The 55,719-nt window shown below is 61.7% G+C and carries 57 protein-coding genes and 1 pseudogene (2 of these 58 cut by a window edge); 29 read left to right on the forward strand and 29 right to left on the reverse strand.

Annotated elements, in window-relative coordinates:
• A protein-coding gene (gene argH, locus ASG19_RS20255; protein WP_062461652.1) for an argininosuccinate lyase crosses the window boundary here: on the reverse strand, positions 1-770 show its 5' portion. It extends 691 nt beyond the left edge of the window; only the first 770 of its 1,461 coding nucleotides appear in the window; the start codon lies at positions 768-770; its stop codon lies beyond the left edge, outside the window.
• Between the two features lie 159 nt (positions 771-929).
• Between argH (ASG19_RS20255) and ASG19_RS20260 the strand changes: the two genes are divergently transcribed.
• Both ASG19_RS20260 and ASG19_RS20265 read left to right on the forward strand, forming a co-directional pair.
• Entirely contained in the window at positions 930-1,835 is a 906-nt protein-coding gene (locus ASG19_RS20260) for a LysR substrate-binding domain-containing protein (protein ID WP_062461655.1), read from the forward strand.
• Positions 1,836-2,063: 228 nt separating this feature from the next.
• A complete protein-coding gene (locus tag ASG19_RS20265) occupies positions 2,064-3,497 on the forward strand; it encodes a family 16 glycosylhydrolase (RefSeq protein WP_062461658.1) in 1,434 nt (477 codons plus the stop codon).
• On the opposite strand, the gene ASG19_RS20270 is transcribed toward ASG19_RS20265, so the two are convergent.
• The gene (locus tag ASG19_RS20270; RefSeq protein ID WP_082476450.1) at positions 3,428-4,420 is read right to left on the reverse strand and encodes a hydrogen peroxide-inducible genes activator; all 993 of its coding nucleotides are present in this window, start codon (positions 4,418-4,420) and stop codon (positions 3,428-3,430) included. The genes ASG19_RS20265 and ASG19_RS20270 overlap by 70 nt on opposite strands.
• A gap of 138 nt (positions 4,421-4,558) precedes the next feature.
• Here ASG19_RS20270 and katG point away from each other — a divergent pair, with 138 nt between their 5' ends.
• Positions 4,559-6,763 carry a catalase/peroxidase HPI gene (katG, locus tag ASG19_RS20275; RefSeq protein WP_062461662.1) on the forward strand — a complete coding sequence of 735 codons (2,205 nt, stop codon included), beginning with the start codon at positions 4,559-4,561 and terminating at the stop codon, positions 6,761-6,763.
• 54 nt (positions 6,764-6,817) lie between these two features.
• On the opposite strand, the gene ASG19_RS20280 is transcribed toward katG, so the two are convergent.
• The 5 genes from ASG19_RS20280 to coxB are packed head-to-tail and all read right to left on the reverse strand — an operon-like array spanning position 6,818 to position 12,465.
• A complete protein-coding gene (locus ASG19_RS20280; protein WP_244476239.1) occupies positions 6,818-7,870 on the reverse strand; it encodes a c-type cytochrome in 1,053 nt (350 codons plus the stop codon).
• Complete coding sequence (locus ASG19_RS20285) at positions 7,867-8,508, reverse strand: cytochrome c oxidase assembly protein (RefSeq protein WP_062461665.1); 642 nt, start codon at positions 8,506-8,508, stop codon at positions 7,867-7,869. Before ASG19_RS20285 ends, ASG19_RS20280 begins: the two co-directional genes overlap by 4 nt.
• The gene (locus ASG19_RS20290; protein WP_062461668.1) at positions 8,505-8,888 is read right to left on the reverse strand and encodes a hypothetical protein; all 384 of its coding nucleotides are present in this window, start codon (positions 8,886-8,888) and stop codon (positions 8,505-8,507) included. The genes ASG19_RS20285 and ASG19_RS20290 overlap by 4 nt, the downstream gene beginning before the upstream one ends.
• Positions 8,885-11,401 (reverse strand): cytochrome c oxidase subunit I, encoded by a 2,517-nt coding sequence (gene ctaD, locus ASG19_RS20295; protein ID WP_062461671.1) that lies wholly within the window; start codon positions 11,399-11,401, stop codon positions 8,885-8,887. The genes ASG19_RS20290 and ctaD overlap by 4 nt, the downstream gene beginning before the upstream one ends.
• Entirely contained in the window at positions 11,398-12,465 is a 1,068-nt protein-coding gene (coxB, locus tag ASG19_RS20300) for a cytochrome c oxidase subunit II (protein ID WP_082476451.1), read from the reverse strand. The genes ctaD and coxB overlap by 4 nt, the downstream gene beginning before the upstream one ends.
• 207 nt (positions 12,466-12,672) lie before the next feature.
• Here coxB and ASG19_RS20305 point away from each other — a divergent pair, with 207 nt between their 5' ends.
• Positions 12,673-13,590, forward strand: a complete 918-nt coding sequence (locus ASG19_RS20305; RefSeq protein ID WP_062461674.1) for a Ku protein — start codon at positions 12,673-12,675, stop codon at positions 13,588-13,590.
• A 14-nt stretch (positions 13,591-13,604) separates the two neighbouring features.
• Complete coding sequence (locus ASG19_RS20310) at positions 13,605-14,411, forward strand: Ku protein (protein ID WP_062461677.1); 807 nt, start codon at positions 13,605-13,607, stop codon at positions 14,409-14,411.
• 305 nt (positions 14,412-14,716) lie between these two features.
• Here the strand turns inward: ASG19_RS20310 and ligD are convergent, their stop codons facing one another.
• Positions 14,717-17,389 (reverse strand): DNA ligase D, encoded by a 2,673-nt coding sequence (gene ligD / locus ASG19_RS20315; protein WP_062461680.1) that lies wholly within the window; start codon positions 17,387-17,389, stop codon positions 14,717-14,719.
• A 153-nt stretch (positions 17,390-17,542) separates the two neighbouring features.
• On the opposite strand from ligD, the gene ASG19_RS20320 reads away from it, so the two are divergent.
• Positions 17,543-17,977: a helix-turn-helix domain-containing protein gene (locus ASG19_RS20320; RefSeq protein ID WP_062461683.1), complete on the forward strand. Its 435-nt coding sequence runs from the start codon at positions 17,543-17,545 to the stop codon at positions 17,975-17,977.
• A 39-nt stretch (positions 17,978-18,016) separates the two neighbouring features.
• On the opposite strand, the gene ASG19_RS20325 is transcribed toward ASG19_RS20320, so the two are convergent.
• Positions 18,017-18,766, reverse strand: coding sequence for an SDR family oxidoreductase (locus ASG19_RS20325; protein ID WP_062461686.1), 750 nt, complete (start codon positions 18,764-18,766; stop codon positions 18,017-18,019).
• 219 nt (positions 18,767-18,985) lie between these two features.
• Here ASG19_RS20325 and ASG19_RS20330 point away from each other — a divergent pair, with 219 nt between their 5' ends.
• A complete protein-coding gene (locus ASG19_RS20330; protein WP_062461996.1) occupies positions 18,986-19,495 on the forward strand; it encodes a disulfide bond formation protein B in 510 nt (169 codons plus the stop codon).
• Positions 19,496-19,505: 10 nt separating this feature from the next.
• Here the strand turns inward: ASG19_RS20330 and ASG19_RS20335 are convergent, their stop codons facing one another.
• Together ASG19_RS20335 and ASG19_RS20340 are read right to left on the reverse strand one after the other, a co-directional pair.
• Entirely contained in the window at positions 19,506-20,063 is a 558-nt protein-coding gene (locus ASG19_RS20335) for an HNH endonuclease (RefSeq protein ID WP_062461688.1), read from the reverse strand.
• A 101-nt stretch (positions 20,064-20,164) separates the two neighbouring features.
• Positions 20,165-20,818 carry a DNA-3-methyladenine glycosylase 2 family protein gene (locus ASG19_RS20340; protein ID WP_200933930.1) on the reverse strand — a complete coding sequence of 218 codons (654 nt, stop codon included), beginning with the start codon at positions 20,816-20,818 and terminating at the stop codon, positions 20,165-20,167.
• Between the two features lie 33 nt (positions 20,819-20,851).
• Here ASG19_RS20340 and gluQRS point away from each other — a divergent pair, with 33 nt between their 5' ends.
• Positions 20,852-21,751 carry a tRNA glutamyl-Q(34) synthetase GluQRS gene (gluQRS, locus tag ASG19_RS20345; RefSeq protein ID WP_062461691.1) on the forward strand — a complete coding sequence of 300 codons (900 nt, stop codon included), beginning with the start codon at positions 20,852-20,854 and terminating at the stop codon, positions 21,749-21,751.
• Here the strand turns inward: gluQRS and ASG19_RS20350 are convergent.
• On the reverse strand, positions 21,674-22,654 hold the full coding sequence (locus ASG19_RS20350; protein WP_244476240.1) for a YihY/virulence factor BrkB family protein: 981 nt from the start codon (positions 22,652-22,654) through the stop codon (positions 21,674-21,676). The two genes, gluQRS and ASG19_RS20350, sit on opposite strands and share 78 nt — an antisense overlap.
• 109 nt (positions 22,655-22,763) lie before the next feature.
• Between ASG19_RS20350 and ASG19_RS20355 the strand changes: the two genes are divergently transcribed.
• From ASG19_RS20355 to ASG19_RS20385, 7 genes are all read left to right on the forward strand, one after another.
• Positions 22,764-23,597: an SDR family oxidoreductase gene (locus ASG19_RS20355; protein ID WP_062461697.1), complete on the forward strand. Its 834-nt coding sequence runs from the start codon at positions 22,764-22,766 to the stop codon at positions 23,595-23,597.
• A 28-nt stretch (positions 23,598-23,625) separates the two neighbouring features.
• Positions 23,626-23,829: a twin transmembrane helix small protein gene (locus ASG19_RS20360; protein WP_062461700.1), complete on the forward strand. Its 204-nt coding sequence runs from the start codon at positions 23,626-23,628 to the stop codon at positions 23,827-23,829.
• Positions 23,830-23,861: 32 nt separating this feature from the next.
• Positions 23,862-24,434: a cob(I)yrinic acid a,c-diamide adenosyltransferase gene (locus tag ASG19_RS20365; RefSeq protein ID WP_062461703.1), complete on the forward strand. Its 573-nt coding sequence runs from the start codon at positions 23,862-23,864 to the stop codon at positions 24,432-24,434.
• Positions 24,435-24,482: 48 nt separating this feature from the next.
• On the forward strand, positions 24,483-25,229 hold the full coding sequence (locus tag ASG19_RS20370; RefSeq protein ID WP_062461706.1) for a rhomboid family intramembrane serine protease: 747 nt from the start codon (positions 24,483-24,485) through the stop codon (positions 25,227-25,229).
• Between the two features lie 140 nt (positions 25,230-25,369).
• Positions 25,370-26,116 (forward strand): electron transfer flavoprotein subunit beta/FixA family protein, encoded by a 747-nt coding sequence (locus ASG19_RS20375; RefSeq protein ID WP_062461709.1) that lies wholly within the window; start codon positions 25,370-25,372, stop codon positions 26,114-26,116.
• An 18-nt stretch (positions 26,117-26,134) separates the two neighbouring features.
• Positions 26,135-27,064: an electron transfer flavoprotein subunit alpha/FixB family protein gene (locus ASG19_RS20380; protein WP_062461712.1), complete on the forward strand. Its 930-nt coding sequence runs from the start codon at positions 26,135-26,137 to the stop codon at positions 27,062-27,064.
• 180 nt (positions 27,065-27,244) lie between these two features.
• Positions 27,245-28,114: a 3-hydroxybutyryl-CoA dehydrogenase gene (locus ASG19_RS20385; RefSeq protein WP_082476452.1), complete on the forward strand. Its 870-nt coding sequence runs from the start codon at positions 27,245-27,247 to the stop codon at positions 28,112-28,114.
• 93 nt (positions 28,115-28,207) lie between these two features.
• Here the strand turns inward: ASG19_RS20385 and ASG19_RS20390 are convergent, their stop codons facing one another.
• A complete protein-coding gene (locus tag ASG19_RS20390) occupies positions 28,208-28,888 on the reverse strand; it encodes a TlpA disulfide reductase family protein (protein ID WP_062461720.1) in 681 nt (226 codons plus the stop codon).
• Positions 28,889-28,910: 22 nt separating this feature from the next.
• Between ASG19_RS20390 and argH (ASG19_RS20395) the strand changes: the two genes are divergently transcribed.
• From argH (ASG19_RS20395) to ASG19_RS20410, 4 genes are all read left to right on the forward strand, one after another.
• Positions 28,911-30,311 (forward strand): argininosuccinate lyase, encoded by a 1,401-nt coding sequence (argH, locus tag ASG19_RS20395; RefSeq protein WP_062461722.1) that lies wholly within the window; start codon positions 28,911-28,913, stop codon positions 30,309-30,311.
• Positions 30,312-30,403: 92 nt separating this feature from the next.
• Positions 30,404-30,610 carry a lipoprotein gene (locus ASG19_RS20400; protein ID WP_062461726.1) on the forward strand — a complete coding sequence of 69 codons (207 nt, stop codon included), beginning with the start codon at positions 30,404-30,406 and terminating at the stop codon, positions 30,608-30,610.
• A gap of 33 nt (positions 30,611-30,643) precedes the next feature.
• Complete coding sequence (lysA, locus tag ASG19_RS20405) at positions 30,644-31,912, forward strand: diaminopimelate decarboxylase (protein ID WP_062461730.1); 1,269 nt, start codon at positions 30,644-30,646, stop codon at positions 31,910-31,912.
• A 136-nt stretch (positions 31,913-32,048) separates the two neighbouring features.
• Positions 32,049-34,856, forward strand: a complete 2,808-nt coding sequence (locus tag ASG19_RS20410; RefSeq protein ID WP_062461732.1) for a TIGR02302 family protein — start codon at positions 32,049-32,051, stop codon at positions 34,854-34,856.
• Between the two features lie 16 nt (positions 34,857-34,872).
• Here the strand turns inward: ASG19_RS20410 and ASG19_RS20415 are convergent, their stop codons facing one another.
• The 3 genes from ASG19_RS20415 to ASG19_RS20425 all read right to left on the reverse strand — a co-directional run bounded on the left by ASG19_RS20415 (position 34,873) and on the right by ASG19_RS20425 (position 36,691).
• Positions 34,873-35,250: a response regulator gene (locus tag ASG19_RS20415; RefSeq protein ID WP_062462002.1), complete on the reverse strand. Its 378-nt coding sequence runs from the start codon at positions 35,248-35,250 to the stop codon at positions 34,873-34,875.
• A 155-nt stretch (positions 35,251-35,405) separates the two neighbouring features.
• Positions 35,406-35,948, reverse strand: a complete 543-nt coding sequence (gene hpt / locus ASG19_RS20420; RefSeq protein WP_062461735.1) for a hypoxanthine phosphoribosyltransferase — start codon at positions 35,946-35,948, stop codon at positions 35,406-35,408.
• Between the two features lie 41 nt (positions 35,949-35,989).
• On the reverse strand, positions 35,990-36,691 hold the full coding sequence (locus tag ASG19_RS20425) for a hypothetical protein (RefSeq protein WP_062461738.1): 702 nt from the start codon (positions 36,689-36,691) through the stop codon (positions 35,990-35,992).
• A gap of 207 nt (positions 36,692-36,898) precedes the next feature.
• Here ASG19_RS20425 and ftsE point away from each other — a divergent pair, with 207 nt between their 5' ends.
• From ftsE to ASG19_RS20445, 4 genes are all read left to right on the forward strand, one after another.
• A complete protein-coding gene (gene ftsE, locus ASG19_RS20430; RefSeq protein WP_062461741.1) occupies positions 36,899-37,558 on the forward strand; it encodes a cell division ATP-binding protein FtsE in 660 nt (219 codons plus the stop codon).
• Positions 37,559-37,676: 118 nt separating this feature from the next.
• Positions 37,677-38,627 carry an ABC transporter permease gene (locus ASG19_RS20435; protein ID WP_062462005.1) on the forward strand — a complete coding sequence of 317 codons (951 nt, stop codon included), beginning with the start codon at positions 37,677-37,679 and terminating at the stop codon, positions 38,625-38,627.
• Between the two features lie 73 nt (positions 38,628-38,700).
• The gene (locus ASG19_RS20440) at positions 38,701-39,435 is read left to right on the forward strand and encodes a YdcF family protein (protein WP_062461744.1); all 735 of its coding nucleotides are present in this window, start codon (positions 38,701-38,703) and stop codon (positions 39,433-39,435) included.
• An 82-nt stretch (positions 39,436-39,517) separates the two neighbouring features.
• A complete protein-coding gene (locus ASG19_RS20445; protein ID WP_062461748.1) occupies positions 39,518-40,324 on the forward strand; it encodes a lysophospholipid acyltransferase family protein in 807 nt (268 codons plus the stop codon).
• Between the two features lie 10 nt (positions 40,325-40,334).
• Here ASG19_RS20445 and ASG19_RS20450 read toward each other — a convergent pair whose 3' ends face one another.
• Positions 40,335-40,853, reverse strand: a complete 519-nt coding sequence (locus tag ASG19_RS20450; RefSeq protein WP_062462008.1) for a gamma-glutamylcyclotransferase — start codon at positions 40,851-40,853, stop codon at positions 40,335-40,337.
• Between the two features lie 53 nt (positions 40,854-40,906).
• On the opposite strand from ASG19_RS20450, the gene ASG19_RS20455 reads away from it, so the two are divergent.
• Positions 40,907-41,911 (forward strand): DUF2125 domain-containing protein, encoded by a 1,005-nt coding sequence (locus tag ASG19_RS20455; protein WP_062461751.1) that lies wholly within the window; start codon positions 40,907-40,909, stop codon positions 41,909-41,911.
• A 15-nt stretch (positions 41,912-41,926) separates the two neighbouring features.
• On the opposite strand, the gene ASG19_RS20460 is transcribed toward ASG19_RS20455, so the two are convergent.
• The 3 genes from ASG19_RS20460 to ASG19_RS20470 form a co-directional block, all read right to left on the reverse strand.
• Positions 41,927-42,856, reverse strand: coding sequence for a prephenate/arogenate dehydrogenase family protein (locus tag ASG19_RS20460; RefSeq protein ID WP_062461755.1), 930 nt, complete (start codon positions 42,854-42,856; stop codon positions 41,927-41,929).
• Between the two features lie 19 nt (positions 42,857-42,875).
• Entirely contained in the window at positions 42,876-43,979 is a 1,104-nt protein-coding gene (gene hisC / locus ASG19_RS20465; protein WP_062461759.1) for a histidinol-phosphate transaminase, read from the reverse strand.
• Positions 43,980-44,059: 80 nt separating this feature from the next.
• Entirely contained in the window at positions 44,060-44,821 is a 762-nt protein-coding gene (locus ASG19_RS20470) for a class I SAM-dependent methyltransferase (protein ID WP_062461762.1), read from the reverse strand.
• 88 nt (positions 44,822-44,909) lie between these two features.
• On the opposite strand from ASG19_RS20470, the gene gloB reads away from it, so the two are divergent.
• The gene (gene gloB, locus ASG19_RS20475) at positions 44,910-45,680 is read left to right on the forward strand and encodes a hydroxyacylglutathione hydrolase (protein WP_062461765.1); all 771 of its coding nucleotides are present in this window, start codon (positions 44,910-44,912) and stop codon (positions 45,678-45,680) included.
• 3 nt (positions 45,681-45,683) lie between these two features.
• The gene (locus ASG19_RS20480; protein WP_062461768.1) at positions 45,684-46,100 is read left to right on the forward strand and encodes a cupin domain-containing protein; all 417 of its coding nucleotides are present in this window, start codon (positions 45,684-45,686) and stop codon (positions 46,098-46,100) included.
• A 27-nt stretch (positions 46,101-46,127) separates the two neighbouring features.
• Here the strand turns inward: ASG19_RS20480 and ASG19_RS24650 are convergent, their stop codons facing one another.
• The 3 genes from ASG19_RS24650 to ASG19_RS20490 form a co-directional block, all read right to left on the reverse strand.
• Positions 46,128-46,253 (reverse strand): hypothetical protein, encoded by a 126-nt coding sequence (locus ASG19_RS24650; RefSeq protein ID WP_256413811.1) that lies wholly within the window; start codon positions 46,251-46,253, stop codon positions 46,128-46,130.
• A gap of 306 nt (positions 46,254-46,559) precedes the next feature.
• Positions 46,560-47,444, reverse strand: a complete 885-nt coding sequence (locus ASG19_RS20485) for an EamA family transporter (RefSeq protein WP_062461771.1) — start codon at positions 47,442-47,444, stop codon at positions 46,560-46,562.
• 28 nt (positions 47,445-47,472) lie between these two features.
• Positions 47,473-48,249, reverse strand: coding sequence for a DUF3108 domain-containing protein (locus ASG19_RS20490; RefSeq protein ID WP_062461774.1), 777 nt, complete (start codon positions 48,247-48,249; stop codon positions 47,473-47,475).
• Between the two features lie 256 nt (positions 48,250-48,505).
• Between ASG19_RS20490 and rpmB the strand changes: the two genes are divergently transcribed.
• Complete coding sequence (gene rpmB / locus ASG19_RS20495; protein ID WP_062461777.1) at positions 48,506-48,808, forward strand: 50S ribosomal protein L28; 303 nt, start codon at positions 48,506-48,508, stop codon at positions 48,806-48,808.
• Between the two features lie 107 nt (positions 48,809-48,915).
• Positions 48,916-49,557: a queuosine precursor transporter gene (locus ASG19_RS20500; RefSeq protein WP_062461780.1), complete on the forward strand. Its 642-nt coding sequence runs from the start codon at positions 48,916-48,918 to the stop codon at positions 49,555-49,557.
• 32 nt (positions 49,558-49,589) lie between these two features.
• Here the strand turns inward: ASG19_RS20500 and ASG19_RS20505 are convergent, their stop codons facing one another.
• From ASG19_RS20505 to ASG19_RS20520, 4 genes are all read right to left on the reverse strand, one after another.
• Complete coding sequence (locus ASG19_RS20505) at positions 49,590-50,585, reverse strand: esterase-like activity of phytase family protein (RefSeq protein WP_244476241.1); 996 nt, start codon at positions 50,583-50,585, stop codon at positions 49,590-49,592.
• An 8-nt stretch (positions 50,586-50,593) separates the two neighbouring features.
• On the reverse strand, positions 50,594-52,516 hold the full coding sequence (gene cobT / locus ASG19_RS20510; protein WP_062461783.1) for a cobaltochelatase subunit CobT: 1,923 nt from the start codon (positions 52,514-52,516) through the stop codon (positions 50,594-50,596).
• A 48-nt stretch (positions 52,517-52,564) separates the two neighbouring features.
• Positions 52,565-53,557, reverse strand: a complete 993-nt coding sequence (gene cobS, locus ASG19_RS20515; RefSeq protein ID WP_062462014.1) for a cobaltochelatase subunit CobS — start codon at positions 53,555-53,557, stop codon at positions 52,565-52,567.
• A gap of 62 nt (positions 53,558-53,619) precedes the next feature.
• Positions 53,620-54,267 (reverse strand): J domain-containing protein, encoded by a 648-nt coding sequence (locus tag ASG19_RS20520; protein WP_062461786.1) that lies wholly within the window; start codon positions 54,265-54,267, stop codon positions 53,620-53,622.
• 116 nt (positions 54,268-54,383) lie between these two features.
• Between ASG19_RS20520 and ASG19_RS20525 the strand changes: the two genes are divergently transcribed.
• Positions 54,384-54,665: a BolA family transcriptional regulator gene (locus tag ASG19_RS20525; RefSeq protein WP_062461789.1), complete on the forward strand. Its 282-nt coding sequence runs from the start codon at positions 54,384-54,386 to the stop codon at positions 54,663-54,665.
• A 7-nt stretch (positions 54,666-54,672) separates the two neighbouring features.
• On the opposite strand, the pseudogene ASG19_RS20530 reads toward ASG19_RS20525, so the two are convergent.
• A pseudogene (locus ASG19_RS20530) lies at positions 54,673-55,527 on the reverse strand (transporter associated domain-containing protein); the annotation flags it as partial.
• A 29-nt stretch (positions 55,528-55,556) separates the two neighbouring features.
• Positions 55,557-55,719 carry the 3' portion of a 3-dehydroquinate synthase gene (gene aroB / locus ASG19_RS20535; RefSeq protein WP_062461795.1) on the reverse strand. The gene runs 968 nt beyond the window's last position, so the window shows 163 of its 1,131 coding nt (coding positions 969-1,131); the start codon falls outside the window, past its right edge; it ends in the stop codon at positions 55,557-55,559.

Here is a 55,719-nt window from a genome sequence, read left to right on the forward strand (position 1 = left end):
TCAGCCAGACGCGACAGGTTGACGCCGATCAGCGAGGCGATGAACAGGAATTCGGCGACGATATCGCGCGATGCGACCGAGTCGATCGAGTTTTCCGCAGCTGCCGAATACCCGAGCTCAAGTGCCGACAGGTCCGGCCGGTTGACGATGCCGGAACCGGCAAGCGCTGCCGCGCCGAGCGGCGACCGGTCGAAGCGGCGGTCGAAATCGCCAAAGCGCTCCAGATCGCGCAACAGCGACTGCGCATGCGCCATCAGGTGATGACCAAGCACGACGGGCTGCGCCGGCTGCAGATGCGTGAAACCGGGCATGACGGTTTCGACATGGCGTGCCGCCTGCTCGCGGATCGCGTCCTCGACGTCGATCAGGCCGGCGGAGAGCTCACGCGCCATGCGGCGGAGATAGAGACGGGTGTTGTTGGCGGTCTGGTCGTTGCGCGACCGACCGGCGCGCAGCTTGCCGCCGAGAGCGCCGAGACGGGCCATCAGCAGCCGCTCGAGAAACGTATGCACATCCTCATCGCCGGCTACAGGCGTTTCGCGGCCTGCCGCGACATCGACCTCGATCGTGTCGAGCGTCGAGCGGATGGCCGAAAACTCGGCCGCATCGAGCACGCCGGCGCGCTTCAGTTCGGACGCATGCGCCCGGGAGCCGGCGATGTCTTCGCGATAGAGACGGAAATAGGAGGCAGGTGCCCGTGAAAGATTGGCCAGAGCTTCGGAAGGACCGGACTTGAAACGTCCACCCCAGAGCTGTGCGGATGCCGACATGAGCAAACCCCTCTGTTCAGATAATGGGCAGGGATCCCATGTGCACCACGAATGGGCAAGCGAACTTATTTCCTTGGCCCTATGACAAAAACGACTAGCGCACAACGGCGCGCTGGCGATAATGGATCGAACGCATCCCGACAAAACAGCGAGACCCTGATGGAGCAACGTCGCAGGCGCCTGCCGTCCACCGCATCGCTTCAGGTTCTGCTGGCGGTGGCCGAACGCGGATCGACGAGTGCTGCCGCGGAAACGACGGCGCTGTCCCAGAGTGCTGTGAGCAAGCAGCTGCTGGCACTTGAGGAACTGATCGGCAGCCCCGCCTTCCTGCGCACGCCGCGCGGCATGGTGGCAACCGAGGCCGGCCGCATCTATATCGACCACGCGCGCACGGCCCTGAAAGCAATGGAAGACGCCGCGCTTCTGGTGGCCCGGCTGAAACCCGGCCCCGGCGTGCTGCGCCTGCAGGTCCTGCCGATTTTCGGCGATCGCTGGCTGTTGCCGAAGTTTCATCTGTTTGCGGAACAGCATCCTGACATCGAGGTGCAGTTCACGACCTTCATCTCGCCATCGCAGTCTGAAGTCCCGGACGGCATTTTCGAGTTTGCGGCGACGCCACAACACCGAGACAACAGCACCTATCTCTTCGGTCAAGACGTGCTTCTGGTGAGCGCACCGAACTATTTCGCCAAGGCCGGAACGCCTTGTGACATCGACGACCTTGCCGAACACGTGATGCTCGAACATCCCCAGACGCCGTTTCACTGGCAACATTTTGTAGCTCATCACAACCGCGACGGGGCCACTGTTCGCCACATTACCCGCTTCGGCTATTACACGATGGTGATCCGCGCCGCACTTGCCGGCCAGGGCTTGGCACTGATCCCACGCGGCCTGATCCTCGACGAGATTGCTACCGGCAGGCTCATCAATCCGGCCGGCCTCGGTTACCGGAGCGATTTCGGCTACTGGTTCAGCACGCCCCATATCCATTCCAGCCCGTCCATGCTGACATTCAAGACATGGCTGACCGCGCAGCTGGGACCTGAACTGGACCGCCCGTAACCGCGACTGTCCACAGCCAGATCTGGCATGCCTGCCCCATACCCGCACACTTCTGTCGCAAAAAAGGACGGCACGAACAGTCGTGTCCAGAAATGGGAGCAGCTTGTTCAGCCCGCCAGCGGTTCGCGCTGTGCGGTGCAGCATCGACGCGGTAGCCTGAAACAGGGAGCTCTAACGAAACGGAGGAGAAGACCAAAGGTCAACGTTTTTCAAACAGGAGACACTTTGATGACCAAAACCGTTTTGAACGCCCTTGGCGAAACCTTGTATTACAGCGGCACATCCAAAGCCTGGATTTCGGCGACGGGTGCCGGCACCGCACTCTCAGGCACAGCGGCCAATGACTCCATGTACGGCGACAGCGCCGTCAACGTGACCATGAGCGGCGGCGCCGGCGACGACGTCTATTACCTCTATTCCAGCATCAACCGGGCCGCTGAAGCGGCAGGCCAGGGCATCGACACGGTCGATACCTGGATGAGCTACACGCTGCCGGACAATATCGAAAACCTGCGCGTCACCGGTGACAACCGCTTCGCCTTCGGCAACGATCTCGACAACATCATCTCGGGCTCGTCCTCGCGCCAGACCTTCGATGGCGGTGCGGGGAACGACGTGCTGACCGGTGGCGGCGGGGCCGACACATTCATCGTCGCCAAGGGCAATGGCAGCGACCTGATCACCGATTTCAGCGCCGACGACAAGATCCGCCTCGATGGCTACAGCTTCACCTCCTTCGAACAGGTGGGCAACAGCCTGACCCAGGAAGGCGCCAATCTGCGGCTTGACTTCGGGGACGGCGACAGCCTCGTATTCGCCGGAACGACAGCCGATGACCTGTCTGCCGACCAGTTTGCGCTCAGCCTCGACCGCTCGGTCCTGACGAAGACATTCGGCGACGAGTTCAACGCGCTTTCCCTGAATAACGGCACGAGCGGCACGTGGGACGCAAACTTCCACTGGGCGCCGGACCAGGGCAGTTCCCTGCCGACGAATGGCGAAAGCCAGTGGTACGTGAACCCGCTTTATTCGCCGACCGCCGGCTACAGCCCGTTCTCGGTCTCAAACGGAGCGCTGACGATCACCGCCAAGAATACGCCGGATGCGATCTCGGACGCGGTCAACGGCTACGACTACGTGTCTGGAATGTTGAACACCCATTCGACATTCTCGCAGACCTACGGCTATTTCGAAATGCGCGCCGACATGCCGACCGACCAGGCGACATGGCCAGCCTTCTGGCTGCTGCCTGAGGATGGCTCATGGCCGCCGGAAATCGACGTGGTGGAAATGCGCGGCCAGGACCCGAACACGGTGCATGTTTCGGTGCATTCCAACGAGACCGGCAAGCAGACCACCCAGACCTCTGCAATCAGCGTTCCCAGCACCGAAGGCTTCCACACCTACGGCATGCTGTGGACCGAAGAGGAAATCGTCTGGTATTTCGACGACGTGGCAATCGCCAGCGCCGAGACACCGTCAGACATGCATGACCCGATGTACCTTCTGGTCAATCTGGCCGTCGGCGGCGCGGCCGGCAAGCCGGGCGATCTGTCCGGCGGAGCCAAGATGGTCATCGACTATATCCATGCCTACGAAATCAACGACGATGCAGCGCCTACGTCGTCGATCTCAAGCGCATCGGACGACGGCCTCGTATAGGCCGTCTGCTGCTGCCGCATGATGGCGGCCGCACCAAGCACCACGTCGGCCACCTGCAGCAACTGCTTGGCAAGCGGCGTCGAATTGCGCCAGATCATGCCGATGCTGCGGGCCGGTGGCGGTGAATCGAACCGCGAAATAGAGACCCGCGCGGAGCGGGTCTCGACCGGCACCGCCATTTCCGGAATGAGCGTGACGCCGATGCCGGCACCGACCATCTGCACCAGCGTCGACAGCGAGCTTCCCTCCATGATTTCCCGCGACAGGATCTCGCGCGGGCGGTTCGACCCGATGCCGCAGAAGGACAGCGCCTGATCGCGGAAACAATGTCCCTCCTCAAGAAGGAGAAGCCGCATTTCCTTGAGCGCATCCGGCTCCGGCACCGGTTTGTCGCCATCCTCACGGCTGCGCACCAGCACGAATTCCTCGTCGAACAGTTTGAGCTCCGTCAGTGACGGCTCGGAGACCGGCAGCGCGACGATCGCCACATCGAGCCCGCCCTGCATCACTTCCTGCACCAGTCTGGTCGTCTGCGTTTCGCGGATCTCGACCCGGATCCCGTCGAATGCCCGGTTGAGCTCGTTGATAACAGATGGAAGCAGATAGGGTGCAACGGTCGGGATGACGCCGATGCGAAGCCGCGACAGAAACCGGTCCCGCGACGCGCGCGACAGATCCGCGAGTTCGTCGGCGGCCCGCACGATGTCGCGCGCCCGGAGCGCAAAAAGCTCTCCGAACGCGGTCAGCCGGACGTCGCGCGTGCCCCGGTCGAACAGGGCGCGACCGACTTGATCCTCGAGTTCCTTGATCTGCATCGACAGCGCAGGCTGAGAGATGGCGCAGGCTTCAGCCGCCTTGCGGAAACTCGCGTCGCGCGCCAAAGCCTCGAAATAGCGGAGCTGTTTGAGAGTAAAATTGGTCATAAGGTGAAATTATCGCAACCATCAGGAAATCCAACTTAAATTTATCGAAATGTTCCTGTAGGACTTGAGACACCGGGTTGCGACACACAATCCTCCCCTATTCATGCAATGCACGACAGACAATCTAAGGAGAATGTCATGGACACGAAAACTGACACTGCGGGCAAGTGTCCCGTTGCACATGGCCAGAACCCCCAGGGCCATACGCCGCGCGGTCGCTCGAACCGCGACTGGTGGCCAAGCCAGCTGAACGTTCAGATCCTGCATACCCACACGGCACTGGCCAACCCGCTGGGCAAGTCGTTCGACTATGCGGAAGAATTCAAGACGCTCGATCTCGACGCCGTGAAGCAGGACCTTCACGCGCTGATGACCGATAGCAAGGACTGGTGGCCGGCCGACTTCGGCCATTACGGTGGCCTGTTCATCCGCATGGCCTGGCACAGCGCCGGCACCTATCGCATCACCGACGGCCGCGGCGGCGCCGGCATGGGCCAGCAGCGTTTCGCACCGCTCAACAGCTGGCCTGACAACGTCAACCTCGATAAGGCTCGCCGCCTTCTGTGGCCGATCAAGCAGAAATACGGCAACAAGATCTCTTGGGCCGACCTGATGATCCTGACCGGCAACGTTGCGCTGGAATCCATGGGCTTCAAGACTTTCGGTTTCGCCGGCGGCCGTGCTGACGTGTGGGAGCCGGAAGAGCTGTACTGGGGTCCAGAAGGCAGCTGGCTGGGCGACGAGCGCTATAGCGGTGAGCGCGAGCTGGCCGAACCCCTCGGCGCCGTGCAGATGGGCCTCATCTACGTCAACCCGGAAGGCCCGAACGGCAATCCGGACCCGCTGGCCTCGGCCCGCGACATCAGAAGCACCTTTGCCCGCATGGCGATGAACGACGAGGAAACCGTGGCGCTGGTCGCCGGCGGCCACACGTTCGGCAAGACCCATGGCGCCGGCGATCCGTCGCTGGTCGGAACCGACCCGGAAGGCGGCGAACTGGAATCGCAGGGCCTCGGCTGGGCGAGCAAGCACGGCACCGGCATGGGCGCCGACACGATCGGCAGCGGCCTCGAAGTCACCTGGTCGCAGACGCCGACCCAGTGGAGCAACTACTTCTTCGAAAACCTGTTCGGCTTTGAATGGGAACTGACGAAGAGCCCTGGTGGTGCCCACCAGTGGCAGGCAAAGAACGCCGACGCTTCTGTACCGGACGCGCACATTCCCGGCCGCAAGCATGTGCCAACCATGCTGACGTCTGACCTGGCGCTGCGTTTCGACCCGATCTACGAGCCGATCTCGCGCCGCTTCCTCGAAAACCCGGCCGAATTTGCCGACGCGTTTGCCCGCGCCTGGTTCAAGCTGACCCACCGCGACATGGGACCGAAGGTTCGCTACCTCGGCCCGGAAGTGCCCGCCGAAGACCTGATCTGGCAGGACGTCATTCCGCCGGTCGATCATCCGCTGATCGACGATGCTGACATCGCCAACCTCAAGGAAAAGGTTCTGGCAACAGGTCTTTCGGTTCAGGAACTGGTGTCCACCGCTTGGGCTTCGGCTTCCAGCTTCCGCGGTTCTGACAAGCGCGGCGGTGCCAACGGTGCCCGCATCCGTCTGAGCCCTCAGAAGGACTGGGACGTCAACCAGCCGGAACAGCTTGCCAAGGTTCTGCGTCAGCTGGAAGACATCCAGACCGCCTTCAACACGGCCCATGCCGGTGCAAAGAAGGTCTCGCTTGCCGACCTGATCGTGCTGGCGGGCGCTGCCGGCGTTGAAAAGGCGGCGAAGGCTGCTGGTCACGATGTCGTCGTGCCCTTCTCGCCCGGCCGGATGGATGCCTCCGAGGCGCAGACCGACGCCCTGTCGTTTGCAGCACTCGAGCCGCGCATCGACGGTTTCCGCAACTACGTGAACGAAAAGCGCACGCAGTTCATGCAGGCGGAAGAAGCACTGGTCGACCGTGCCCAGCTTCTGACCCTGACGGCACCGGAAATGACCGTTCTGGTCGGCGGCCTTCGTGTTCTGAACGTTGGCACCCCTGAGCATGGCGTGTTCACGACTGCCAAGGAGACGCTGACGAACGACTTCTTCGTCAACCTCCTCGACATGGGCACCGTCTGGGCACCTGTTGCCGGCGAGCGTGGCGTCTATGAAGGTCGCGACCGCAGCACCAGCGCGCGGAAGTGGACTGCCACCCGCGCCGACCTGATCTTCGGCTCGCATTCGCAGCTGCGCGCGATTGCCGAAATCTATGCCCAGGCCGATGCCAAGACGAAGTTCGTCAAGGATTTCGTGGCCGCATGGGTGAAGGTGATGAACGCAGATCGTTTCGACCTGCGCGCCTAAAACAAAACCGGCCGGACGCAACACACGTTGCGCCCGGCCGATCTCTTTCTGGCGTCAGCGCTGGCTGAAGAACGCCGAGAGAGCATCGATATCGTCGTCCTGAAGATATTTTGCGGCATTCACCATCAGATGGCTCGATGACGTGCCGCCACGAACGGCGCCTCGAAACAGATCGAGCTGCTGCTTCAGATAGGCGGCATTCTGCCCCGAAAGTTTCGGATAGGCAGGGTTCGCACCCCCCTTGTCATGACAGCTGAGACAGACGGGAATTTTGTCCGCTGACCGTCCCTTCTCGGCAAGCTCGCGGCCTCTTTCCACAAGCGCCTGGTCCTTCGACGGCAGATCGCGTTTCGGACTTTGCTGACCGGCATAATAGCGCGCCAGCTCCGGCAGGCTTTCCTCCGGGAGCGTGCCGACTGCGACACCCATGATCCCGCTCGGCCGCCTGTTGTCGTGATAGGCCTTGAGGCTTTCCAGCAGATAGGTCTCCGACTGTCCTGCGAGACGCGGGATTATGCTGCCATCGTTGAGCTTTGCTTCCGCATGACAGCTTTCGCAGGTGATCGGCAGCGGCGACACTTCGCCCGCGGTTCCCATGCCGTGCAGCCCTGACGCGGCGATATAGGCCATGCCATCCATCTCAGGCAGTTTGCGCAGAAACGCCACCATCGCCCAGATTTCGTCGTCGCGCGTCTGCACCGGCCAGGCCGGCATGCCGGTAAAGCGAACGCCGTGCTTGACGATCTCGAACAGTTGCGCGTCGGTCCAGGTCGGCACGACTACTTTCAGATCCGGCGGCGGCGGCAGCATCGACAGCACGGCATCGGACCGGCCCTGCGCCGGCGACCCGTGACAGGTGGCGCAGCCGCTTTCGAAATGGCCGGCGCCCGCAGGCACCAGGGCCGGATTGTCGAGCGGTGGCGGATCGACGGACATTGAGGCAGTGCTGACCGAATTGCGCATCACCCAATGCAGGAACCAGTCGGTCGCTGCCCAGTGTCCCGTCGAGGCGCGCACGCTGATCAGGCCCGACCACGCGACGCCGAGGCCGAGGATCGGCGCAAGTATGGCAAGAATGATCAGATGCTTCCAGCGGATCGTCATCATGCGTTCCCCTCAAGCTCAGGAGCCGGATCATGCCTCAGCATTCCGGCGAGCAGCGCCACGCCGCCTGCAAGATAGACGATAGCACCGACCAGCAGCATCACGACACCGCCTGTCTGCTGATCGGCGAGTGCCGTCAGCGGAACGCCGAAACAGCTGACCTCGCCGCCCCCATAAAGCGGCCGCGGCGACAGCGACAGAAGCGCGCCAAGCAGCGTCATATGCATCGAGGTAAACAGCAGGCCGAACGTGCCGGCGAGACGGCGCGCCTCGCGCCCGGATGCAGCACCGCCCAGACAGGAGAGCCACAGTGTCAGCCCGGCGCCAAGAAACACCAGCTGCTCGAGAGCTGCGAACGGGACTGACCCTTCCGATAGCTCCCGCATGGCCGGAATATGCCAGCCCCAGACGGCAAACAGTTCCAGAACCGAGGCGAGCATCGGTGTGAGCCAGAGATGACCGGCCGTGAAATCGAAGCGCGTTCCGGACATGCCAAACGCAATCAGCGGCGATGCAACGGCAACCACACCCATATGCGCGACCATGTGCACCGAGAACGAGCCACGATCGGAAAACGGCAGGATGCCGAACCAGAGCAGACCGAGGACCAGCGCTCCCGAGATCAGCGCAAGGCGTTTCATGGCTGGCACTCCGCAATGAAGATCAGCGGAATGGCCGCATAGACGACCGACACGAAGCTCAGGCCCGACAGAAGCAGCGTTGCAAACCCTTGGAACAGCGTGCGCGACGAGCGCGTCGGTTCGTCATGCGGCGCGTCCTTGGCACCGAACCCCCACTGGCGCCAGGCGAGATAGGCCGAAAGCACGATCATCGCGAGCGCGGCGAGTGTCACGACGACAAGCACGATCCGGACCGTGTCGAAGCTAAAGGACGCCGGCAGACGCTTGGCGCAGAAAACCGCGACCGTCGCATAGCAGATGATGAAATGCAGCGCCCAAACCACTGGCGCCGTAAACAGGGTCCAGAGAGTTTCGACCTCGCGGGGGATAACGCTCTTCATGATGCCACCAGCGGAAAGAGACCGAGCACGCCGAACGTGACGACGGCGGTAAACGCCATGAAATGCCAGTAGAGCGTGACGTTGCGGATATCCTGATCGTATTCGCCGGTCATGTTGCCGGTGAGGCTGCGGGCAAGGCAGTAGAGCTGCATGACGACGCCGACCACGCCGTGGACGACGGTCCAGAGAGCAATCACCCAGACGGTGGCCGGATAGACGTTGGAAGTCGGGTCCATGCCGGTAAGATATGGACCGGCGAGACCGGCAAGCGAGGCGGCGATGGTAACGGCTGCGGCTGCAACGAGGGCAAAGCGGCAACCCGTTGGGCCCTTCTCGTTCAGCTGCCGGGCCAGCATCGTCAGGCCCCAGGCCGCTAGATAAAGCAGTAGTGCCACCATCGGCCAGAACACGCCGGGCCCGGCACTGACGCCGGTATAATCGTCATGCACCGTCCAGTAGAAGAAATAGCCGAAGATCAGGCTGGCAAAGGCGGTACCGTCACCAACCATAGTGATGAACATCGCCCACCATCCGACGGACGCGGGCCCGGAGACGTAGACCGGCAGGCTGAGGCCCAGCCCGACATCCGTCTCGGCCGCTTCAGGGATCTGCGCCGTACCCGTCCACAGCCAGTAGATGATGGCGATAAAGGTGATGATGGCGCAGATGATGGTGGGGATCCACCAGTGGAAGGTGAGCGCGATAAACACGCCACCCAGCGACAGCGCCGCGATGATGGTGACATAGGAGACGCCGCCGACGCGCAGACACTGGATCGGCTTTGCATCGAGCACCGACGTGACCAGCGTCTCGCGCCGACCGGATTTCGCATCCGGCAGATAGAACCGGCCAGCCTCGATATCGGCCTGCAGGTTCGGCTGGTCCCACAGCGGGTAACGGCTGGTGATGATCGGCACGGAGCGCATGCCCCAGCTCTCGTCCGGATCGTTGGTCCATTCCAGCGTTCCGGAATTCCACGGGTTGAGATTGCGTTCCGCGGGCTTGGGTTTCGGGCGGAAGATGTCGATCACGAAGGTGGCCACACCCGCCGCAAAGATGAAGGCGCCGATGGTCGAGATAAGGTTGAAAATATCCCAGCCGAATTCTTCCGGGTAGGTAAAGACGCGCCGCGGCATGCCCCGCAGCCCGGAAAAATGCATCGGGAAGAACGCGGTGTTGAAACCCGTAAACATCAGCCAGAAGGCTACCTTGCCCCAGGTATCCGACAGCTTTTTGCCGGTCACGAAGGGGAAGTAATAGTAGATGCCGGCAACGATCGGGAAGAACATGCCGCCGATCAGCACGTAATGCAGGTGCGCCACGATGAAATAGGTGTCATGCGCCTGCCAGTCGAACGGAACGAGCGCCACCATGACGCCGGTCAGCCCCCCGATCACGAAGATGATCAGCCCGCCGGCCCCAAACAGCATCGGCACGGAAAAGATCACCCGGCCCGCAAGCATGGTGGCGATGAACACGAAGATCTGCACCCCGGTCGGGATTGCCACCGCTTCCGATGCCGCCGAGAAGAAGGCGAGCGAAATCTGCGGCAGGCCGGTCGCGAACATGTGGTGGACCCACAGCCCGAAACTCAGGAAACCCGTACCGACAGCCGCCAGCACGATCCAGGAATAGCCGACGATCGGGCGCTGCGAAAACGTCGGCACGATCATTGCCATCAAGGCGATGGCCGGCAGGAAGACGATGTAGACTTCCGGATGCCCGAAGATCCAGAACAGATGCTGCCAGAGCAAGGGATCGCCGCCGCGCGATGGATCGAAGAACGGCCAGTTGAACATCCGCTCCATCTCGAACAGGATGTCGCCGGCAATCAGCGGCGGGAAGGCAAACAGGATCATGCCCGCGACGATCAGCAGATACCAGGCAAACATCGGCATCATGTTGATGCGCATGCCGGGGGCGCGGCATTTCATGATGCCGACGATGATCTCGACGGCTGCGGCAATCGATGCCACCTCGATGAAGGACAGGCCCAGCAGCCAGATGTCGGCGCCGATGCCGGCATATTCCTTGTCGGTGGCAAGCGGCGGATACATGAACCAGCCGGCATTGGGTGCCGCGTTGAAGAAGATCGAGCCGCAGACAAAGATGCCGCCGAGCAGAAAGCTCCAGTAGCCGAAAGCCGAGAGCCGCGGGAACGGCAGTTCGCGCGCGCCGAGCATGGAGGGCAGAAGAAAGATCGCGATCGCCTCGAAGATCGGCACCGCGAACAGGAACATCATGACCGTGCCGTGCAGGGTGAAGACCTGGTTGAACAGCTCGGCCGACATGAAATCATTGTTGGGAACGACGAGCTGCAGCCGGATCAGCAGCCCGAGAACGCCGGCAAACAGCATGAAGACGAATGCCGTGACGCCGTACCAGAGGCCGATCTCGCTATTGTTGACCGACGTCCAGTAGCGCCAGCCCTTGGGCGTTTCCCAGGTGTCGCGCAGCCTCTTTTCCTGGGCGGCGCGCTCCTCGGGCGAGAAATTTCCGAGTTCAACGCTCATCGAAGCCCCTTCAGATACTGTGCAATGCGATCGGTTTCGGCTTCGGGCAACATGTTGTAATGCGGCATCCGCACGCCGGGCTTGATGCCGGCCGGATCGCGCAGGAAGCGGGCGATATCGGCGGTGGTGTTGCCAAGCGTGCCGGCCCCGACCGAACCGCGTTCGCCGAATGCAGTCAGATCCGGGCCAATGACGCCGCGCGCCTCGGTGCCTGAAATCGCATGGCAGGCGGAACAGCCGTTTTTCAGAAACAGCGCCAACCCCTCGGCATCGCCGCCACCGGACGCGCTGCGGCGGGATGCGAGCCAGGCGTCATAGGCTGGCTTTTCCATCACCTCCACGGTAAAGCCCATCAGCGCATGCGAGGTGCCGCAGAATTCGGCGCAGACTCCGCGATAGGAGCCGGGCTTGTCACCCTCCAGCGTCAGCACGTTGCGGCGGCCGGGGATCATGTCCATCTTGCCGCCGAGCACCGGGATCCAGAACGAATGGATGACATCGGGTGAGGTCAGCTGAAACGCCACCCGCTCGCCGACCGGCATGCGGATCTCGTTGGCGGTCTCGAAGGCGACAGAGCCGTCCGGATCGAGATAACGGACGCGCCACCAGTACTGCTCGCCCGTGACATCGATCTGTTGGAGCCCCTCACCGCCGCCTGAGAAAAACGGACGGACATTCGGCATCAGCCACATGGCGTAGGATAACAGCGCGCCAAGAACGATGCAGGGCATCACGGCGCCGCCCCAGAGGATCAGCCTGCCCGCCCCTTGTTCGGAATGGGCGTTCTTCTTGCGCGCCGCATAAAACAGAAGCACCACGACGCCGACCCAGATCACCGCGCCGCCGATCAGCATCGCGAAGAACAGTGTCGCGACACCCGCGGCTTCCCGTCCCGCGGGATCAAGCACCGACAGGTCGCCGGAGCAGGAAACCAACAGCGGACAGAGGAGGAAGAGGGAGAGGATCGCTTTCGTTGCAGGCCAAAGCGTGCGGGCGATGACATCGCCTCTATGGATCTGAGATCGGGTTGGCCGGCCATCGCCGGTCAAGCGGTCATCGTTCATTCTGCCATTTTCCCCCGGCTCCAACAGGCGCAATGCGCAACACCGAGTTTTGTTCCCCGCCTAGCGCAATATTTTTCGGGGAGAGCATTTGGGACCGCATGGCCTCGAACTTCATGACAACCGCTCGCGAAAAGGAACTATCGCCCTCTGGCTCCGTTACGTCACCTTCGTTGACGATCCCGCCGTCAAGCAAGGGAGCAGGCCGATATGAGTGCACCACGTGCCAACTGGAAAGGTCATATCAAGTTCGGCGAGGTGAGCTGCCCTGTCGCGCTCTACACAGCGGTTTCATCGTCGGACCGGATCAGCTTCAACATCCTCAATCGCAAGACCGGAAATCGCGTGCGCCGCGAGTTTGTGGACAGCGAGACAGGTGACCCCGTCGAGCACGACGACCAGGTGAAGGGCTACGAGACCGGCAGCGGCAAATACGTGGTGCTGGAGCCGGACGAGATCGCCGCCGCGATCCCCGAGAGCGACAAGACACTCGATATCGACGCGTTCATTCCATGCTCGGAAATCGACGACATCTATTTCGACAAGCCCTATTATCTCGCGCCCCAAAAGCTCGGCGAGGAAGCCTTTGCGCTTCTGCGCGACGGCATGAAGGAGGCAGGCGTTGCCGCCATTGCCACCACCGTCCTGTTTCGCCGGCTGCGGACGGTTCTGATCCGTCCCCACGGCGACGGGCTGATCGGCACCACGCTCAATTTCGATTACGAGGTCCGCTCGACGGACAAGGCGTTCGAAGACGTGACGGAGGTGAAGATCGACAACGAGATGCTCGAGCTCGCCTCCCACATCATCGGCACCAAGAAGGGCCACTACGACCCCACCAAGTTCGACGACCGGTATGAAGAAGCGCTGGCCGAACTGGTGAAGGCGAAGCTCGAGGGCAAGAAGATCCCGAAGCGGAAGGCTCCGACAGCCTCCAAGCCGACCGATCTTCTTCAGGCCCTGCGTGATAGCGCCGGCATGGGCGGCAAGTCCGGATCAACGGACAAGCCGAAGGCAAAGACCAAGGCGAGCGCCAAGCCGAAATCCGCCAACACCAACAAGACGCCGCGCAAGACTGCCAAGTCAGCACCATCATCCTCGACAAGCACGCGCCGCAAGGCCGGTTAAGGGAAACGACAGCCATGGCGATACGTCCCTACTGGAAAGGCTATCTGAAGCTTTCGCTCGTCACCTGCTCCGTCGAGATGACACCGGCGACCTCGGAAAGCGAGAAGGTGCGCTTCCACACGCTTAACCGCGAAACCGGCAACCGCGTGCAGAGCCACTACGTCGACTCAGTGACCGGCAAGCCTGTGCGCGATGACGATGAAGTCAAAGGCTATCAGCGCGGCGAAGACGACTACGTGATGCTGGAAGACGAAGAGCTCGACAATGTCGCGCTCGAAAGCACCAAGACGATCGACATCTCGACCTTCACGCCGCGATCCGAAATCGACTGGATCTGGCTCGATACGCCCTACTATCTGACGCCCAACGAGAAGGTCAGCGAAGAGGCATTCTCGGTGATCCGTGCCGCGATGGACAGCCAGGAGATGGTCGGCATTTCGCGACTGGTGCTCGGCCGGCGCGAACGGGCCGTGATGATCGAGCCCCGCGGCAAGGGCATCGTGCTCTGGACGCTGCGCTTCGGCGACGAAGTGCGCGAGGCCAAGGACTATTTCGACGGACTGGACAAGGCCGAGCCCGAAAAGGCGACACTGCCGCTGATCCGCAAGCTGATAGAACAGCAGACCCGCCCCTGGGACGCGAAATTCGTGACCGATCCGGTGCAGGACAATCTGCTCGACATCATCAAGGCGAAGAAGAAGCAGCGCCGCCCGGTACCGAAGAAGGCCGAAAAGGAAGAGTCGGAGAAGCCGAGCAACGTCATCGACATCATGGATGCGCTGAAACGCTCGCTGGCGGCAGACAAGCGGAAGAGCAAGTAGGGCGACGGCTGGTGGGGAACGGCGGGGTCGGGCTGCTGACGAAGGTCTTAGCCAATACCTCTGCGGGTCATGAGGGAAATTGATCCGGTTGCCAAACACTCCTCTTCCTCGCCCTTGTGGCGGGGATCCAGTCAGCTCAAGTCCTTGAGCTGAAACGAGTCTTTGACCCGACGGACGTCGGGTCGCTGGATCCCCGCCACAAGGGCGAGGATGAGGGAGAGTGGGGTATCGCTCTCCCCAAACAAAGCTTCTTCAGGGTTTGCCAGAGGCCTCAGGCCGACGCCGGCCTACCGTTCCCACCCCCCTCAGCCTCGAGCCTCAACCTTCTTCAATCGCTTGATCGCCTCTGCAAGCGGCCGTTCGGCATCGCAATAGTCCTTCCACGCTTCGCTTTTCGCAATCAGCGCCGGCACCGTATGAATGGTGAAGCGCTGCGGGTCGAGGTCGGCTTTGACCTGGGTCCAGGTGAGCGGCATGGAGACCGTCGCACCCTCGCGCGCACGCGGCGAAAGCGGCGCGACGGCTGTCGCCATGCGGTCGTTTCGCAGATAGTCGATGAAGATGCGGCCTTCACGCAGCTTCTTCGACATCTTGGTGAGATAGAGATCGGGATCGTCCTGCGCCATCAGGTTGGAAACCCGGTGCGCGAAATCCTTGGCTTCATCCCAGGTTAGTTCCTTGCGGCCGCCCGTCTTCAGCGGCACGACCACGTGCAGGCCCTTGCCGCCGGTCGTCTTGCAAAAGCTCATCAGCCCCAGTTCGTCGAGCCGGTCGCGAATTTCCCGCGCGGCCTCGACCACTTTCGGAAAGGCGACATCGGGAGCCGGATCGAGGTCGAACACAAGCCGGCCGGGAACTTCGGGCTTGTTCGGCTGGCAGTTCCATGGGTGCAGTTCAAGCGATCCGACCTGCGCCAGCGCTGCCAGTCCCTCGATGCGATCGACCTGCAGATAGGCCTTCTTGTCGCCGTGTACCTTGACCAGTTCCAGAAGGTTCGACGTGCCTTGCATGGCATGCCGCTGGAAGAACTGCTCGCCGCCGATACCATCCGGCGCGCGGATGACCGAGCAGGGCCGACCCTTGATATGGTCGATCATCCAGCTCGCAACCGATTCGTAGTAACGGCCAAGATCCTCCTTGGTAACAGGCGTGTCGCCGTTTTGCGCATCGCTTGGCCAGAGCGGCTTGTCGGGATTGGAGAGCATCACCCCCATCACTTCCGCCTTGCCGCCCCTGCCGCGCGGCACCTTCGTCGTCTTTGCAGCGCTGGCGGTCTTTTCCGCCTTTGGCTGCGGCGTCTCCTGATCCGGTGAAGCCGGCTTTTCCGCCTCGACCTCATCAGCTGGCTTGTCTTCGCGCAGGCCCTTGAATGCCGCCTGGCGCACCTGGCCGTCGTTGGTCCAGCCCGCGAACTGGATCTCGGCAACCAGGTCCGGTTTCACCCAATGCATGTCCTTGGTCTTCTTCGGCGCTCCGATACCGGTAAACGGACTTTTGTCGGCAGAAAGCGGTTCGAGCTTGGACATCAGATCCGCCGCCCTGCCCGCGCCAAAACCGGTTCCAACGCGTCCGACATAAACGAAATGGTTGTCGCGATAGACGCCGGCCAAAAGCGAGCGGAATTTGCCTTCGGTCGTCGCATAACCGCCGATCACCACCTCGTGGCCGGCACGGCACTTGGCCTTGACCCAGGTATCGCTTCGGCCCGACCGATAGGGTGCATCCGCCTGTTTCGAGACGATTCCTTCGAGCGAGAGACGGCAGGCGGAACGCAGAACCGCATCGCCACCGGTTTCGAAATGGTCGACATAGCGGATGCGCGCCCCCGCTTCCGCCTCGGCAATCACCTTCGAAAGTCGAGACTTCCGCTCGTCCAGCGGCATGTCGCGCAGGTCTTGGCCCTCGTGGAAGAGGAGATCGAAGGCGAAATAGACAAGGTCGTCTGTCTTGTCCTCGGAAAGTGCCGCCTGCAGCGCTGCGAAATCCGGCGCGCCGTCATGATCGAGCGCGCAGATCTCTCCGTCGATGACCGTATCCGGCAGGACTGCGGCATCCTTGGCGATCTGCGAAAACCGCTCCGTCCAGTCGAGCCCCTTGCGGGTCCTTAAGATGGTCTTGCCATCCTGCACGCGCATCTGAACACGATATCCATCGAATTTGATCTCATGCAGCCAGCCTTCTGCCGACGGTGGCCGGTCGCGGATCTGGCAGAGCTGCGGTGCAATGAAATCCGGCATTTTTTCCGAGGCCGGTTTCGCCTTATCTGCGCTCTTGCCCTTGCCCTGGGTCTTGCCGCGCCGTTCGTCAGCCGCCAGTCCTTCGCTGCTGTCCCACACGGCATCCGCATCGACCGCGCCGCTGGTCAGCATGAAAGGCTTCGGCTTGCGTCCCTTGCCCGCAGCGATCGTTGCCATGTCGCGACCGGACGCGACCGACGTTTCGGCCTCCTTCAGGATAGCATCGCCGTCCTTGTCGACGGAATGGTCGTCGATATGCTTGATCAGCAGCCAGTTGGTGCGCTTGCCGCCATCGCGATCCTTTTTCATCCGCACCAGCACGAAGCCGCCCTGCAGCCTTTCGCCATCCAGAATGAATTTGAAATCGCCCTTGGCGAGAGCCTTCTCCAGGGAAAGCGCGCCGTCGACTTCCCAATATCCCCGATCCCAGAGCATGACCGTGCCGCCGCCATACTCGCCTTTCGGAATGGTGCCTTCGAAATCGCCGTAGTCGAGCGGATGGTCCTCGACCTCGACGGCGAGGCGCTTGTCCTGAGGATCGAGCGAGGGTCCGCGGGTCACCGCCCAGGACTTGAACACGCCATCCATTTCCAGCCGCAGATCGTAATGCAGTCGCGTCGCATCGTGCTTCTGGATGACGAAGCGGCCACGCTTGGACGGCCGCACTTCGGCGGCGCCGCTCGGCTCCTTGGTCGTCTTGAAATCACGCTTGCTGCGGTAGGTTGAAAGAGTATCGGACATGGAACGCTCCCTGCACGGCTAGGGAGTCCGAATGCCCTGCCGGCGCAATGGTTCCACAACGCACGGTGGATGGATCGAAGGCGCTCGTCTTGCTGCTTAACTCTCTTTTCGATACAAACGCACTCAAGGTTCGACAGCAGGGGATACGCCACCATGAGCATCCAGCAGAAGCCGGTCTTCACGGCCGACGACGTGGCGCGGGCAGAGAGCTACAAGGCGCGCGACTATCCCGACAATGTCGATCCGAAGGTGGAAGACCTCGTCCGCCAGATGATCTCGAGCTTTGCCGACAAGTGGACGGTGGTCATCCTCGATACGCTGTGGGACGAAGGTGTTTTAAGGTTTTCCGACCTCGCCCGCCGCGTCACCGGCATCAGCCAGAAAATGCTGACCCAGACGCTTCGGCGCATGGAACGCGACGGTCTGGTCATTCGCAAGACCTATGCCTGCGTGCCGCCCAAGGTAGAATACAGCCTATCACCGCTCGGCCTGACGCTCGGGGCTGCCTTTTGCAATGTCTGGATCTGGGCGGTCGAGAACCACGATGCGGTGGCAAAGGCTCGGACAGCATTCGACGACGAAGGCTGAAGGCGCCAGCGATACCGGCGCCTCCAGAGATTGCAGCCCTTAGCTCGGGTTGATCATCGCAAAGACCTGGTCGAAATTGCCGGTGGCTTCGGCCGTGCGCTGCCGCATCACCCGCTGAACCATCACTTCTGACGGCGTCGGATCGGCGCAGAGCAGCCCGACGGACTCGGACACGAAATCGGCAAGCGGCATGGCCGTCGCGAATTTCGACTGGCCGGGTGTCAGCTCCGTCGCCACCTGCGGCGGGGCAAGCTCCACCACCGCAATCTTGGTGCTGCGCAATTCGTGCCGCAGGCTCGTTGTCCAGGAATGGATGGCTGCCTTGGTGGCGCTGTAGGTCATGGAATCGGCGCGCGGCACGAAGGCAAGACCTGAGGAGACGGTGACGATCGCCGCTTCCGGCTTCTGGCGCAGATGCGGAAGCAGGGCCGAGGTGAGCCAGATCGGTGCGAGAAGGTTGGTGGTGATGGTGCGCTCGGCCACATCGACGTCATAGACATCAGCGAGCACGTTCTCGCGCTCCATGATCCCGGCATTGTGGATGACGACGTTGAGATCCGGATGATCATTGACCACCGAAGCGGCAAACTCGTTCAGGCCGTCCTTGTCGGTGACATCGAGCTGGTATCCGCAAAGCGCCGGATTGTCCTTCAGCGTTTCGTTCAGGCTTGCCTCGTTGCGACCGGTAACGATCACCTTCGCGCCGCGTTCGGAAAGGGCGATGGCGAGTCCGCGGCCGATGCCGGAATTGCCGCCGGTAATCAGGATTGTTGCTTTCGTGAAATCCATTTGCATTCTCCAATGCTGCTGATGCGCTTCAATATCATCCATAGTAACTTTTAGTAAGAAGGCACCTTTTCGTAAGAAATGGGAAATTGGATGGGGCCATCACGGCAATGTGCCGCACACGGCCTGCCTGACAAGGGGCACACGGTTTACAGCATGACCGGTTCTGATTTACAGCTGCGCCCGAAATCTCGTCGGGAATACAAGGATAAGCCGATGGCGCTGACTGCTTCCACCACCCATGCCCGCAAGGGTCTCGGCCATGCGGTCATCGTCACGCTCGGCATGGCGGCAACCGTCGGCACGGCGCTCGGCTTCCAGTATCTCGGCGGCTATATTCCCTGCGCGATGTGCCTCCTGCAGCGCGAACCCTATTACTACGCAATTCCGGTCGGCATTCTTGCCATGGGTGCCCTGGCATTCGGCATGCCCGCCTGGATCGGCCGCACGCTTCTGATCCTCGTCGGCCTGATGATGCTGGTCGGTGCCGGCATGGGCGTCTATCACGCGGGCGTCGAATGGGCCTTCTGGGAAGGTCCCGCAAGCTGCGGCGGCGGCGCGGGTGTCACGACCAATGCCGGCAGCCTTCTCTCCGATCTCAACACGGTGCACGGACCATCCTGCACGGAAGCAGCACTCCGCGTGCTCGGTCTGTCCTTTGCTGGCTGGAACGTGATCGCCAGCGTCATCCTCGCGGCTATCGCCTTGATCGGCGCCAAGAAGGCCGCGTGAGACGTAACCCTTACGGCTGCAGCTCGGAATCCCAGTAGAGATAGTCCATCCAGCTTTCGTGCAGATAGTTGGGCGGAAACAGCCGGCCGTTGTTATGCAGGTCCTGCACGGTCGGCGCATAGGGCTTCTGGTGTGGGAACATGCCGGCCTGCTTGGGAAGCTTGCTGCCCTTGCGCAAATTGCAGGGCGAACACGCCGCCACAACGTTCTGCCAGGTCGTTTCGCCGCCATGGGCCCGCGGGATGACGTGGTCGAAGGTCAGATCGTCATGATCGCCGCAATACTGGCACTCGAACTTGTCGCGAAGGAACACGTTGAAGCGGGTAAAGGCGGGATTGCGGGTCGGCTGGATATAGGTCTTCAGGCTGACGACGCTTGGCAGTTTCATCGAGAAGCTGGGCGAACATACCGAATGATCATATTCGGCAATGATGTTCACACGGTCGAGGAATACCGCCTTGATCGCGTCCTGCCAGGACCACAACGACAAGGGATAATAGCTCAGTGGCCGATAGTCAGCGTTCAACACGAGCGCCGGTAAGGCCTGCGGGGAGACTGCAATCGTCAAATGACGCTCCTAACGGATTCGGCATCTATCTCCTCTATATTAGGACCGTTGTTACAGGATTGTGAAGCCCTTTAAATACAGGCGGCTTCGTCACTCAAACTTCACAAAATCGGAGAGACGTCGCGCTTCGTCCGGACCCCGTAATAGGACCAGAAAAGCCTCGTCGCGACCGAGCGCCACGGCCGCCAGATGAGCGCGATGGCGGCGAGCTGCTTTTCTGTCGGGCGCGCTTCCATGCCAAGCCCATCGGCAACCGCTGCCTGCAGCGCCACGTCGCCTACCGGAAAGAAATCCGGGTGGCCCGCGGAAAACATCATGTAGCACTCTGCCGTCCAGGGACCGATGCCGGGAAGTGCGATCAGCTGTCGTGTCGCCTCTGATGCCTCCAGTCCCGCGATGGCATCGAGATCGAAGCCCTTCTGCGCAATCGCCGTCGCAAGATGCATCAGCGTCGCAGCCTTGGCCCGCGATAGACCGAAGCTCGCGACAACCTCTGGATCAAGCGCTGCAAAAGCCTCGGCTTCGGTGGCACGAACAGCCGCCATGCGCTTCCAGATCGCGTCGGCGCTCGCCCGCGAAACCACTTGCGAGACGATGATGGAGGCAAGGCCGGCAAAACCCGGCTCGATCAGCCGCAGTGGCAACTCGCCGGACATCTCGATGATGGGGGCAAGACGCGGATCAGCGACCACCAGTTCGGCAAGTCCCTCATCGATATCCGATCGGTCGCGGATGATCCGCACGGTTTTCTCCATGGTTGCGCATCTCAAATCGTGGCAGAAGGAGGCATGCCAGCCACCCAAATCGCCACCGATCCTGATAGACCAATCCTGCGTTTCGCGCCAAGCCCGAACGGACTGCTGCATCTCGGACATGCGCTTTCGGCGGTCCTCAACCACGAAATGGCGCGGGAAATGAATGGCCGCTTCCTGCTGCGGATCGAGGATATCGACCTTGCCCGTTGCACGCCCGAGTATGAGGACGCCATCTACCGCGACCTCCGCTGGCTGGGACTCTCCTGGGAAGAACCGCCGCGCCGCCAGTCCGAGCATTTCGAGATCTACCGGGAAGCGCTTGGTGAATTGATGGACATTGGGCTCGTCTATCCGGCCTTCATGACCCGCGGCGAGGTCAAGGCGAAGGTCGCGGATTTCGAGGCCGATGGCGCGACATGGCCACGCGACCCGGACGGGTCACCGCTCTATCCGCAGGATGACCGGCGCTTGAGCGATAGCGAGCGGAAGAGGCTGATCGAAAGCGGCATCCGCCACAGCTGGCGGCTCGACATGGACAAGGCGATGGCGAGAGTTTCGAACCCCTTGACCTGGCGGGAAATCGGCGATGGGGCCGCAAATCTGGTCCCGGCGGATCCGGCAGCCTGGGGCGATGTCGTCCTGTCGCGCTCGGATGCTCCTTCGAGCTACCATCTCTCCGTCACCGTGGACGACGCGGCGCAGGGCATTACCCATGTGGTGCGGGGTATGGATCTCTATCACGCAACGTCGGTTCACCGGCTTCTGCAGGAGCTGCTCGGTCTGCCGCAGCCGATCTACCACCATCATCGGCTGATCCTTGGCGAAGACGACCGGAAGCTGTCGAAAAGCGAGGGATCAACCGGGCTTGCGGCCCTGCGCGACGCGGGTCTCGGCCCGCTCGACATTCGCCGCCTCCTCGGCCTTGAGGGCTAGAGCCGAAGCATCGCCCCGGCGGCGACGCTCTTTCCGGACGCGGGAGAAGACCGAATAGATCCGGTACTTCATCAACGCCGCATTGAACTCGGCGCCGAGCATGAAGATCACGCCCACCATATATAGGAAGATCAGCACGATCATGATCGACGCCAGACCCGCATAGGTCGCTGCGTAATTGGCGAAGGTCGAAAGATAGGCCGCGAAACCGAACCCAAAGCATGTCCACAAAAGCACCGTCAGCGCCACGCCCGGCATGATGTCGATCAGCCGGCGATCTCCCGCCGGAAGGTACTTGTGCGACCCGAGCAGGCCGATCATCAGGAGAAACGCCGTGCCGACGAGACCCCAGTTGGCGGCGGCATTGAGATCGCTGATCAGCCAAGGGAAACGGGTCTGAGCAAACCGCGATGCGACGGGGACGGCGAGAAGAAGAATGCTGATGACCGCAAAGATCACCACCGCCAGGATGACGTAACCCAGACTAGCAAGACGCGTCACATACCAGGGTCGCGTTTCGGTGACCCGGTAGGCGCGGTTGAGCGAGATGCGAAGGGCCTCGACGCCGTTCGACGCGAAATAGGCAGCCGCCAGCACGGATACGGTCAGCAACCCGCCGCGCGGTATCTCCAGCACCCGCTGAAGTTCGGACGCGATCGGATCGGCGACATCGGCCGGCCACGTATCAAACAGGAGGTGCACGGTCGTTTGCGAAAAGCCGCCGGCACCGAGAAAGCCGGCAAGTGCCGTGCCGAAGATCAGGAATGGAAACAGCGCCAGTAGCCCCGACAGCGCCACGTGGCTCGCCATCGCCCATCCATCGTCCTCCGAGAAATGCCAATAGGCATCCCAGAGCACCTTGAACGCCAGTCTCGGCCACCTGACCGGGGAGTTTTCTTCCAAAGGCGGCATCTCCCTGAGGGCTTCGGTGGAGGATGAGTTGAGGCTTGTGGCAAAATATGGAAGGTAGGCGGCAACTTGTACAGAGAGACCTTAACGGTATGCAATCGGCATGACAGACGGAAGAACGATTATTGTGACAGGCTGTTCCTCAGGGATCGGCGCTCATTGTGCCCGCGCGCTCAAATCCGAGGGATGGCGGGTGTTCGCGACCGTGCGCAAAGAGGCCGATCTGGCAGCGTTGGAACAGGACGGCATCGAAGCCCTGGTGATGGACTACACCAAGCCTGAAACGATCGAGGCTCTCGTCGACACCGTTCTCGCCCGCACCGGCGGCCGCATCGATGCGCTCTTCAACAATGGCGCCTATGGTCAGCCCGGCGCTGTCGAAGACCTTTCGACCGACGTGCTGCGTCTCCAGTTCGAGACCAATCTGTTCGGCTGGCATGACCTGACAACCCGCATCATCCCCGTGATGCGGAGACAGGGCCATGGACGCATCGTCAACTGCTCCTCCATCCTCGGCATCGTTCCCTACCGCTACCGGGGCGCCTACACCGCCTCGAAATTCGCGCTGGAAGGTCTGACCGTGACGATGCGGATGGAGCTTTACGGAAGCGGCATTCATGTGAGCCTGATCGAGCCCGGACCGATCGACACGCAGTTCACGGCCAATGCGCTTGCCAAGGTCAAAGAGAATATCGACCTCATCAATTCGCCGCATGCCGAACAATACAAGCGGCAATTGCAGCGCCTGGACGGGAGCGGGCCGGTCAACCGCCACAAGCTGGGGCCGGACGCCGTTCACACGGTACTGAAACATGCCTTGACCGCCGACAACCCGAAGCCACATTATCTGGTGACGAAGCCGGCCAAGCAGGGCGCGTTCCTGAAACGTATCCTGCCGGCAGCGCTCTTCTACAAATTGATGCAACGGATCGACTGATCGCGAGCAAGCGGAAAGCAAAAACTCGATGGCCACCTTTACCACCGTTCTGACCGTGATCGTCATCGGCCTGGTCGTACTCGTTCTGATCAAGGGCCTGTTCAACATGGTAAAGGGCACCGATGCCAACCGGTCGAACAAGCTGATGCAGCTGCGTCTGCTGCTCCAGGCCGTGGCCGTCATCCTCATCATGTTCACGCTCTGGCTGACCGGCGGCGGCCGGCCGAGCTAGAGAAATGCCGAACTAAGGAAATTACAGTCTTCATGGTCAAGCTCAACAAGATCTACACGCGCACCGGCGACGACGGGACGACAGCACTGGTATCCGGCCCGCGGCGCGACAAGCACGACATCAGGGTCGAGGCCTATGGCACGGTCGACGAGGTCAACTCGACAATCGGCATGGCAAGGCTTCATACGGCCGGCATGGGCGAGGTCGACCAGATGCTGTTTCGCATCCAGAACGACCTGTTCGATCTCGGTGCCGATCTTGCAACGCCAGATACCGGCGAAAAGCCCGAATACGAGCCTCTGCGGATCATCGAAGCGCAGGCGACACGTCTGGAAACCGAAATCGACACGCTGAACGCGGATCTCGAACCGCTGAAATCCTTCGTGCTGCCCGGTGGTTCGCCGGCATCCGCCTATCTGCATCTCGCCCGCACCGTGTCGCGGCGTGCCGAACGGCTGATGGTCGAGCTTTCGCGGCATGAGGCGATCGGCCCGGCTGCGCTCAAATATATCAACCGCCTGTCGGATTTCCTGTTTGTCGCGGCGCGCGTCGCCAACGAGAATGGCAGGACCGACATTCTGTGGGTGCCCGGCAAGAACCGCTAGGCGAAAGCGCGACCAAGGCGCGACGGACGGGAGGAGAGGAAGCGACGCATGTTCATTCCGCTGCATGATGCCGTCGCGCTGAAATATATCCGTGTCCAGTGGGTGACGATCTCGCTGATCGCCGCGAACGTGCTCATGTGGGTATTCACGACGCTTGCTCCGTCGGAAACGACGGAGATCGCCTCGCTGGGTCTCGGCTTCATTCCGGCGATCATCTTCGACTATGCGGTGCTAGACCCCTCTGCCATCCTCGTCCCCGAAGACGCGACCTTCGTCACCTACGCCTTCCTGCATCTGGATTTCTGGCACCTTGCATCGAACATGCTGTTTCTCTGGGTGTTCGGCGATAATGTCGAGGATGCACTGGGGCATGTCCGCTTCCTGATATTCTACCTGCTTTGTGCCGCGGCCGGCGCGCTGCTGCACGGCCTGGTCGGCCCGATGTCCGAGGGGCCGCTGATCGGCGCATCGGGTGCGATCTCCGGTGTCGTCGCCGCCTATTTCATTTTGCATCCGCGCGTCCGGGTATGGGTGCTGGTTCTGTTTCGAATTCCGCTGCCGCTGCCCGCTTTCGTTCCGCTGACACTGTGGATCGTTCAGCAATTCGTGATGCTTTGGCTCGAAGCCGATAGTGCGGTGTCCTGGGGCGCGCATGTCGGCGGAATTCTGGCGGGTGCCGCACTCGTCATCGTGATGCGGCGCCGGGGCGTGCCCCTGTTCGACCGCGAGATCGTCACGCCGAAGGCCGTGCTGCACAAGCCGAGCGTATCGCAAGAGACCCGACCGGCCGAATAGGCCTATGAGAAAACCGCAACCCAGATGGGATAATCCACGTTGTCATCAGGGCAAAAATGGGTATCCATGTCGCCCACTGACAAATGGATAAGCCGCAAATATCTCAATCTGCGGCTGGAGAAAAGTCAAGGAAGGACCCCATGAAGATCCTGGTGCCTGTAAAGCGCGTCGTCGACTACAACGTGAAGATCCGCGTCAAGCCGGATGGATCCGGTGTCGAGCTTGCCAACGTCAAGATGTCGATGAACCCGTTCGACGAGATTTCCGTCGAGGAAGCCCTGCGCCTGAAAGAGGCCGGCAAGGCCGAGGAAGTGATCGTCGTGTCGATCGGTCCGGCAAAGGCTGAAGAAACGCTGCGCACGGCGCTTGCAATGGGCGCCGATCGGGCGATCCTGATCGAGACCGACGAAACGGTCGAACCGCTTGCCGTTGCCAAGCTGCTGAAGGGCGTCGTCGACGCCGAACAGCCGGGCCTCATCATCGTCGGCAAGCAGGCGATCGACGACGATTCAAACCAGACCGGCCAGATGCTGGCGGCATTGCTGGGAACCGGGCAGGCAACCTTTGCCTCGAAGATCGAACTTTCCGCCGACAAGGCTGTGGTTACCCGCGAAGTCGATGGTGGCCTGCAGACCGTCGAGGTCAAGCTTCCAGCCGTCGTCACCACGGACCTTCGCCTGAACGAGCCGCGCTACGCGTCCTTGCCGAACATCATGAAGGCAAAGAAGAAGCCGCTCGACAAGAAGACGGCAGCGGATTTCGGCGTCGACATCGCTCCTCGCCTCAAGGTTCTGAAGACCGAGGAGCCGGGCGGCCGCAAGGCAGGCATCAAGGTAAAGTCCGTCGAGGAACTGGTCGGCGCCTTGAAGACCGCCGGCGTGATCTGATTTTAGGGAGATAAACTCATGGCCATTCTTCTTCTGGCAGAACACGACAATGCCAGCCTCAACGACCAGACCGCCAAGGCGCTGACGGCAGCTTCGCAGATCGGTGGCGAGGTCCACGTTCTGGTTGCCGGGTCCGGCGCGCAGGCCGCAGCAGACGCCGCAGCGAAACTTACCGGCGTCTCGAAGGTCCTGCTTGCCGACGACGCAAGCCTTGCCAACAGCCTTGCCGAACCACTTGCAGCACTGATCGTGTCGCTGGCCGGCTCCTACGATGTCATCATGTCCTCGGCAACAGCGTCCGCCAAGAACGTCATGCCGCGCGTTGCCGCGCTGCTCGATGTGGCGCAGGTTTCGGAAATCATCGAGGTGATTTCGCCGGATACATTCCGTCGTCCGATCTACGCCGGCAACGCCATCCAGACCGTCCAGGCGACCGATGCCAAGAAGGTGATCACTGTGCGCACGGCATCTTTCGCGGCAGCGGATGAAGGCGGTTCCGCTTCCGTGGAGACAGTGGCGGCCGCAGCAAACCCTGAAGTATCGTCCTTTGTCTCCGATGCGCTTGCCTCCTCGGACCGTCCTGAACTCGCATCCGCCAAGATCATCATCTCCGGTGGCCGTGCACTCGGTTCCTCGGAAAAATTCCAGGAAGTCATCCTGCCCGTCGCCGACAAGCTGGGTGCGGCCGTTGGCGCTTCGCGCGCAGCGGTCGACGCAGGCTATGCTCCGAACGACTGGCAGGTCGGCCAGACCGGCAAGGTGGTTGCTCCGCAGCTCTACATCGCGGTCGGGATTTCCGGTGCCATCCAGCATCTGGCCGGCATGAAGGATTCCAAGGTCATCGTTGCGATCAACAAGGACGAGGAGGCCCCGATCTTCCAGGTGGCCGACTTCGGTCTCGTGGGCGATCTCTTCGAGATCCTGCCGCAGCTCGAAAAGGCCCTGTGAGGCCAACCGGCTTTTTCGCACCGCAGTTCGGCGACGCGAAAATGCTGGCAAAAAACACGCTAGCAGACTAGAAAAATGCCGGGCTGTCTCACGCAACCCGGCATTTTGCTGTGAGACGCCGTACGGTTATGATGAATGCGAGACGCGGGCGAAAACCGCACCCAGGGAGCGAGTGAGATCATGAAGAATATCGGCGTCATCGGCGCAGGCCAGATGGGCTGCGGAATTGCACATGTTTCGGCGCTCGCCGGCTATCACGTGCATATCTATGATCTCTCCAAGGACCGGATCGAAGGCGCACTTGCAACGATTAACGGCAACCTCGCCCGCCAGGTTTCCAGCAACAAGCTTTCCGACGAGGATCGCAACTCAGCCCTGTCCCGCATCACCGGCTCCGCCGATGTCAACGACCTCGCACCGATGGACATGGTCATCGAAGCTGCGACCGAAGACGAAAGCGTCAAGCGCAAGATCTATGCGCAGGTCTGTCCGGTTTTGAAGCCCGAAGCGCTTCTCGCCACCAACACCTCGTCGCTGTCCATCACCAGGCTTGCCGCCGCGACCGACCGGCCCGAGCGCTTCATGGGCATCCATTTCATGAACCCGGTGCCGCTGATGAAGCTGGTGGAACTGGTGCGCGGTATCGCCACCGACGAGCCGACCTTCCGGGCCGCCAAGGAATACGTGGTCGCGCTGGAAAAGACCGCCACCGTTGCCGAGGATTTCCCCGCCTTCATCGTCAACCGCATCCTGCTGCCGATGATCAACGAGGCGATCTATACGCTGTATGAAGGCGTTGGCTCGGTCGAGGCGATCGATACGGCCATGAGGCTTGGCGCCAACCATCCGATGGGACCGCTGCAGCTTGCCGATTTCATCGGCCTCGACACCTGTCTGTCGATCATGCAGGTGCTGCATGACGGTCTCGCCGACAGCAAATACCGCCCCTGCCCGCTTCTCGTCAAATACGTCGAAGCCGGCTGGCTCGGCCGCAAATCCGGCCGCGGCTTCTACGACTACCGCGGCGAGGTTCCAGTCCCAACCCGGTAAGGATCAGCCTTGTGGCGGTTCGCTCCTCACCCGCTTGACTGGACGCTAGAAGGGGTCGACTGAGGTGAAGGGCAAGCCCTTCATCCGCAGCCCTCAAGCGCCCTTGGCGGCCGTCACCAGCGCCTTTGCATCGTCGCTATCCCAGGCCGCGGGGCCGTTCATGGCGCCGATCAGGCAGCCCTTCTTGTCGAGGATCAGCGTTGCAGGCAGGCCGAAGGCGAGGCCTTCCTTTTTCAGAGCGTTGAACGTGCCCATTGAACTGTCGCGGTAAAAGCCGAGCTTGTCGATCTTGTACTCCTCAAGGAAGGTTTTCGGCTTCTCGTCGCTGCCGGTGTCGATGTTGATGGCGACGACTTCGAAGTCAGGCCCGCCCATCGCCGCCTGCAAACCGTTCAGCGCGGGCATCTCTTCGCGGCAGGGCACGCACCAGGTGGCCCAGAGGTTGAGGAGCACGGTTTTGCCAGCTAGATCGTCCGTCGTCATGTCCTGCCCAGCCGGTCCCTTGAAGGACAGGGAGAGCGGGCGCGGCGGCTGTGCCTCGACCATGGCGGCAACCTGGCCCTTGGAAAAGGCGCCGACGGACTTTGCGAGTTCGGCCGAGCCCTCGCATTGCCCGGCAGAGGCGGACATCGAGGCGTCCCCAGCCCCATCCAAACCATTGCCAGACCCCATGTTCGTCACGTATACGGCGACGGTGCCGGCGACGATCCCGAGGACGGCGGCAATCAGGATCAATCGGACAGACGGAAGGCCAAGCGGTCTTTTGGACGTCATCAACTACTCCAGGACTGAATTCATGGCCGACACGAAGGACGCGACATCTTCCAACCAGATGTGGGGCGGACGCTTCGCTTCCGGGCCGGATGCGATCATGGAGGAGATAAATGCCTCGATCGGTTTCGACAAGAAGCTGTTCGCCCAGGATATCCGCGGTTCGATCGCCCATGCGACGATGCTGGCGGAACAAGGCATTATTTCGCACGAAGATAAAGACAAGATCGTTTCCGGCCTGAACACGATCATGTCAGAGATCGAAAGCGGACAGTTCCAGTTCTCGCGCAAGCTCGAGGACATTCACATGAACATCGAGGCGCGGCTGGCAGACCTGATCGGTCCAGCCGCCGGTCGCCTCCACACCGCCCGCTCCCGCAACGACCAGGTCGCGCTCGACTTCCGCCTCTGGGTCAAGGAAGAACTCGTCAAGACCGAGAAGATGCTGACGGGCCTGATCGCCGCGTTTCTTGACCGCGCCGAAGAGCATGCGGATACGGTGATGCCCGGCTTTACCCATCTGCAGACGGCACAGCCGGTCACTTTCGGCCATCACTGCATGGCCTATGTCGAAATGTTCGGCCGTGACCGCGCCCGCGTTCGCCACGCGATCGACCATCTGGACGAAAGCCCGATCGGTGCTGCGGCGCTTGCCGGCACGCCCTACCCGATCGACCGCCACATGACGGCAAAGGCCCTCGGCTTCCGCGAACCGACCCGCAACTCGATCGACACCGTTTCCGACCGCGATTTCGCGCTGGAATTCCTGTCGGTTGCTGCCATCTGCGCCGTGCATCTGTCGCGTCTTGCCGAAGAAATCGTCATCTGGTCGACGCCGCAATTCGGCTTCGTGCGCCTGTCCGACGCGTTTTCGACCGGCTCCTCGATCATGCCGCAGAAGAAGAACCCGGATGCCGCCGAACTGGTGCGCGCCAAGACCGGCCGCATCAACGGTTCGCTGGTCGCGCTGCTGACAGTCATGAAGGGTCTGCCGCTCGCCTATTCCAAGGACATGCAGGAAGACAAGGAGCAGGTGTTCGACTGCGCCGAGAACCTGGAACTGGCGATTGCCGCCATGACCGGCATGATGCGCGACATGACCATCCGCGCCGACAAGATGCGCGCCGCAGCAGGCGCCGGCTTCTCGACCGCGACCGACCTTGCCGACTGGCTGGTTCGCGAAGTCGGCCTGCCCTTCCGCGAAGCGCACCATGCGACCGGCCATGCCGTGGCGCTGGCGGAGAAAAAGGGCTGCGACCTTTCCGAACTCACGCTTGAAGAACTGCAAGCGATCAACCCTGCCATCACCGACAAGGTCTTCGACGTGCTTTCGGTGGATGCATCGGTTGCGAGCCGCGTCAGTTTCGGCGGTACGGCTCCCTCCGAGGTGCGCAAGCAGATCGCCTGGTGGCGCGAGAGAAACTGACGCCTGCGCGACGAATGAAGCGGCAAGGATACTGCACAAGCGCGCGGAACTTCGCTATGAAGTCTGCGTGACCGTGCCGGAGAAGGAAGAGAATGTCGAAATCCCTGGTGAAAATCGCCCATGTCAGCCTGATCCTGGGCGTCGTCAGCCTCGTTGTCGCCGGCTGCGGCCGCAAGGGCGACCTCGACCGCCCCAGCACGCCCGTCGAACAGCAGAACATCCGCAAGAGCAGCAAACCCGGTGACGCCAACAAGGATCCGGTTGCCGAGCGGCCGTTCGTCCTCGACCCGCTTCTGTAATTTCCAGACCCCTTCAGTTTTCCGAGTTTTGACGTGAATCATTTCCATTACATCGACGGCGTCCTTCACGCCGAAAACGTCGCCATCCCGGAAATCGCAAAAGCCGTCGGCACGCCATTCTACGTCTATTCGACCGCCACGCTGGAGCGCCACTACAAGGTGTTCGCGCAGGCGTTTTCCGATGTGGACGCGATGGTGTGCTACGCCATGAAGGCGAACTCCAATCAGGCCGTTCTGAAAACCCTGGCAAAGCTCGGCGCCGGCGTCGATGTCGTCTCGGGCGGCGAATTGCGGCGTGCGCTGGCGGCCGGCATCCCCGCATGCCGCATCATGTTTTCGGGCGTCGGCAAGACCGTCGCCGAAATGGATCTGGCGCTCGAGGCCGGCATCTACTGCTTCAACGTCGAATCCGAGCCGGAACTGGAAGTGCTGAACCTGCGCGCTCTCAAAGTCGGCAAACGCGCGCATGTGTCCTTCCGCATCAACCCGGATGTGGATGCGGGCACCCATGCCAAGATTTCGACGGGGAAGAAGGAAAACAAGTTCGGCATCGCCTATGATCGGGCCCGCGCCGTCTATGCCCATGCGGCAACGCTTCCCGGCATCGAAGTCACCGGCATCGACATGCATATCGGCAGCCAGATCACCGAGCTTCAGCCGTTCGAGGATGCCTACCGGCTGCTGCGGGCGCTGGTGGATCTGCTGCGCGGCGATGGCCACACGATCAGCCACGTCGATGTCGGCGGCGGTCTCGGCATTCCCTATAAGGACGACAACACTCCGCCGCCGCTGCCGGACGCCTATGCGGAAACGATCAAGAAGCAGCTGCGCACGCTCGACTGCAAGATCGTCACCGAGCCCGGCCGGCTGATCGTCGGCAATGCCGGTATTCTCGTGACCGAAGTCATCTATGTGAAGGATGGCGGCGAAAAGACTTTCGTGATCGTCGACGGCGCGATGAACGACCTGATCCGCCCGACGCTCTATGAGGCCTATCACTCGATCCGCCCGGTCGTGGTGCCGCCAGCCGATGCGCCGCGGATCAAGGGCGACGTGGTCGGCCCCGTCTGCGAGACCGGAGACTATCTGGCGCTCGACCGCGAGATGGCGGAACCGAAGCCCGGCGATCTGATCGCCGTCGGTTCTGCCGGTGCCTATGGCGCCGTGCAGGCCGGCACCTACAATTCCCGCCTGCTGGTGCCGGAAGTGCTAGTGAAGGGCTCCGAGTTCCACGTGATCCGCCCGCGCGGCTCCTATGATGACCTGATCGGACTGGATTCCGTGCCTGCATGGCTCGGCTAGCCCCGCGCAGAAACGTTCACTTTTGCGGCAAACCGCCTGGAAATATCGGGGCCGGCATGTCGCCGCCCTCGTCTTCGCCACAAACATTGTTATGTTGATAGCTTGATTTGGGCCGCCACGATCGGAGACGGACCGCATGAGCTTGATCCGCAAAGGTGCATTCGAAACACATCCGGCGCTCGCAAGACGCGTTGCGCTGAAACGGTCGTTTGCCCGTTTCGTGCTGTTTTCCGAGCGCCTTCTGCCGAAGCTTCTGGCCCCGCTCGCGGTCGTCGCCCTGTTTTTCTCCGTCTCCTGGTTCGGACTTTTCCGCGTCACGCCTGATCTGCTGCGCTGGATACTGCTCGGCTTTTTCACCTTCGCGTTCCTGACCTCTCTCCTTCCCTTGGCGAGACTTCGCTGGCCAGACGCCGCCGATGCGGATCGGCTGCTGGAAGATCGCAACGGCCTGCCGCACCAGCCCGTCGCCGTGCAGGAAGACCAGCCGGCATTCGAGACACCGTTTGCCCGCGCGCTCTGGAAAGAACACCAGATCCGCATGGCCGAGCGGATCGCGGCGCTCGATACGGGCATGCCGCGGCCCGATATTGCCAGCCATGACCGGTTCGCGCTGCGCGCCGTGCCGGCGCTCGTGTTTGCCGTGGCGCTCGGCTATTCCTTCTCGAATGGCGGCGGTTCGCCTGCGGACGCATTCCGTCCGGCACCGCTTGCGGCAAGCACCAACCCTGACCTGCGCATCGACGCCTGGCTGACACCACCATCCTACACCGGCCGCGCCCCGATATTCCTGACCGGCCGCGACACGGCGCCCGCAGCCGCGGGCGATACGGCCGGCAACACGGCATCTGTGCCGCAGAATTCCGGCCTGACCGTGCGCGTAACCGGTGGCGAGGGCGAGGAAGCGGTCGTCTTCACGCCGAAATCCGGCGGAGAGCCGCTGACGCTGATCAACGAGGAAGCGCGCAAGGCGGCTGAAGACGCAAGCAAGCAGGCACAAGGTAAGGCACCAGGCACGCCATTGCCCGAGGGCCAGCAGGCCAAGCCGCAGCCACCCGTCAAACAGCCGCAGACCGCACAGACTGTGCCGCCGCGCAGCTACGCCTTCAATGTGGACGAAAGCGGCGAACTCACCGTCAACGGTCAGACATGGACCTTCGACGTCATTCCCGACCGCCCCCCGGAAATCGCCTTCGACGGCCAGCCGAAGCGGTCCGTCAATGGCGCGCTCGAAATCGGTTTCCGCGGCAAGGACGATTACGGCATTCGCGAAGCCCATGCGCTGATCGAGCCCGTCGGCCCGGTCGACCCGGCCGCGACGCCGCTTTACCCGGCGCCAGAATACCGCCTCGACCTGCCGCGCCAGAACCGCGGCCAGGAGGTGAAGGCCCTGACCAGCCGCAGCCTGATCGAGCATCCGCTGGCCGGCAAGCGGGTCAGGATTACGTTGATTGCCAAGGACGGCGCCGGTCAGACCGGCCGCAGCCCCGCCCATGAAATGGTGATGCCGGGCCGCGGCTTCTCGGAACCGCTGGCGGCCGCCGTTGCCGAACAGCGCCAGGTTTTCGCGCTCGACACGCGCCAGGTGCCGCGCGCGATCGAGCTCAACGACGCGCTGGCGATCCGTCCCGACGAGACCATTCCGAACCTTGGCCACTTCCTGGCAATCCGCTCTGCCCGCGAGCGCATGAAGATTGCCCGCAACGAGGAACAGCTGAAGGACGCCGCCGACTACCTCTGGGAAATCGCGCTCGGCATCGAGGACGGCGATCTTTCCGCCGCCGAACGCCGTTTGCGCGATGCCCAGCGCAATCTTTCTGAGGCGCTCGAAAAAGGTGCCGGGGATCAGGAAATCGCCGCCCTCATGAAGGAACTGCGTGAGGCCATGCAGCAATTCATGAACGAGCTTGCGCAGCGCATGCAGAACGCACCGCCGGGCCAGCAGAACATGCAGGCGCAGAATGTCATTCGCCAGCGCGACCTGCAGAACATGATGGACCAGATCGAAAACCTCGCTCGATCCGGCAATCGCGACGCTGCCAAGGAGATGCTGTCGCAGATGCAGCGGATGATGAACAACCTGCAGGCCGGACGCCCGCAGCGCGGTCAGCAGGGTCAGCAGCAGCAAAACAGTCAGATGCGCCAGCAGATCGACAAGCTCGGCCAGATCATGCAGGAACAGCAGCGGCTGATGGACCAGACATTCAAGCTGGACCAGGCATTGCGCGATCGCATGCAGCGCGGCGACCCCGATCCGCAGAGCGGCGAACAGGGCGAGCAGCAGCAGGGCCAGAACGGCCAACAGGGTCAGCAGGGCCAACCGGGTCAGCAAGGCCAGCAGGCACAGCGCGGGCAGCAGGGCCAGCAAGGTCAGGGTCAGAACGGCCAGGGCGGCGAACAGAACACCGACCAGATGACAGCCGAACAGCTGCGTGAGGCGCTGAAGAACCTGCGTGCCCAGCAGGAAGGCCTCGGAAAACAGCTCGGCGAGCTACAGCAGGCGCTGAAGGGCATGGGCATGGACCCAGGCCAAGGCTTCGGGGAGGCCCAGAGTGAAATGGGCAGCGCCGGCAAGGCGCTCGGTGACGGCCAGGGCGAACAGGCCGTCGAAGGCCAGGGCAACGCACTTAACGCGCTTCGCCAAGGCGCCCAGAGCATGATGCAGCAGATGATGCAGGCGATGCAGCAGGGTCAGGGCCAAGGCGAAGGCCAGCAGGACGGCCAGGGACAGGGCATGGCCAACCAGGGCGGCCAGAACGGTCGCGATCCCCTAGGGCGCCCCCGCGCAACGTCAGGTCCGGACTTCGGCGATCAGGTGAAGGTGCCCGACGAAATCGACGTGCAGCGCGCCCGCGAGATCCTCGATGCCATCCGCGAGAAGCTGGGCAACGCCCTATCAGGCGATGCCGAGCGGCAGTATCTCGAGCGGCTGCTCGAGATCCGCTAAATCCACCTGCGAGAGATCAGGCCGCGCAGGAAGTCTGCACGGCAAGCGCCATGGCGACAGCCTTGCGGATTTCTGGCAATGCGAAAGGCTTCTGCACCACATCGACGATCTTCGACGACAGGTCATCGGCGCGTTCGCGCTGTTCGGCATAGCCGGTCATCAGCAGGATCTTCATGTCGGGATACTGGGCGGCGGCTTCGTGCGCCAGCGCAATGCCATCCATGACAGGCATGCGTATGTCGGAAAGCAGAAGATCGAACGCGCCCTGCTCGAGCTTTTCGAGGCCTTCGGCGCCATCGCCGGCCTCATGCGTCTCATGGCCATCCATCCGGAGAGCGCGCGCAACAAACATGCGCAGCGTGTGTTCATCCTCGGTAATCAGGATCTTGGCCATAGCGATCATCGCTCCCATTTTGTGTATCAATCCGGGAGCAATTCACCAGAGTTTGGTTGTCGAGGAGTAAACAGACGAGGCTCAAACCGCGCCATGGTTAACACCTTGCGACCGGATGGCGGCAGATTTCTGCCCCCATCCGAACCAAAATCAACTCACGCGTCGCCAGTCACGACGCCGACGAAAGGCAGTTCGCGGAACGCGTAGGCGACGTCCATGCCGTAGCCGACGACGAAGTAGTCGGGGCATTCGAAGCCGACGTAATCCGCCTCAAGCTCTTCCTTGCGCTTCACCTTCTTGTCGAGAAGAACGGCCAGCGAAACATGGCGGGCGCCGCGCTCATAGAGCAGTTCCTTGGCGAATTTCAGCGTGCGGCCGGATTCCAGGATGTCGTCGATCAGAAGAACATCGCGGTCCTTCACGTCGCTGTCGATATCCTTGACGATGCGAACGCCCTGCGAGACCGTGCCGGTGCCGTAGCTCGAAAGTGTGATGAACTCCACTTCCGGTGCAAGGCCCGTCTCATGCAGCGCGCGCAGAAGATCCGCTGCGAAAATGAACGAGCCCTTGAGGACGGCGATGACGAGCAGATCCTTCGTGGGACCGGTCGCGATCTGCGCTGCGATTTGGTGATTGCGCTCGGCGATCTGTTCGGCAGTGAAAAGCGGCTCGATGTTTTTGCCGCGGACGACGGGCATACGGATACTCCTGATAGATCGGAAGCGCCGCGATAGCACAATCAGAGGCGGGACGCATCCCGTTCCGCAAAGGTCAGGCGCAAATCCGGGAGTTTTCCGCCGGGATGCGGCACGCGCGCAGAAAACCCGCGGCTGTGGCCGGCAGCAATGGCGGAAGCCGGCGGGGCAATCAACGTCGAGGCGACCAGCGTGTCGCCGGCCATCAGTTCGGCCCGGATCGCGGGCATGGTCTTTGCGTTACTGGTCCGGTTCTCGACGATTCCGTTGATCAGTAGAACCCGCATGCCATCCGCATCGCGTGGCGTCATGGTGATGTGAGTGATATCGAGCGATGGCTCGGCTTGGGCTTCTCCGCTGTCGTTGAACAGGAACGAGAAGCCGCCGGCACTCGCAAAGACCAGCACGAAAGCGGCAGCCACAAGAGCGCAGAACAGATCGGCCGAAAGCGTATTCAGCACGCGCTCGACCTTGCCGACGAAGCCATTCGGCACCAAGGCCGGAGCACCGGACCTCACCCTCTCTGCAGGCTTACCGGTCGCCCGGTTCTTGGTCCTGTTGTCTGAATTGTCGTTGTGCGAACGCGGTCTGGACCGCTGCCACCCGCCATCAGTCACAGGCACGAACTGCGCATCGACCGCGGGTCCACGCGTCTTCACCCGGGCCTTCGGGCCTGTTGTGGGTTCGGGCGGCAGGATGTCCATGCGGACGATCGTCTTGCCGGCGCGGCTGCTGAACGTGTTCATCGGACCTCTTCGGCGCCGCTTGTCCCCCGATATCGAAAGAGGCGGCCATTGAAACGAATCCCCCCTAGTCGTAAATTCGATTGGTTAACCGTTTGCAAACAGCGCCCGAAATAAGCCCTTTTTGACCGGCGTTTTACCTTTCGTTTACCTTCATCGTTAAGAGATGGTCAGGTGCGAATCTGAAGGGTTCAGGGATTTGGTCTTCCGTTGATTCATTTCGAAAATGTTGGGTTGCGATACGGCATGGGCCCGGAGATTCTCCGGGACATGACGTTCGACATCCCGAAACGGTCATTTCAGTTCCTGACCGGCCCGTCCGGTGCCGGCAAGACGACGCTTCTGCGCCTGCTTTTCACCTCGCTCTACCCCACCCGCGGCATCATCCGCATGTTCGGCCGTGAGCTGTCGCAGATCCCGCGGAGCGAGCTGCCGATGCTGCGCCGGCGAATCGGCATCGTCTACCAAGACTTTCGCCTGCTCGACCATCTGACCACCTATGAGAACGTCGCCCTGCCGCTTCGGGTGCGCGGCAAGGACGAGGCGTCCTATCGCAATGACGTGATCGAGCTCCTCAAATGGGTCGGCCTCGGCGAGCGCATCAACGTCCTGCCCGCCGTGCTTTCAGGCGGCGAAAAGCAGCGCGCGGCGATTGCCCGTGCGCTGATGGACCGTCCGGAAATCCTCCTCGCCGACGAACCCACCGGCAATGTCGACCCGCCCATGGCCCGCCGTCTGCTCAGCCTGTTTCTCGAGCTCAACCGGCTCGGCACCGCCGTCGTCATCGCAACGCACGATCTGGCGCTGATGGATCAGGTCGATGCGCGGCGGATGATCCTCACCGAAGGGCGGCTCGATATCTATGAATGAGCCGCGGCCTCCCACGAAGACCAAACCGGCTAAGACGGAGAAAGCCCCCGCCGGGGCCACCGCATGGCAGGAGAAAAGCGCCGAGGCAGCGCCCGATCAGGGACCGCGCCGCGCGGCAATGCGCGTGCGCCCGACGGCGCCGATCCTGCCGCCCTCCAACATCCAGGGCAATGCACTGATGGTGGTGATTGCCATCATGGCGTTTCTGGCCTGCCTGACGCTTGGCGGCGTCAGCATGGTGCGCGCCACCGCCGCCGGCTGGCAGAGCGAGATTTCCCGCGAAATCACCATCCAGATCAAGCCGGATGAAGGCCTCGACATGGATGCGGCGCTGAAGAAGGCCCGCGATGTGGCGCTTACCTTCGTCGGCACCCGCGACGGCACGATCATGGACGACAGCGCGACAGCCCGGCTGCTGGAACCGTGGCTCGGCACCGGCCTCGATCTTGCCGACCTGCCCGTGCCGCGGCTGGTGATCATCACGATCGACGAGCAGAACCCGCCGGATTTTGCAGCCATGCGCGACCTCCTGAAGACCGAGGTGCCCCAGGCCTTTCTCGATGACCACCGCACCTGGGTCGATCGTCTGGTCTCGATGGCGCGCACCACCGTGCTGATCGGCATGGGCGTGCTGATCCTGGTCTTTACCGCGATGATCCTGACTGTCGTCTTTGCCACCCGCGGCGCCCTGTCCGGCAACCGGCATATCATCGAAGTCCTGCATTTCGTCGGCGCCGAAAGCGGCTTTGTCGCGCGCGAATTCCAGAAGCATTTCCTCAAGATCAGCATCAAGGGATCGGCAGCCGGCGGCGCGCTCGCGGCACTGCTGTTTGCGGCCGCCAATCTGTGGCAGTCGAATTCGCGCGCGACGCCCCAGAGCGAGCAGGCGACAGCCTTGTTCGGATCCTTCACGATCGGATTCGGCGGCTATCTCGGGATCTTTGCGACGATCCTGGTGATCGCCCTTCTGACGACGCTGACCGCCCGCCTGACGGTGATGAAAACCATCGACGAGATCGACCTGATCCGCTCCGATCCGGCACGGGCGGATGGCGCGCCGAAATCATAACCCGAACGTGTTTTTTGAAGTGAACCCGTTGTGGGACTAGGCGACAACGAAATCTAGGTCTATCAACGAAATCATGACACTCGGCCAGACCCCTCCCGATGTGACGGACGACCGGACTTCGGACCGGAGACGAAGGGCTTTGCTCTCGCGCCGGAGCACGTTTAGACGAATAGCAAGACGGATCGTCATGGTGGCGTTTATCTGCGTTGCGATCGTCGTCGGCGGCTTCCTCTGGTTCGCGGACGCGGTCACATCGTTGCGAGCGCCCGATGGCGTCAAGGCCGATGCAATCGTTGTTCTGACAGGTGGATATCTGCGCATAGAACAGGCGCTCGGTCTGCTGCGCGACGGGGCCGGCAGGCGGCTTCTGATTTCCGGCGCGCATCCATCCACCACGCCAACGCAGATCCGCAAGGTCACGCAGGCCTCGCCCGACCTTTTCAAGTGCTGCGTCGATATCGGCTATGATGCGATCGATACAATCGGCAATGCCAACGAGATCTCCCGCTGGATCCACGACAAAGACTACAAATCCGTGCTCGTCGTGACCAACAACTACCACATGCTGCGCAGTCTGCACGAACTGCGCCGCGCCGATCCCGCGACGGAATTCATTCCCTATCCGGTCATCAATGCAGATCTCGCCCGCCGCGCCTGGTTCGCCGAGCCGGATACTCTGCGCACGATGCTGTCGGAATACGTCAAGGTGGTGCTGGCAACCATTCGCGACTGGGTGGGCATGCAGAAGGGCAGCGGCCTTCGAACCGACGGCGATTCGACCGGGTCGGTGCCGAAAAAATCTCCCTGATCTGAGCAGGCCGTCGATCTCGCGCTTTTTTCCGCTCGAGTTCTCGTGTAGGCAACGGGCAGTCTGCAAGAAAGCCCGTTCCATGCTTCTCATCCGCTCCGTCGTGTTCAATACCGCCTTCTACGCCAACATGATCCTGCGGATGATCGTGTTTGCTCCCTACTACTTCCTGGCTTCGCGAAAGGCCGCCTTCAGCGTCCCCAAGGGCTGGGCTTCATCCAGCAACTGGTTGATGGGCAAGATTGTCGGCGCGACCTTCGAAATCGAGGGGCTCGAGAATATTCCGGAAGGCGGCTGCATCTTTACGCCCAAGCACCAGTCGGTGTGGGACACATTCGCGCTGATGCCCCACTATCCCGACCCGGTCTATATCCTGAAGCGCGAGCTTCTGTGGATCCCGCTGTTCGGATGGTATCTGGCCAGGCAACGGATGATCCCGGTCAATCGCGGCGCCCGCGGCAAGGTCATGGTCGAGGTGATGAAGCGCACCAAGGAAGAGATGGACAGCGGCCGCCAGCTGATCATCTACCCTGAGGGAACCCGTCGCTCGCCTGGCGCCGAGCCGGACTATCGCTACGGCATCGCCCGCATCTATCGCGATGCGAAGGTTCCGGTCGTGCCGGTCGTCGCCCATTGGGGGCTGTTCTGGGGACGCCGCAAGCTGGTGAAATACCCCGGCCATTTCAAGGTCCGGATCCTGCCGGCCATCCAGCCGGGAATGCAGCCGGATGCCTTCTACAAGCACCTGATCGAAACGCTGGAAACGGCAAGCGATCAGCTGCTGGTCGAGACCGTGGCGGCAAACCCGCATGTGCCGCTGCCTCCGACTGCTGTAAAACGACTGGCGGAACTGAAGGCCGAACAGAAGGCAGAGCAACCGCCGGTTTGACCGGATAGCCTCACGCGGCAAGCGCTCTAGCGACCCCTTCCAGCCACAGGTCGCGAATGCCGATCTGGGCGAGATGCTCGACGGTGTTGAACACATAGGCATCGTTTGGGCCGGACTGGCCGGCCGCCTGACGCACGATGCCAGCTGCTTTCTCGACATCCATCGCACCGGCATATTGCCGGTGCGAACGATCGACCACATAGGTGACGGCCTTCACCTGCCGCCCGTCCATCAGCGTGATCGGCACGATCTTTTCGAGATAGACATTGGTGACAAGTTCGCGACGACGCAGATACTCGATCGCATCGTCCCATTCGCCGCCAGCTACCCGGAAGGCCGCGCCCCTGCACGATCCGCCACGATCGAGCCCCATGACCAGACCCGGACGATCCGGCGTTCCACGGTGCACTGTCGACCAGATGCACAGCGACCGGCGAAAGCCGTAAACGCGGGCCTGCGCCTTCTCTTCGAACGGAAAGCCCGGGTTCCACATCAGCGATCCGTAGCCAAACACCCAAAATTCGTCCATATCGCACGCCATGCCGTCATCGAGATTTGCGAAAAGACCTTTGGGAGAACAACATGGCAGCGTCAAGCCGAAGCGGCGTCAGCAGAAAACTATGGATCCTGGCGAGTGCCGTCATTCTGGCGATAGCCCTTTATACGGCAGGCTGGTTCTATGCCGCATCGGTTCTGAAACAGAACACGCTGGCACTGCTGGGCAGCCAGCAGAAGCGCGGCATCGTCGCCGAATGCACCGATGCCGAATATCGCGGCTATCCTTTCCGGATAGGCCTGTTCTGCTCCAAGGTGACGGTAGATGACCGTGAAAACGGCATTTCGGGCACGTTCGGCGCTTTGCGCTCGGCAGCGCAGGTCTATGCGCCTGGTCACGTCGTCTGGGAACTCGACGCACCCTCTGAAGTCCGCACCAGCCATGGCTTCTCCGTATCCACCACCTGGAAATCGCTGCAATCCAGTATCGCTGCCAAGCTGAAAGGCGTCGAGCGGGCGTCGATGGTCATCGAGGGCTCGCGCGCAAGCGTCGTTTCCGCGACGAACACCCAGCCCTTCGACATCACCACCGACCGGACGGAAATCCATCTGCGCCAGAACGGCGACGATCTCGATGCCGCGATCTCGCTCGACGGCACCTCGACGACGGCCGAGGGCATGGCAGAGCTTCTGCCCAAGCTCAACGCACTCGTGGACGTGACGCTTGCCGGTCGCGCCGGTATGATCGACGGCAGCGATCCGAACGGCACCGCACTCTACAATACCAAGGGCGAGCTTCGTTCCCTGAAGGCCGATCTCGGCGAGGGACGGGTTGCCACTATCTCCGGCCCCTTCTCCTTCGATGACGAAGGGCGCATGTCAGGCAAGCTCAAACTGCGCGTGGAAAAGATCGACGCGTGGCAGCAGAGCCTCGGCGAAGTGTTTCCGGATCTCGCATCGACCATCAAGACCGCGGCAAACATGCTGGCAGCGCTCGGCGGTGGTGAAAATGCCTCACTCGACATCACCATCCGGCGCGGCAAGGTTCTGGCGGGCGGGCTGATCCAGATCGGCGAAATTCCGCGGATCTGAGGCCGAGAGGCCTGCTTATTTCTTCACATCCAGTGCGTGCCGGCCAAAGTCCGGCGCGTCCACATCCTGGCCGGCCTGAACGATGGAGCGGCGGATGGTGCGGGTGCGGCTGAACAGTTCGAACAGCTTGTCGCCCTCGCCCCAGCGGATTGCCCGCTGCAGGTAGGCAAGATCTTCCGAAAACCGGGCCAGCATTTCCAGGATCGCATCCTTGTTGTGCAGGCAGACGTCCCGCCACATGGTGGGATCGGAGGCCGCAAGACGCGTGAAATCGCGAAAGCCGGAGGCGGAATACTTGATGACTTCCGATTCGGTGACCGTTTCCAGATCATCCGCCGTGCCGACGATGTTGTAGGCGATGATATGCGGCAGATGCGAAACGATGGCGAGCACCTTGTCGTGGTGTTCGGGATCCATCTCGTCGATGCGCGAGCCGAGCGCCACCCAGAAGGCCTTCAACTGGTCGAGCGCCGCCTGATCTGTGTCCGGCAGCGGCGTGAAGATGCACCAGCGATCGCGAAACAGACCCGGAAAGCCCGCATCCGGACCGGACTTCTCGGTGCCGGCCAGCGGGTGACCGGGAATGAAATGCACGCCTTCAGGCATATGCGGCGCCATCTGCGCAATGACGGAGGCTTTGGTCGAGCCGACATCGGTGACGATGGCACCCGGCTTCAGGCTGCCCGCGATCTGCTTGGCGACCGTTTCCGACGCACCAACAGGCACAGAGACAATGACGAGGTCGGCATCCTTCACCGCATCGGCTGCAGACGCGGTGTATTCGGTGCCAAGCTCCAGCTCTTCCGCCCGCTTCAGCGTCTCGCTACTGCGTGTCGAGATGACGACGTGATTGGCGAGCCCGAGCTCCTTCACGTCGCGCGCAATAGATGAGCCGATCAGGCCGATGCCGATCAGAGCGATCCGATCGAACTGCGGATGGGTCATGATGTCGGTCCCGTTGCTGTCAGCGTGCCAGAAATTCGCCGAGCGTTTCGATGACGCCGCGATTGGCTTCTTCCGAGCCGATCGTCATGCGCAGCGCGTTCGGCAGGCCATAGCCCTTGACGACCCGCAGGATATAGCCGCGGCTGGTGAGGAAGGCATCGGCATCCGGCGCACGCTTGCCGTCCACATCGGGGAAATGGATCAGCACGAAATTGGTGACCGACGGCGTCACCTTGAGGCCGAGCGTTTCGAATGCGTGGGTCAGCTTGTCGAGCCAGAGCGTGTTGTGCTCGACAGCCTTCTCGACGAAAGCCCGATCGCGGATGGCCGCAGCACCTGCGGCAATCGCCGGCGCATTCAGGTTGAACGGTCCGCGAACGCGGTTGAGCGCATCGAGGATCGCGGCCGGGCCATACATCCAGCCGATCCGCAGCGCCGCAAGACCGTAGGCCTTCGAGAAGGTCCGGCACATCACGACGTTCTTGCTGTTCGAGACCAGCTCAAGACCGGCCTCGTAATCGTTCTTCTTCACATATTCCGCATAGGCCGCATCGAGAACCAGGATGACGCTTTTCGGCAGACCGGCATGCAGGCGGCGGATGTCGGAAACCGGGACATAGGTGCCGGTCGGATTGCCCGGATTGGCGATGAACACCATCTTCGTCTTGTCCGTGACAGCGGCGAGGATCGCATCGACATCGACGGTGCAATCCTTTTCCGGCACTTCGATCGCCTTGGCGCCGGCACCGGTGATCTGGATCTTGTAGACGAGGAACCCGTGCTGGGTGATGATCGCCTCGTCGCCGGCACCGAGATAGACATGGCAAAGCAGGCCGAGCAACTCATCCGATCCATTGCCGCAGATGATGTTGGCAGCGTTCAACCCGTGCACCGAGCCGATCGCTTCGCGCAGCGCCAAAGCCTGGCCATCCGGATAGAGTTCAAGGTGACCGGCTGCCTCGCGAAAGGCTTCGATCGCAGCGGGGCTCGCACCGAGCGGCGTTTCGTTTGACGAGAGCTTGAACACGCGCGCAACGCCGGGAGCATGATCCTTGCCGGGCACATAGGCGGCGATATCCAGAATGCCTGGACGCGGAACGGGCTCACTCGCAACGATGCTCATCGATTGGACCTTCTCGGTAATGTCTGTGGGCAGGGTATGCTCAGGCATTAAAGCTCAAAAGGCCCAATGTCGAGCCGGTTTTAAGAGCCTTTGGGCGTGTCGGGCTGCGTCCGCGTCGTCGGCACGCCGCGTGGTGCCATGACCGGCACGAACACGCGTCTCGATGCGCGCGCCGCCACCGGCAGCCCCTGATACAGCCGCTTTTGCGCTTCCAGCACGATGACGCCGGAAAACACCGGCCAGAAGCGACGACCGATACGATCGAACACCTGCCGCATCTTCATGATCGTTCGCGCCTTTGACGGCGGAAAAAACAACGCCTCGGCGCTGGCGCCTGGCGTGAAGTTCGTCTCGCGCATCAGCGTCGTCAACTGCCCGCGCGAATAGGGCCGGCCGGAGCCGAAGGGCGTATGTTCCATGCGTGCCCAGACACCCCGACGGTTTGGAACGACGATCACCAGGCGCCCGCCCGGCGCCAGCACCCGCCAGATTTCCTTCAGCGTCTCGCGAGGGTTTTCGGCAAATTCCAGAGAATGCACCAGCAACACGCGATCGACCGAACTGTCCGGAAGCGGCAATTCCTCATCAAACACCAGAGCGGTGCTTGAAAGCTCGCCCGGCGGCCAGTTCACTGCCCCCTGCCCGGCCGGCATGAAGGCGAAGGTGCGCTCGGTATCGGCCCGGAAGTGATCGAGATAGGGCACCGCATAGCCGAGCCCGACCAGACGCTCCTCCGGCAGGCGCGCCCAGAGCGACGACAACGCCACGACGATCGACTGCTCGGCGAACCGGCCAAGAGCAGAATGATAGAACTCACGCAGATCGACGATATCGACGGACAAGATAAATTGCTCGCTGAAGGTGGTTGGACTTCAAGGCACCAGTCTCTACATTGTTCGCCAAGTGGAAATGAGCAAGAGGTGAGGCAGAATGAAGCCGTTGGAACTCGAAGTTTTTCCCTGCCGGAGCGACAATTTCGGCGTTCTTGTGCACGATCCTGAAAGCGGACTGACCGCTTCGATCGATGCGCCGGAAGAACAGCCGATCATAGATGCCGCCGCTCGTCGCGGCTGGACGATCACCCACATCTTCACGACCCATCACCACACCGATCATGTGGAGGCAAACCTCGCGCTGAAGGAGAAGTTCGGCCTGGAGATCATCGGCCCCGTCAACGAGGCGGTCGCGATCCCCGGCCTCGACCGGACAGTCGCAGATGGCGACGAGTTCCATTTCGGCGACCATCTCGTTCGCGTCATCGAGACGCCAGGCCACACGGCCGGCCATATCTGTTTCCATTTCCCGGACGACAAGATCCTGTTTGCCGCCGATACGCTGTTTGCGCTCGGTTGCGGTCGCCTGTTCGAACGCTCCGCTTCCGACATGTGGTCTTCGCTACAGAAGCTCGCGGTTCTGCCCGATGAGACGGCGATCTATTTCGGCCATGAATACACGCTGTCCAACGCCCGTTTCGCGCTGACGATCGATCCGGACAACGAGCGGCTGAAGACCCGCGCTGCCGAGATCGAGGCCCTGCGCGCCGACGGGAAGTTCACCATTCCGACGATGATGGGCCTCGAGAAGGAAACCAACCCCTTCCTGCGCCCCGCCGATCCCGCGATCCGCCGCAACCTGATCATGGAGGGCAAGACCAACGAGGAAGTGTTCGCCGAGATCCGCAAGCGGAAGGACAGTTTCTAAGCGATGTCGCCACAAGAGATCATCACCACGCTTGGCATGCAGCGCCACCCGGAAGGCGGCTGGTATGCGGAAACGTTTCGCGATGGAGACGGCACCGGGCGCGGCGCGTCGACGGCGATCTACTATTTGCTCCAGGCCGGCGAGAAATCGCACTGGCATCGGGTGCCCGATGCAGCCGAAGTCTGGCACTACTATGCCGGCGATCCGCTGCTTCTGAAGATTTCGGATGGAAAGACTGTCGAGGAAATCCGGCTCGGTGTGGATCTGGCCAACGGCGAGCGGCCACAGGCCGTGGTGCCGGCCGATGCGTGGCAGGCAGGAGAAACGCTCGGCGCCTACACGCTGGTAGGCTGCACAGTCGCGCCGGGATTCGAGTTTGCGAGCTTCGAGATGGCAGCGCCTGGCTGGGAGCCGGGTTAAGGGCTCGCGCAAACCAATGTTGCGTGCCTAGTCTTCCTTGCGCTTGCCATACTTCCGTTCGTGCTGTCGCACTGTGAAATAGGCATAGGCCCATCCCAAAGCCGCGATCGAGAGCGGAAGAACGATGAACGCATATATCTGCAAACCTGTCATAGCAGTTTCCTCAATATACGCTTGCCTCCCCAGTGTAGAATAGCAGCGGCAAAAAGCCAACCGGGTCCCACAACCGAAAGTATAAAAGCGTTTCCAGTCGAGACTGACGGCGCATAGATCGCCGCGGCGATCAGAGCAAACACGCCAACCGTGAGGCAAGAGGTCGACGCCCGGTCAAAGGAACTGGCGACGTATTTGGTTCGTTCGTTATGGATGATCGACATCGTCGGCAGATCACTCGCTGTTGCGATGGCAATCTAGCGGATAAGTTGCAGGCAACACACCCAAAGCCTGACGCTCAGGCTGCTAATCTGTTTCGACAGCTTTCGATTTCGGCCGCAGCATATCACGTGCAGCAAGCACCGCTCCACCGGTGATCAGTACGCAGGCCGCGAGAATGCGCCAGTCCGGTTCGGCAAAGCCGGAAAGCACCAGGATCAAGGTCGAGAGCAGGGGCGCGGCATAACTTGCGGCGCCGATCGCCTGTATATCGCCGTTCTTCACGCCGTAATCCCAAGCGTAGAAGGCAGCGCCAACCGGCAGCAGGCCAAGGCCGACGACCGCCGCCCACTGGCTGGCGTCCGCCGGCCATATCGTCGTCTCCAGCGCCAGATGGCACACAAGCGACAACAGCGATGTGGCGAGGCAGAACCCCGTCACCACGTCGGTCGAGACACGATCGAAGCTGCGGGTCAGCAGCGAGTACCCTGCCCAGGTGAAAGCGCAGATGAAGGCCATGCCATAGCCCAGCGTATAGGCCCCGTCGAACGACAGGCCGTTGCGCGAAACGATGGCAATCGAGCCGCAAAGTCCGGCAATCGCACCGGCGACGTGGTACCAGCGCAGCCGCTCGCCCGGCAGGAGCGCCGAGCCGACGACGATGAGCAGCGGCCAGAGATAGGCGATCAGTCCCGCCTCGACGGCCGGCGCATTGCGCAGCGCCGTGAAGTACAGAAAGTGGTAGCCGAATAATCCGCCGATCCCGATGATCCACACCTTGGCGGGCTGTTTGAGCAACCGGATGCGCTGCGGCCTGAAGGCGAACAGGATCAGCCCCGGCAGACTGCCGATCGCAAACGTCATCGCGTTCATCTGGAAGGGCGGAACCTTGCCGGATGCTGCCGTCATCAGCGCCAAAAGCGACCACATCAGAATGGCCGTAAAACCGATCAGCGTCCCCCGGATCTTCACTATGCCTCCTTCGGCATAAGCCGATCTTCTAATCGCCGATCTTCACGGCCGTCACGTAGAGCGGCCCCATCCTGGTCGGGATACGGGCATAGACAGGAGCGTATACATTTGCGCCATCGGCCTTGGCAAACCAGATTTCCATCGGCGTCTTGCGAAGATACTCGATATCGGTGCGCCCGCGACGGAACCCGGATTTGGGCGTGTAGCGGATCGAGCAGACGATGGCCTCTCCCTTGAACCCTTCCGCCGCAAACGGCTTGGTGCCCATCGGTGACAGAACCAGATCCATGCGCGATTCACCGTCATAGATCGGCAACCGGTTCGGGCAGATCTTGGCATCCGCCGGAAAGATCAGCCCGCTCAACGGGTCGAGTACGGCGCGAAGATCCTTGTCCGTCACCGGCACCCAGTTTTCCCGGTTGCGACGCGGCGGCGGCGTGATCTTCGTCTCCGTCACGTTGCCATTGCTGTAGAAGATATCGTAGACGCGCTTCCGCTTTCCGACATTGTAGACAAGATTGTAGCGGTCGGCCTGCAGCTTTTCGCCCTGGATGCGCCCCGTCACGCTGGTTTCCGCCGAGACCTTGCTGATGATATCGGCGATACCTGACGATTTAAACGTGCCGTTGATCTTGTACTGCCCGCCGTCGAATTCGCTCGAAAAGCTCGCTGTCGCGATCGGTAATATCCCGAGCGTGATACTGTATTGGCTGACCTGCCGGGTTTCGGCCGCCATCGAGGGCGTTGCGGCACCGAAACTCACCAGAGAGGACAGGGCGACGGCGAAATATGTGCGAGAAAGCATGAACGGCCCTGACGGATGAGATGGAAGCGACTTGCCTGACGAGTGTGACTGACCATAATGGCAAGAAAACAGCGACGCGCCAGCCGCAAAAGCACCAAGCGACGCCTTGAGAGTCCGAAACGCAAGGTTTTGGCTTGACGCGCCGGACCTCACTGACTATAGAACCGCAACTTTCCAATCAGGACCAATTGGATCGGCATGTCGGGCATTGCCCGGAAATTGCTTCCGATTGCAGAATAGAACAAAGGTGTATCCCATGTCTCGTGTATGCGAACTGACCGGCAAGGGCGTAATGACCGGCAATAACGTCAGCCATGCCAACAACAAGACCCGTCGTCGGTTCCTGCCGAACCTGTGCCAGGTCACTCTGATCTCCGATTCGCTCGGCCAGCGCTTCCGTCTGCGGGTTTCCGCTCACGCGCTTCGCTCCGTTGAGCATCGCGGCGGTCTCGACGCTTTCCTTCTGAAGTCCAGCGAGACTGAGCTGTCCATGCGCGCTCGTCTTCTGCGTCGCCAGATTGCCAAGAAGACTGCAGAAGCAGCGACTGCTGCTGCTTAATCAGCGTCTTTAACATCACCGGCTTTGAAGAGGGCTTGACCGGATAACCGGACAAGCCCTTTCTCATGGTCATATCCGCAACTGGTGGCATACCCCAGGATAAAAAAATGCAAGCGAAACGCTATACCCTTATCTATGCCCTGCTCATGGCAGCGGTCGTCGTCGCCTCGAACTTCCTCGTACAGTTCCCTGTCACAGGAAGCCTTTTCGGAGTAGCCCTTGGCGATCTCCTGACCTGGGGCGCTTTCACCTATCCCTTCGCCTTCCTCGTCACTGACCTTACCAATCGCCAGTTCGGGACGACAATCGCACGCCGTGTGGTTCTGGTCGGCTTTATCTTCGGCGTAACGTTGTCGCTCTGGGCATCCGCTCCGCGCATCGCCATCGCCTCGGGCACCGCCTATCTGGTCGGCCAGCTTCTGGACATCTCGGTGTTCAACCGCCTGCGTCGCCAGTCCTGGTGGCAGGCGCCGCTGGCAGGCTCCCTGCTCGGATCGGCGCTTGATACACTGCTGTTCTTCTCGCTGGCCTTTGCCCCGATCTTCGCCTTCCTCGGCGCCAATGACGACTTCGCCGTCGGCTGGTCTCCGATTCTGGGCGCACTCTCGACCGAAGCCCCGCGCTGGGTTTCCTGGGCGCTCGGCGACCTCGTGGTCAAGATCCTCGTCGGAATCGTGCTGTTGCTGCCCTATGGCGCGCTGATGACCGTGTTGCGGCCGATGCCGCAGGTCACTGCAAAGACCGTGTGACATAATCAAGGGGAGCCTGAAGCTTCCCTTTCTTATTCCGCGAGCCGAAATTCCAGCATCAGGTTGCGCTGCAGGAAGTTGCCGTTGTCGTCGGAGACGAGGATGAGATGCGGGCGGCCGTCCGGCGCTGTGATCACGTCCAGCCCCTCCATATTGTCGACCGCGTAGGTCATGTCCGCTTCCAGCAGGACTTCGCCGTCGATTAGGGCACCCGGACGGATCTGCGCGCCATCGAAGCGGCGGATGCGCATGCCGAGGCCGCCGAGGAAGCTGAAACGGCGCTCCAGCAGCAGAAAGTCGCCGTCATGCAGAAATGCGCCATCGGTCGCGTCATAGGGGTCGTGACGGACGATCTTGAAAACGCCCTTCAGCGGTCCCTCGAGAATGGCCGCAAACATGTTGCCGTTCTGATCGAGGCTGTGTTCCGTGACCGTCACGAGCGAGCCCTTCAGCGGGCTGTCTTCAGGCGAGAGTGCCAGCGTTTCCATGCCGGCATTCATCCGCAATTCCCTACGGGGAAAGACGAAGTCTATGGTGCGCGTCGGGCCTGAAGCCTCGAAACCAGGATCCGGATAGGTCTCGATCCGGTGCAGCTGCTCGAAGCTCACCGCCGCCTCGCCCTTACGCAGGGCAAGACCCTCCGCATCCGAATGGAACTTCGACCCCGGCCGCCCGCCTCTGTAGAGCAGTGGCGACACCTGCAGGCGGCTGAGACCCGAGAGACGGCCCTCCGCATCCCGTTCGATCTGCCCGGTCAGCCAGTGACCGGTATCGAGCACCGAAACAAAACTCTTACCGTCCGGCCGGAATCGGATCGCCGAAAGCGATTGCAGCATGCTGTCGTTTGAGGAGAACTGCAGCCCGCCCAGAAATTCGAGCTTGCCGAAACGGGTGGCGTCAGAGCCCGTCTTGAAACGGGAGATGGTATGGACGCTCACCTCTATATCAGGACCTGCGGCACCGGCCGGCAGAGCGAACACTACGGTCGACATCAGTGCCGCAGCAACGGCCACGCGCAAGGACTTCACCGAAGCCCTCAGCCTGCTCGTCGCATGCGGGCGCCACGCGCGCCACGCGCGCCACGGCCACCCTGCGCCGACCGGTCGGCAAACAGTTCAGCCAGCTGCTCGGTCATCGCGCCTGCCAACTCGTCTGCGTCGACGATGGTGACAGCATTGCGATAGTAGCGCGTCACATCATGGCCGATACCAATCGCCAGCAGTTCGACCGGAGACTTGGTCTCGACCTGTTCGATCACGGCGCGCAGGTGCCGCTCCAGATAATTGCCCGGATTGACCGAAAGCGTCGAATCGTCGACCGGCGCGCCGTCGGAGATCATCATCAGGATCTTGCGCTGTTCCGGCCGCGCGATGAGACGGTTATGCGCCCACATCAGCGCCTCGCCGTCGATGTTTTCCTTTAGCAGGCCTTCGCGCATCATCAGGCCGAGATTGCGGCGCGAGCGGCGCCACGGAGCATCGGCGGACTTGTAGACGATGTGGCGCAGATCGTTGAGACGGCCGGGCGTCGCGGGCTTGCCGTTCGCAAGCCAGTTCTCGCGGCTCTGGCCGCCCTTCCAGGCTTTGGTGGTGAAGCCGAGGATCTCCACCTTCACACCGCAGCGTTCCAGCGTGCGAGCAAGAATGTCGGCGCAGGTTGCCGCAACCGTGATCGGACGGCCGCGCATCGAACCGGAATTGTCGATAACAAGCGTCACGACCGTATCGCGGAACTGCGTATCGCGTTCTTTCTTGAAGGAAAGCGGCTGCATCGGGTCGATGATCAGGCGCACCAAGCGGGCCGGATCGAGATAGCCCTCCTCCAGGTCGAAATCCCAGGAACGGTTCTGCTGCGCCATCAGGCGGCGCTGCAGCCGGTTGGCGAGACGACCGACGGCGCCCTGCAGATGCGCAAGCTGCTTGTCGAGGAATGCGCGCAGCCGGTCGAGTTCCGCTTCGTCACACAGCTCTTCGGCGGTGATCTCCTCGTCGAACTCCTGCGTGAAGATGTGATAATCCACCTTCTCGTTGAAATCGTCGAACGGGCTGTTCGGGCGGCGGGTCTCGCCTGGGGTCTCGGAGTGATCGTCGCTTTCGTCGGACATCTCCTCGTCCGACATTTCGGCGCCGTCCATCTCGCCTTCGTCCATGTCGTCGTCGGCAACATCGCTCTGTTCGGCGGGCGCGGCATCAGAGCCGGCTTCTTCCTCGACCTCCTCGTTCTCGGTCTCGCCGCTGCTCGGCTGTTCCTCGTCGTTCTGGTTGTCGATTTCCTCCGGCTCGCTGTCGTCGCTCGCGAGATCCTCGGCCATCTGCATGGATGACAGCATGCGGCGCACGACCTTGGAGAAGGCCTGCTGGTCCTCGATGACATTTCTCAGATTGTCGAGATCGCCGGACGCCTTGTCTTCGATGAACGGACGCCAGAGGTCGAGCACCTTGCCGGCGCTTTCGGGCGGCTTCACGCCGGTCAGTTTCTCGCGCACCAGCATGGCGATCGCCTCGCCGATCGGTGCGTCTTCCTGACGCTCAATGCCAGTAAAATTCGCCTTGGCGTATTTTTCCTGATGCATCGAGTTGAGGTTGGAGGCAACGCCGGTCATCCGCAGCGCGCCGATCGATTCGATCCGGGCCTGTTCGACCGCATCAAACACGGTGCGCGCATCAGACCCCTGCGGCGCCAGATTGGCATGCATGGCCGTGTCGTGGCAGGCAATCCGCAGCGCCATGGAATCGCCGAGGCCACGGGTGACGGCCAGTTCATGGGCCGTCGGGCGCCTGGAGATCTCAGGCAGACGAATGCGATCTCCGGCAAGGCCGGGCCGCTCGTTGGCGAACGACACCTCGACCTCGCCATTGCCGGCAATCGACCGGACGCAACCGGTGATCGCCCGGCGCAATGGCTCGGTATCGACCATGCCGCTGGACTTGGGCTTTAGATTGTCTCCTCGACCTGACATGGCCTGCATTTCCTTCGCTTGGCGCGTTAGGTCACGCCCCTGACGACGTTAAGCGCCGAGAACCATGTTGGCGGCGCTTTCCTGGAGCTCGACACCGAAGGCGCGCTGATACTGTTCAGCCACCAGCGTACGCTCGAGCTCGTCGCACTTGTTGAGGAAGGTGATGCGGAAGGCAAAGGCGACATCACCGAAAATCTCAGCGTTCTCGGCCCAGGTGATGACCGTACGCGGGCTCATCACGGTCGACAGGTCGCCGTTGATAAAGGCCGAGCGGGTCAGATCGGCGACGCGCACCATTTTTGATACGGTTTCGCGACCTTCCGCCGTCTTGCCGAACGACTTCACCTTCGCGGCAACGATATCGACTTCCTTCTGGTGCGGCAGGTAGTTCAACGTTGTCACGATCGACCAGCGGTCCATCTGTGCCTGGTTGATCTGCTGGGTGCCGTGATAAAGGCCGGTCGTATCTCCGAGGCCAACCGTGTTGGCGGTCGAGAAGATGCGGAACGCAGGGTGCGGACGAATGACGCGGCTCTGGTCGAGAAGCGTCAGGCGGCCCGACGATTCCAGCACGCGCTGAATGACGAACATCACGTCGGGACGGCCTGCATCGTACTCATCGAACACAAGTGCGACATTGTGCTGGTAGGCCCAGGGCAGGATGCCGTCCTTGAATTCGGTAACCTGCTTGCCGTCCTTCAGGACGATCGCGTCCTTGCCGACGAGATCGATACGGCTGACGTGGCTGTCGAGGTTGACGCGCACGCAAGGCCAGTTGAGGCGGGCGGCAACCTGCTCGATATGGGTTGATTTGCCGGTCCCGTGGAAACCGGACACCATGACGCGGCGGTTATGGGCAAAGCCTGCAAGGATGGCGAGCGTCGTGTCGCGGTCGAACAGGTAGTCCGGATCGAGGTCCGGAACGTAAGGGTCGCCGTGGCTGTAGGCCGGAACCCTCAAATCGGTATCAATGCCGAAAACATCCCGGACAGATACTGTGGTGTCGGGAAGGTTGGAAATGTCTAAGTCGATCTTGCTCATCATAACTCCAGGGCACGGGCAAATGCCCGGCCTTCATCCTCGCTGCCATATGTTTTTACGGCTTAGCAGAAACCCGCCTGCTTCAACAACTGGTATGCTTGAATGACAGCGCGAAAACGGTCTTCAGAACCGCGGTCTCCGCCATTGGCATCCGGGTGGTGCTTCTTGACCAGTTCCTTGTAGCGCCGCTTGATATCGGTCGAATTCGAGTTTGCCGCCAGTTCCAGCGTATCGAAAGCCTTGGCTTCCAGCGTTTTCAGCTTTCGTCCCTGCGTTTCGAACCGTCCACCGGTGCCCGCCCGGGCCTGAGAAACGAAACCGAACGGATCCTTGAAACGCTGCTGCGCGTAAGCGGTTCCGCTGGCACCGCCTGCACTGGAGCGCGCGCTCGAATGCAATGGGCCGTCTTTCGCCGCCTTGTTGACGCCAACCGTCCATGTGGGGCGATGACCGGTGATCGCTTCCTTCTGGTAGCGCGCAATCTCGCCATCCGACAGGCCGGAGAAATAATTGTAACCCTTGTTGTATTCCTTCACATGCTCGAAGCAGAACAGGAAGAACTGTCCCTCGGCATTTCGACCCACGGGCGCGCGGTGGGCGCCGGGCTTGTCGCACCCGTCCCACTGGCAGGTCGGAGCCTGCGCAGCCGTTTCCTGCTGCCTGTTCCGGCGCGTCCGGATACGGTCGAAATATTTGGAATCGAGTTTCATAAGGCTCCTATTATGGGGCCGCCGAGAAGTCGGGACAAGAATTGACAAACCGGTTTGTTGCTGGTTTCTGAGATGCCCTTCTGCGTCGCCCTGTCTGCCATCAAAGGAAGCCGAACATGACCGTAAGAGCCCGCATCGAAGCTACGCTTCGCGACAACCTTTCCCCCGATCGGCTAGAGGTGATCGACGAGAGCCAGCATCACGCCGGACATCAGCCGGATATAACAGGAACCGGCGAGACCCATATGCGGGTGCGGATCGTGTCCTCGGCATTCGCGGGAAAGAGCCGTCTCGACCGGCACCGGGCGGTCAATGCGCTGCTGAAGCCCGAACTCGACGCAGGTCTCCACGCGCTGGCGGTGGAAGCCGCAGCACCGGGCGAAGCGACGCGCTGGTAGCGGAGACTTATTCGCCGGGCAGCGCTGTCTCGGCTGCCGGGCGGATCCTCAGCCGCGTGATGCGGTTTTTCTCGCGCTTCAGGACGATGAAGCGCTTGCCGTGGAAGGTGAAGGCCTGACGCTCTTCGGGGATGAGCTTCGATTCGTGGATGACGAGGCCGGCGATCGTCGTCGCCTCTTGATCGGGAAGGCTCCAGCCGAGCGCCCGGTTGAGATCTCGGATCGGCACCGAGCCATCGACCAGGATCGAGCCGTCGGCTTCCTGGCGCACGCCACGGACCTCGATATCATGCTCGTCTGCGATATCGCCGACGATTTCCTCGAGAATATCCTCCAGCGTGACGATGCCCTGCACCTCGCCATATTCGTCGACCACGACGGCGAAATGCACCTTGCGCTTCAGGAATGCGGCAAGCTGGTCCTTGAGGCTGGTACTATCGGGCACAAACCACGGCCGCTGGGCGATCTTCACGACATCGACAGGGGCCCCGTCGGCCTCCACGTCGGCAAGTGTGCGCAACAGGTCCTTGGCATGCAGCACACCGATGATGTTTTCGGTCGAATTGCGCCACACCGGCATGCGGGTATAGGGGCTTTCCAACACGGTGCGCACGAGAACCTCGGGCGGATCGTCGGCGTTCAAGGCGCGCATGACGGTGCGATGCCGCATAACGTCGGAGACTTCGAGCTCCTGAAGCTCGAACAGTCCGCTCAGCCGGTTGCGGTCCCGCTGCACGGGATCGCGCTCCCGGTGCCGGGCCTCGAGTGCCGAATGCAGATCGTCGCGGTCCGCAAAGACCAGCGTTTCCGGTGACAGCGACAGGCCGGACATGCGAAGCAGGCGGCGGATGACCGCGTTCAGCAGGCGCGATGGCAGGCTGCGTTTCGCGCTCATCGGCTCCGCTTTTCGTCAAGAAAGCTCAGCACTTCGGAAGACGGTACATCGTCGGCAACAAAGGACTGGCCGATCCCGTGGGTGAGGATGAAGGTGAGCTTGCCGCTCTTGACCTTCTTGTCCTGCGCAATCGCATCGAGAAGCTTTTGCGTCGGCGGC

It is taken from the genome of Rhizobium sp. Leaf306 (assembly GCF_001423425.1).
GTDB lineage: Bacteria > Pseudomonadota > Alphaproteobacteria > Rhizobiales > Rhizobiaceae > Neorhizobium > Neorhizobium soli.

Bases quoted from the DNA above. Each gene is read 5' to 3' on its own strand.
- ASG19_RS20520 (WP_062461786.1), bottom strand. From the start codon at position 54,267: ATGAAACTCGATTCCAAATATTTCGACCGTATCCGGACGCGCCGGAAC.
- ASG19_RS20440 (WP_062461744.1), top strand. From the start codon at position 38,701: ATGACACTCGGCCAGACCCCTCCCGATGTGACGGACGACCGGACTTCG.
- ASG19_RS20425 (WP_062461738.1), bottom strand. From the start codon at position 36,691: ATGAACACGTTCAGCAGCCGCGCCGGCAAGACGATCGTCCGCATGGAC.
- ASG19_RS20270 (WP_082476450.1), bottom strand. From the start codon at position 4,420: ATGACCAATTTTACTCTCAAACAGCTCCGCTATTTCGAGGCTTTGGCG.
- ASG19_RS20355 (WP_062461697.1), top strand. From the start codon at position 22,764: ATGACAGACGGAAGAACGATTATTGTGACAGGCTGTTCCTCAGGGATC.
- ASG19_RS20415 (WP_062462002.1), bottom strand. From the start codon at position 35,250: ATGGCCAAGATCCTGATTACCGAGGATGAACACACGCTGCGCATGTTT.
- ASG19_RS20310 (WP_062461677.1), top strand. From the start codon at position 13,605: ATGGCGATACGTCCCTACTGGAAAGGCTATCTGAAGCTTTCGCTCGTC.
- ASG19_RS20265 (WP_062461658.1), top strand. From the start codon at position 2,064: ATGACCAAAACCGTTTTGAACGCCCTTGGCGAAACCTTGTATTACAGC.
- ASG19_RS20380 (WP_062461712.1), top strand. From the start codon at position 26,135: ATGGCCATTCTTCTTCTGGCAGAACACGACAATGCCAGCCTCAACGAC.
- hisC (WP_062461759.1), bottom strand. From the start codon at position 43,979: ATGAGCATCGTTGCGAGTGAGCCCGTTCCGCGTCCAGGCATTCTGGAT.
- ASG19_RS20385 (WP_082476452.1), top strand. From the start codon at position 27,245: ATGAAGAATATCGGCGTCATCGGCGCAGGCCAGATGGGCTGCGGAATT.
- gluQRS (WP_062461691.1), top strand. From the start codon at position 20,852: ATGCCAGCCACCCAAATCGCCACCGATCCTGATAGACCAATCCTGCGT.
- ASG19_RS20375 (WP_062461709.1), top strand. From the start codon at position 25,370: ATGAAGATCCTGGTGCCTGTAAAGCGCGTCGTCGACTACAACGTGAAG.
- ASG19_RS20490 (WP_062461774.1), bottom strand. From the start codon at position 48,249: ATGCTTTCTCGCACATATTTCGCCGTCGCCCTGTCCTCTCTGGTGAGT.
- ASG19_RS24650 (WP_256413811.1), bottom strand. From the start codon at position 46,253: ATGACAGGTTTGCAGATATATGCGTTCATCGTTCTTCCGCTCTCGATC.
- ASG19_RS20525 (WP_062461789.1), top strand. From the start codon at position 54,384: ATGACCGTAAGAGCCCGCATCGAAGCTACGCTTCGCGACAACCTTTCC.
- ASG19_RS20290 (WP_062461668.1), bottom strand. From the start codon at position 8,888: ATGAAGAGCGTTATCCCCCGCGAGGTCGAAACTCTCTGGACCCTGTTT.
- argH (WP_062461722.1), top strand. From the start codon at position 28,911: ATGGCCGACACGAAGGACGCGACATCTTCCAACCAGATGTGGGGCGGA.
- ASG19_RS20280 (WP_244476239.1), bottom strand. From the start codon at position 7,870: ATGATGACGATCCGCTGGAAGCATCTGATCATTCTTGCCATACTTGCG.
- ASG19_RS20400 (WP_062461726.1), top strand. From the start codon at position 30,404: ATGTCGAAATCCCTGGTGAAAATCGCCCATGTCAGCCTGATCCTGGGC.
- ASG19_RS20435 (WP_062462005.1), top strand. From the start codon at position 37,677: ATGCGCGTGCGCCCGACGGCGCCGATCCTGCCGCCCTCCAACATCCAG.
- ASG19_RS20340 (WP_200933930.1), bottom strand. From the start codon at position 20,818: ATGGAGAAAACCGTGCGGATCATCCGCGACCGATCGGATATCGATGAG.
- ASG19_RS20390 (WP_062461720.1), bottom strand. From the start codon at position 28,888: ATGACGTCCAAAAGACCGCTTGGCCTTCCGTCTGTCCGATTGATCCTG.
- ASG19_RS20410 (WP_062461732.1), top strand. From the start codon at position 32,049: ATGAGCTTGATCCGCAAAGGTGCATTCGAAACACATCCGGCGCTCGCA.
- rpmB (WP_062461777.1), top strand. From the start codon at position 48,506: ATGTCTCGTGTATGCGAACTGACCGGCAAGGGCGTAATGACCGGCAAT.
- ASG19_RS20285 (WP_062461665.1), bottom strand. From the start codon at position 8,508: ATGAAACGCCTTGCGCTGATCTCGGGAGCGCTGGTCCTCGGTCTGCTC.
- coxB (WP_082476451.1), bottom strand. From the start codon at position 12,465: ATGAACGATGACCGCTTGACCGGCGATGGCCGGCCAACCCGATCTCAG.
- gloB (WP_062461765.1), top strand. From the start codon at position 44,910: ATGAAGCCGTTGGAACTCGAAGTTTTTCCCTGCCGGAGCGACAATTTC.
- ASG19_RS20450 (WP_062462008.1), bottom strand. From the start codon at position 40,853: ATGGACGAATTTTGGGTGTTTGGCTACGGATCGCTGATGTGGAACCCG.
- hpt (WP_062461735.1), bottom strand. From the start codon at position 35,948: ATGCCCGTCGTCCGCGGCAAAAACATCGAGCCGCTTTTCACTGCCGAA.
- ASG19_RS20360 (WP_062461700.1), top strand. From the start codon at position 23,626: ATGGCCACCTTTACCACCGTTCTGACCGTGATCGTCATCGGCCTGGTC.
- ASG19_RS20500 (WP_062461780.1), top strand. From the start codon at position 48,916: ATGCAAGCGAAACGCTATACCCTTATCTATGCCCTGCTCATGGCAGCG.
- ASG19_RS20260 (WP_062461655.1), top strand. From the start codon at position 930: ATGGAGCAACGTCGCAGGCGCCTGCCGTCCACCGCATCGCTTCAGGTT.
- ASG19_RS20320 (WP_062461683.1), top strand. From the start codon at position 17,543: ATGAGCATCCAGCAGAAGCCGGTCTTCACGGCCGACGACGTGGCGCGG.
- cobT (WP_062461783.1), bottom strand. From the start codon at position 52,516: ATGTCAGGTCGAGGAGACAATCTAAAGCCCAAGTCCAGCGGCATGGTC.
- ASG19_RS20445 (WP_062461748.1), top strand. From the start codon at position 39,518: ATGCTTCTCATCCGCTCCGTCGTGTTCAATACCGCCTTCTACGCCAAC.
- ASG19_RS20370 (WP_062461706.1), top strand. From the start codon at position 24,483: ATGTTCATTCCGCTGCATGATGCCGTCGCGCTGAAATATATCCGTGTC.
- ASG19_RS20480 (WP_062461768.1), top strand. From the start codon at position 45,684: ATGTCGCCACAAGAGATCATCACCACGCTTGGCATGCAGCGCCACCCG.
- ASG19_RS20455 (WP_062461751.1), top strand. From the start codon at position 40,907: ATGGCAGCGTCAAGCCGAAGCGGCGTCAGCAGAAAACTATGGATCCTG.
- cobS (WP_062462014.1), bottom strand. From the start codon at position 53,557: ATGAGCAAGATCGACTTAGACATTTCCAACCTTCCCGACACCACAGTA.
- ligD (WP_062461680.1), bottom strand. From the start codon at position 17,389: ATGTCCGATACTCTTTCAACCTACCGCAGCAAGCGTGATTTCAAGACG.
- ASG19_RS20460 (WP_062461755.1), bottom strand. From the start codon at position 42,856: ATGACCCATCCGCAGTTCGATCGGATCGCTCTGATCGGCATCGGCCTG.
- ASG19_RS20325 (WP_062461686.1), bottom strand. From the start codon at position 18,766: ATGGATTTCACGAAAGCAACAATCCTGATTACCGGCGGCAATTCCGGC.
- ctaD (WP_062461671.1), bottom strand. From the start codon at position 11,401: ATGAGCGTTGAACTCGGAAATTTCTCGCCCGAGGAGCGCGCCGCCCAG.
- katG (WP_062461662.1), top strand. From the start codon at position 4,559: ATGGACACGAAAACTGACACTGCGGGCAAGTGTCCCGTTGCACATGGC.
- ASG19_RS20305 (WP_062461674.1), top strand. From the start codon at position 12,673: ATGAGTGCACCACGTGCCAACTGGAAAGGTCATATCAAGTTCGGCGAG.
- ASG19_RS20365 (WP_062461703.1), top strand. From the start codon at position 23,862: ATGGTCAAGCTCAACAAGATCTACACGCGCACCGGCGACGACGGGACG.